The sequence below is a fragment of the Pseudomonadota bacterium genome (assembly GCA_027624955.1).
GTDB lineage: Bacteria > Pseudomonadota > Alphaproteobacteria > UBA828 > UBA828 > PTKB01.
Genome location: JAQBTG010000016.1, coordinates 1 through 55,703 on the forward strand (window position 1 = coordinate 1; position 55,703 = coordinate 55,703).

The 55,703-nt window shown below is 59.9% G+C and carries 61 protein-coding genes (1 of these 61 running past the window's edge); 23 read left to right on the plus strand and 38 right to left on the minus strand.

Annotated elements, in window-relative coordinates:
- From O3A94_07945 to O3A94_07970, 6 genes are all read right to left on the minus strand, one after another.
- Positions 1–825: AAA family ATPase (locus O3A94_07945; protein ID MDA1356184.1), on the minus strand; the 825-nt coding region annotated here is incomplete at its 3' end.
- 20 nt (positions 826–845) lie between these two features.
- Entirely contained in the window at positions 846–1,475 is a 630-nt protein-coding gene (gene rsmG / locus O3A94_07950) for a 16S rRNA (guanine(527)-N(7))-methyltransferase RsmG (protein ID MDA1356185.1), read from the minus strand.
- A gap of 90 nt (positions 1,476–1,565) precedes the next feature.
- Positions 1,566–3,452 carry a tRNA uridine-5-carboxymethylaminomethyl(34) synthesis enzyme MnmG gene (gene mnmG, locus O3A94_07955; GenBank protein ID MDA1356186.1) on the minus strand — a complete coding sequence of 629 codons (1,887 nt, stop codon included), beginning with the start codon at positions 3,450–3,452 and terminating at the stop codon, positions 1,566–1,568.
- A gap of 72 nt (positions 3,453–3,524) precedes the next feature.
- Positions 3,525–4,865: a tRNA uridine-5-carboxymethylaminomethyl(34) synthesis GTPase MnmE gene (gene mnmE, locus O3A94_07960; protein ID MDA1356187.1), complete on the minus strand. Its 1,341-nt coding sequence runs from the start codon at positions 4,863–4,865 to the stop codon at positions 3,525–3,527.
- 93 nt (positions 4,866–4,958) lie between these two features.
- Positions 4,959–5,339: a (2Fe-2S) ferredoxin domain-containing protein gene (locus O3A94_07965; GenBank protein ID MDA1356188.1), complete on the minus strand. Its 381-nt coding sequence runs from the start codon at positions 5,337–5,339 to the stop codon at positions 4,959–4,961.
- Positions 5,336–5,590 (minus strand): DUF6489 family protein, encoded by a 255-nt coding sequence (locus O3A94_07970; GenBank protein MDA1356189.1) that lies wholly within the window; start codon positions 5,588–5,590, stop codon positions 5,336–5,338. The genes O3A94_07965 and O3A94_07970 overlap by 4 nt, the downstream gene beginning before the upstream one ends.
- A 145-nt stretch (positions 5,591–5,735) precedes the next feature.
- On the opposite strand from O3A94_07970, the gene O3A94_07975 reads away from it, so the two are divergent.
- The 6 genes from O3A94_07975 to O3A94_08000 all read left to right on the plus strand — a co-directional run bounded on the left by O3A94_07975 (position 5,736) and on the right by O3A94_08000 (position 12,725).
- The gene (locus O3A94_07975) at positions 5,736–7,802 is read left to right on the plus strand and encodes a thioredoxin domain-containing protein (GenBank protein ID MDA1356190.1); all 2,067 of its coding nucleotides are present in this window, start codon (positions 5,736–5,738) and stop codon (positions 7,800–7,802) included.
- Positions 7,799–8,281 carry a methylated-DNA--[protein]-cysteine S-methyltransferase gene (locus tag O3A94_07980; GenBank protein ID MDA1356191.1) on the plus strand — a complete coding sequence of 161 codons (483 nt, stop codon included), beginning with the start codon at positions 7,799–7,801 and terminating at the stop codon, positions 8,279–8,281. Before O3A94_07975 ends, O3A94_07980 begins: the two co-directional genes overlap by 4 nt.
- Positions 8,282–8,307: 26 nt before the next feature.
- On the plus strand, positions 8,308–9,009 hold the full coding sequence (locus O3A94_07985; protein ID MDA1356192.1) for a dienelactone hydrolase family protein: 702 nt from the start codon (positions 8,308–8,310) through the stop codon (positions 9,007–9,009).
- Between the two features lie 75 nt (positions 9,010–9,084).
- A complete protein-coding gene (locus O3A94_07990) occupies positions 9,085–10,599 on the plus strand; it encodes a YifB family Mg chelatase-like AAA ATPase (GenBank protein MDA1356193.1) in 1,515 nt (504 codons plus the stop codon).
- Between the two features lie 46 nt (positions 10,600–10,645).
- Positions 10,646–12,475, plus strand: coding sequence for an aldehyde ferredoxin oxidoreductase family protein (locus tag O3A94_07995; protein MDA1356194.1), 1,830 nt, complete (start codon positions 10,646–10,648; stop codon positions 12,473–12,475).
- Positions 12,476–12,485: 10 nt separating this feature from the next.
- Positions 12,486–12,725 (plus strand): MoaD/ThiS family protein, encoded by a 240-nt coding sequence (locus tag O3A94_08000; protein MDA1356195.1) that lies wholly within the window; start codon positions 12,486–12,488, stop codon positions 12,723–12,725.
- Positions 12,726–12,890: 165 nt separating this feature from the next.
- Here O3A94_08000 and O3A94_08005 read toward each other — a convergent pair whose 3' ends face one another.
- The 8 genes from O3A94_08005 to hisB are packed head-to-tail and all read right to left on the minus strand — an operon-like array spanning position 12,891 to position 17,497.
- Positions 12,891–13,253 (minus strand): histidine triad nucleotide-binding protein, encoded by a 363-nt coding sequence (locus tag O3A94_08005; GenBank protein MDA1356196.1) that lies wholly within the window; start codon positions 13,251–13,253, stop codon positions 12,891–12,893.
- 29 nt (positions 13,254–13,282) lie between these two features.
- Entirely contained in the window at positions 13,283–13,606 is a 324-nt protein-coding gene (locus O3A94_08010) for a phosphoribosyl-ATP diphosphatase (protein MDA1356197.1), read from the minus strand.
- Between the two features lie 54 nt (positions 13,607–13,660).
- On the minus strand, positions 13,661–14,416 hold the full coding sequence (gene hisF, locus O3A94_08015; protein MDA1356198.1) for an imidazole glycerol phosphate synthase subunit HisF: 756 nt from the start codon (positions 14,414–14,416) through the stop codon (positions 13,661–13,663).
- A gap of 25 nt (positions 14,417–14,441) precedes the next feature.
- Entirely contained in the window at positions 14,442–15,167 is a 726-nt protein-coding gene (gene hisA, locus O3A94_08020) for a 1-(5-phosphoribosyl)-5-[(5-phosphoribosylamino)methylideneamino]imidazole-4-carboxamide isomerase (protein ID MDA1356199.1), read from the minus strand.
- A complete protein-coding gene (locus O3A94_08025) occupies positions 15,164–15,682 on the minus strand; it encodes a GNAT family N-acetyltransferase (protein MDA1356200.1) in 519 nt (172 codons plus the stop codon). Before O3A94_08025 ends, hisA begins: the two co-directional genes overlap by 4 nt.
- Before the next feature lie 13 nt (positions 15,683–15,695).
- Positions 15,696–16,343, minus strand: a complete 648-nt coding sequence (gene hisH / locus O3A94_08030) for an imidazole glycerol phosphate synthase subunit HisH (protein ID MDA1356201.1) — start codon at positions 16,341–16,343, stop codon at positions 15,696–15,698.
- Between the two features lie 16 nt (positions 16,344–16,359).
- Complete coding sequence (locus O3A94_08035) at positions 16,360–16,872, minus strand: DUF2628 domain-containing protein (GenBank protein MDA1356202.1); 513 nt, start codon at positions 16,870–16,872, stop codon at positions 16,360–16,362.
- A gap of 7 nt (positions 16,873–16,879) precedes the next feature.
- Entirely contained in the window at positions 16,880–17,497 is a 618-nt protein-coding gene (gene hisB, locus O3A94_08040) for an imidazoleglycerol-phosphate dehydratase HisB (protein ID MDA1356203.1), read from the minus strand.
- 258 nt (positions 17,498–17,755) lie between these two features.
- Between hisB and hslV the strand changes: the two genes are divergently transcribed.
- Entirely contained in the window at positions 17,756–18,316 is a 561-nt protein-coding gene (gene hslV / locus O3A94_08045) for an ATP-dependent protease subunit HslV (protein MDA1356204.1), read from the plus strand.
- A complete protein-coding gene (gene hslU, locus O3A94_08050; protein ID MDA1356205.1) occupies positions 18,313–19,623 on the plus strand; it encodes an ATP-dependent protease ATPase subunit HslU in 1,311 nt (436 codons plus the stop codon). The genes hslV and hslU overlap by 4 nt, the downstream gene beginning before the upstream one ends.
- A gap of 8 nt (positions 19,624–19,631) precedes the next feature.
- On the opposite strand, the gene O3A94_08055 is transcribed toward hslU, so the two are convergent.
- From O3A94_08055 to O3A94_08085, 7 genes are read right to left on the minus strand one after another with little or no spacing between them, the layout of a single operon-like run.
- On the minus strand, positions 19,632–19,958 hold the full coding sequence (locus tag O3A94_08055; GenBank protein MDA1356206.1) for a YkvA family protein: 327 nt from the start codon (positions 19,956–19,958) through the stop codon (positions 19,632–19,634).
- A 4-nt stretch (positions 19,959–19,962) separates the two neighbouring features.
- Positions 19,963–20,517 (minus strand): Smr/MutS family protein, encoded by a 555-nt coding sequence (locus tag O3A94_08060; protein MDA1356207.1) that lies wholly within the window; start codon positions 20,515–20,517, stop codon positions 19,963–19,965.
- Between the two features lie 11 nt (positions 20,518–20,528).
- Positions 20,529–21,245 (minus strand): lactate utilization protein, encoded by a 717-nt coding sequence (locus tag O3A94_08065; GenBank protein ID MDA1356208.1) that lies wholly within the window; start codon positions 21,243–21,245, stop codon positions 20,529–20,531.
- Complete coding sequence (locus O3A94_08070; GenBank protein ID MDA1356209.1) at positions 21,242–22,660, minus strand: LutB/LldF family L-lactate oxidation iron-sulfur protein; 1,419 nt, start codon at positions 22,658–22,660, stop codon at positions 21,242–21,244. The genes O3A94_08065 and O3A94_08070 overlap by 4 nt, the downstream gene beginning before the upstream one ends.
- 7 nt (positions 22,661–22,667) lie before the next feature.
- On the minus strand, positions 22,668–23,474 hold the full coding sequence (locus O3A94_08075; GenBank protein MDA1356210.1) for a (Fe-S)-binding protein: 807 nt from the start codon (positions 23,472–23,474) through the stop codon (positions 22,668–22,670).
- 34 nt (positions 23,475–23,508) lie between these two features.
- Positions 23,509–24,762: an MltA domain-containing protein gene (locus tag O3A94_08080; protein ID MDA1356211.1), complete on the minus strand. Its 1,254-nt coding sequence runs from the start codon at positions 24,760–24,762 to the stop codon at positions 23,509–23,511.
- A complete protein-coding gene (locus tag O3A94_08085; GenBank protein ID MDA1356212.1) occupies positions 24,759–25,496 on the minus strand; it encodes a Tim44/TimA family putative adaptor protein in 738 nt (245 codons plus the stop codon). Before O3A94_08085 ends, O3A94_08080 begins: the two co-directional genes overlap by 4 nt.
- 181 nt (positions 25,497–25,677) lie before the next feature.
- Here O3A94_08085 and O3A94_08090 point away from each other — a divergent pair, with 181 nt between their 5' ends.
- Together O3A94_08090 and secB are read left to right on the plus strand one after the other, a co-directional pair.
- The gene (locus tag O3A94_08090; GenBank protein ID MDA1356213.1) at positions 25,678–26,193 is read left to right on the plus strand and encodes an FxsA family protein; all 516 of its coding nucleotides are present in this window, start codon (positions 25,678–25,680) and stop codon (positions 26,191–26,193) included.
- 96 nt (positions 26,194–26,289) lie between these two features.
- Complete coding sequence (gene secB / locus O3A94_08095) at positions 26,290–26,898, plus strand: protein-export chaperone SecB (protein MDA1356214.1); 609 nt, start codon at positions 26,290–26,292, stop codon at positions 26,896–26,898.
- A 48-nt stretch (positions 26,899–26,946) separates the two neighbouring features.
- Here secB and dnaQ read toward each other — a convergent pair whose 3' ends face one another.
- The 4 genes from dnaQ to O3A94_08115 are packed head-to-tail and all read right to left on the minus strand — an operon-like array spanning position 26,947 to position 29,738.
- Positions 26,947–27,624: a DNA polymerase III subunit epsilon gene (gene dnaQ / locus O3A94_08100; protein ID MDA1356215.1), complete on the minus strand. Its 678-nt coding sequence runs from the start codon at positions 27,622–27,624 to the stop codon at positions 26,947–26,949.
- Between the two features lie 17 nt (positions 27,625–27,641).
- Positions 27,642–28,286: a dephospho-CoA kinase gene (gene coaE / locus O3A94_08105; GenBank protein ID MDA1356216.1), complete on the minus strand. Its 645-nt coding sequence runs from the start codon at positions 28,284–28,286 to the stop codon at positions 27,642–27,644.
- A gap of 4 nt (positions 28,287–28,290) precedes the next feature.
- Positions 28,291–29,139, minus strand: a complete 849-nt coding sequence (locus tag O3A94_08110; GenBank protein ID MDA1356217.1) for a shikimate dehydrogenase — start codon at positions 29,137–29,139, stop codon at positions 28,291–28,293.
- Positions 29,136–29,738, minus strand: coding sequence for a Maf family nucleotide pyrophosphatase (locus O3A94_08115; protein ID MDA1356218.1), 603 nt, complete (start codon positions 29,736–29,738; stop codon positions 29,136–29,138). Before O3A94_08115 ends, O3A94_08110 begins: the two co-directional genes overlap by 4 nt.
- Positions 29,739–29,860: 122 nt before the next feature.
- On the opposite strand from O3A94_08115, the gene O3A94_08120 reads away from it, so the two are divergent.
- Positions 29,861–30,901 carry a hypothetical protein gene (locus O3A94_08120; protein MDA1356219.1) on the plus strand — a complete coding sequence of 347 codons (1,041 nt, stop codon included), beginning with the start codon at positions 29,861–29,863 and terminating at the stop codon, positions 30,899–30,901.
- A gap of 35 nt (positions 30,902–30,936) precedes the next feature.
- Here the strand turns inward: O3A94_08120 and O3A94_08125 are convergent, their stop codons facing one another.
- Positions 30,937–31,761 carry a kinase/pyrophosphorylase gene (locus tag O3A94_08125; protein ID MDA1356220.1) on the minus strand — a complete coding sequence of 275 codons (825 nt, stop codon included), beginning with the start codon at positions 31,759–31,761 and terminating at the stop codon, positions 30,937–30,939.
- Positions 31,762–32,210: 449 nt separating this feature from the next.
- Between O3A94_08125 and hemE the strand changes: the two genes are divergently transcribed.
- The 5 genes from hemE to O3A94_08150 all read left to right on the plus strand — a co-directional run bounded on the left by hemE (position 32,211) and on the right by O3A94_08150 (position 37,256).
- Positions 32,211–33,257: a uroporphyrinogen decarboxylase gene (hemE, locus tag O3A94_08130; protein MDA1356221.1), complete on the plus strand. Its 1,047-nt coding sequence runs from the start codon at positions 32,211–32,213 to the stop codon at positions 33,255–33,257.
- A 3-nt stretch (positions 33,258–33,260) separates the two neighbouring features.
- Positions 33,261–34,316 carry a ferrochelatase gene (hemH, locus tag O3A94_08135; protein MDA1356222.1) on the plus strand — a complete coding sequence of 352 codons (1,056 nt, stop codon included), beginning with the start codon at positions 33,261–33,263 and terminating at the stop codon, positions 34,314–34,316.
- 24 nt (positions 34,317–34,340) lie between these two features.
- Positions 34,341–34,784 (plus strand): protoporphyrinogen oxidase HemJ, encoded by a 444-nt coding sequence (gene hemJ / locus O3A94_08140; protein MDA1356223.1) that lies wholly within the window; start codon positions 34,341–34,343, stop codon positions 34,782–34,784.
- A gap of 200 nt (positions 34,785–34,984) precedes the next feature.
- Entirely contained in the window at positions 34,985–36,241 is a 1,257-nt protein-coding gene (gene rho / locus O3A94_08145; GenBank protein MDA1356224.1) for a transcription termination factor Rho, read from the plus strand.
- Between the two features lie 103 nt (positions 36,242–36,344).
- Positions 36,345–37,256, plus strand: a complete 912-nt coding sequence (locus tag O3A94_08150; GenBank protein MDA1356225.1) for a DMT family transporter — start codon at positions 36,345–36,347, stop codon at positions 37,254–37,256.
- Here the strand turns inward: O3A94_08150 and O3A94_08155 are convergent.
- The 7 genes from O3A94_08155 to rsmI are packed head-to-tail and all read right to left on the minus strand — an operon-like array spanning position 37,253 to position 42,845.
- The gene (locus O3A94_08155) at positions 37,253–38,113 is read right to left on the minus strand and encodes an alpha/beta hydrolase (protein MDA1356226.1); all 861 of its coding nucleotides are present in this window, start codon (positions 38,111–38,113) and stop codon (positions 37,253–37,255) included. The two genes, O3A94_08150 and O3A94_08155, sit on opposite strands and share 4 nt — an antisense overlap.
- Positions 38,110–39,087, minus strand: coding sequence for a quinone oxidoreductase (locus O3A94_08160; GenBank protein MDA1356227.1), 978 nt, complete (start codon positions 39,085–39,087; stop codon positions 38,110–38,112). The genes O3A94_08155 and O3A94_08160 overlap by 4 nt, the downstream gene beginning before the upstream one ends.
- A 51-nt stretch (positions 39,088–39,138) precedes the next feature.
- Positions 39,139–40,086, minus strand: a complete 948-nt coding sequence (gene gshB / locus O3A94_08165) for a glutathione synthase (protein ID MDA1356228.1) — start codon at positions 40,084–40,086, stop codon at positions 39,139–39,141.
- Position 40,087: 1 nt separating this feature from the next.
- Positions 40,088–40,918 (minus strand): transglutaminase-like domain-containing protein, encoded by an 831-nt coding sequence (locus O3A94_08170; protein ID MDA1356229.1) that lies wholly within the window; start codon positions 40,916–40,918, stop codon positions 40,088–40,090.
- On the minus strand, positions 40,915–41,571 hold the full coding sequence (locus O3A94_08175) for a BON domain-containing protein (protein ID MDA1356230.1): 657 nt from the start codon (positions 41,569–41,571) through the stop codon (positions 40,915–40,917). Before O3A94_08175 ends, O3A94_08170 begins: the two co-directional genes overlap by 4 nt.
- A 51-nt stretch (positions 41,572–41,622) precedes the next feature.
- Positions 41,623–41,988: a YraN family protein gene (locus O3A94_08180; GenBank protein MDA1356231.1), complete on the minus strand. Its 366-nt coding sequence runs from the start codon at positions 41,986–41,988 to the stop codon at positions 41,623–41,625.
- The gene (gene rsmI / locus O3A94_08185) at positions 41,985–42,845 is read right to left on the minus strand and encodes a 16S rRNA (cytidine(1402)-2'-O)-methyltransferase (protein ID MDA1356232.1); all 861 of its coding nucleotides are present in this window, start codon (positions 42,843–42,845) and stop codon (positions 41,985–41,987) included. The genes O3A94_08180 and rsmI overlap by 4 nt, the downstream gene beginning before the upstream one ends.
- Before the next feature lie 78 nt (positions 42,846–42,923).
- On the opposite strand from rsmI, the gene O3A94_08190 reads away from it, so the two are divergent.
- Entirely contained in the window at positions 42,924–44,291 is a 1,368-nt protein-coding gene (locus O3A94_08190) for a penicillin-binding protein activator (protein ID MDA1356233.1), read from the plus strand.
- Between the two features lie 5 nt (positions 44,292–44,296).
- On the opposite strand, the gene hemW is transcribed toward O3A94_08190, so the two are convergent.
- Genes hemW through rph form a run of 3 tightly spaced genes read right to left on the minus strand, consistent with a single transcriptional unit; the run spans position 44,297 to position 46,844 of the window.
- Entirely contained in the window at positions 44,297–45,493 is a 1,197-nt protein-coding gene (gene hemW / locus O3A94_08195; GenBank protein ID MDA1356234.1) for a radical SAM family heme chaperone HemW, read from the minus strand.
- Complete coding sequence (gene rdgB / locus O3A94_08200; protein MDA1356235.1) at positions 45,486–46,103, minus strand: RdgB/HAM1 family non-canonical purine NTP pyrophosphatase; 618 nt, start codon at positions 46,101–46,103, stop codon at positions 45,486–45,488. Before rdgB ends, hemW begins: the two co-directional genes overlap by 8 nt.
- Positions 46,104–46,121: 18 nt before the next feature.
- Complete coding sequence (rph, locus tag O3A94_08205) at positions 46,122–46,844, minus strand: ribonuclease PH (protein ID MDA1356236.1); 723 nt, start codon at positions 46,842–46,844, stop codon at positions 46,122–46,124.
- Between the two features lie 254 nt (positions 46,845–47,098).
- Between rph and hrcA the strand changes: the two genes are divergently transcribed.
- The 5 genes from hrcA to dapB all read left to right on the plus strand — a co-directional run bounded on the left by hrcA (position 47,099) and on the right by dapB (position 53,262).
- Positions 47,099–48,124, plus strand: coding sequence for a heat-inducible transcriptional repressor HrcA (gene hrcA, locus O3A94_08210; protein MDA1356237.1), 1,026 nt, complete (start codon positions 47,099–47,101; stop codon positions 48,122–48,124).
- A gap of 23 nt (positions 48,125–48,147) precedes the next feature.
- Positions 48,148–48,858 (plus strand): nucleotide exchange factor GrpE, encoded by a 711-nt coding sequence (gene grpE, locus O3A94_08215; protein ID MDA1356238.1) that lies wholly within the window; start codon positions 48,148–48,150, stop codon positions 48,856–48,858.
- A gap of 266 nt (positions 48,859–49,124) precedes the next feature.
- Positions 49,125–51,074, plus strand: coding sequence for a molecular chaperone DnaK (gene dnaK, locus O3A94_08220; protein ID MDA1356239.1), 1,950 nt, complete (start codon positions 49,125–49,127; stop codon positions 51,072–51,074).
- Between the two features lie 99 nt (positions 51,075–51,173).
- On the plus strand, positions 51,174–52,304 hold the full coding sequence (dnaJ, locus tag O3A94_08225) for a molecular chaperone DnaJ (protein ID MDA1356240.1): 1,131 nt from the start codon (positions 51,174–51,176) through the stop codon (positions 52,302–52,304).
- A 148-nt stretch (positions 52,305–52,452) separates the two neighbouring features.
- On the plus strand, positions 52,453–53,262 hold the full coding sequence (gene dapB, locus O3A94_08230) for a 4-hydroxy-tetrahydrodipicolinate reductase (protein MDA1356241.1): 810 nt from the start codon (positions 52,453–52,455) through the stop codon (positions 53,260–53,262).
- On the opposite strand, the gene O3A94_08235 is transcribed toward dapB, so the two are convergent.
- Positions 53,255–53,809 carry a DUF2244 domain-containing protein gene (locus tag O3A94_08235; protein MDA1356242.1) on the minus strand — a complete coding sequence of 185 codons (555 nt, stop codon included), beginning with the start codon at positions 53,807–53,809 and terminating at the stop codon, positions 53,255–53,257. The genes dapB and O3A94_08235 overlap by 8 nt on opposite strands.
- Before the next feature lie 16 nt (positions 53,810–53,825).
- Positions 53,826–55,067 (minus strand): tetratricopeptide repeat-containing serine protease family protein, encoded by a 1,242-nt coding sequence (locus tag O3A94_08240; GenBank protein MDA1356243.1) that lies wholly within the window; start codon positions 55,065–55,067, stop codon positions 53,826–53,828.
- Positions 55,068–55,153: 86 nt separating this feature from the next.
- Between O3A94_08240 and nth the strand changes: the two genes are divergently transcribed.
- Positions 55,154–55,703 carry the 5' portion of an endonuclease III gene (nth, locus tag O3A94_08245; protein ID MDA1356244.1) on the plus strand. 86 nt of this gene lie beyond the right edge of the window, so only the first 550 of its 636 coding nucleotides appear in the window; it begins with the start codon at positions 55,154–55,156; its stop codon lies beyond the right edge, outside the window.

Genomic DNA, 55,703 nt, shown 5'->3' on the forward strand with positions numbered 1-55,703 from the left:
TACAGGTTTTCCGAAAGACGGCGCTTCTGAAATACGCACATTTCTCGGTATAACGGTGTCATACACCTTAGAACCTAAGTGGTTTCGCACGTCCTCGGCGACCTGCTCGGACAGATTGTTCCGCTTGTCATACATTGTGAGAACGACGCCTTGAATTTGTAGGACACTATTGAACGATGTGCGCACGCGCTCATAGATGTTCAGCAACTGACTTAGGCCCTCCAGCGCAAAGAATTCGCATTGCAGCGGCACCAGCAGTGAATCAGCTGCCACCAGCGCGTTTACGGTCAACATGCCGAGGGCGGGCGGACAATCGATTAATATGTAGTCATAACGAGCCCGCGCGTCTTCCGGCGAGCCATGCCCTGATCGACTAGCAGATCCACTGGCAGATCCACTGGCAAACTCACCGACCAGCCCGTCCTCTGGATTAATCGCGCGCTGCAGGAGATATTGCGGACGGGATATTTGCGCCAATTCATATTCAGCACCGGCCAATTCGACCGTCGACGGCACCACATCGAGATTAGGAATTTTCGTCCTGCGGACGGTCTCGCTCAGCGCCACACCGTTGATAAGCCCGTAGCTGCCCGGTGCGCGGCTCTCATGCTTAATGCCAAGCCCGGTGCTGGCATTGCCTTGCGGATCAAAGTCAAGAATCAGAACCTTTAGGCCGACGGCAGCCAATGCGGTGCCGAGATTGATTGCGGTGGTCGTCTTGCCGACTCCGCCCTTTTGATTCGCCACGGCGATGATTCGCCCGGAAAACTTCTCGGTACCCGAGACGCCATCTTTGCCGACGAAGAATTTGCGTGCCTGGTTCATGTTGGCCCCTTGCTTCAATTCTAGTGCCGGCGAATGTGATTTATTTTTAGGATGACGCCACCCGGCTCCACTTTGCTCGGTACCTGTCGCACATCAAATTGCCAGCTTTCACGCGCTGCTTTTAGTTCATCCTCTGCCTGCATGCCCTTTGAAAACATACAATATGTTCTGTCATACACGATAGGAAAAACAATATCTAGTAGTTTTGCGAGAGGAGAAACCGCCCTTGCGGTGACAATCGCCGCTACTGGCAAGGCGGCGAGTGAAGCCGAGTCATCTCCTAGCCGAATATTGTGGATTGTCACCTGGCAACCGGTGATGCGCGCCGCCTCGCGCAGAAAAACGCATTTCTTGGCGCCAGCTTCTATCAAGTGAATGTCTGCTAGCCCCATGATGGCCAGTACCATGCCCGGGAAACCGGCGCCGCTGCCAACATCTATCAGCGCGCCTTCATAGGCTGGTATCACGTCGCGCAATTGCGCCGAATCGGCGATGTGGCGGCGCCAGACATCATTTAGTGAATCTTTGGAAACCAAGTTGACGCGCCGGTTCCAGTGCCTCAGCAACTGTACAAATTGCTCCAGGCGCGCGCATGTTTCACGTGAAACATCATAATCTCGGACAAAATCTTCTACGCCGTAGTGGGCCATGAATTCATCCGCGGTTTCTCTAATGTTTCACGTGAAACAGTGGAACTAATTGAATCAGCCGGTCTCCGCACTTACCTAGGAGGTCATGCCTCACCGAGGGTTAAGAGAGCTTTGGTCCAGCCGTTTTACGTGGCGCAAAAGTGCGGTGATTGCTGCGGGGGTAACCCCGGCAATGCGCGATGCAGCGCCGAGCGTTGGCGGTAAACCCGTCTGCAATTTATTGCACGCCTCTGTCGATAATCCGCCAATCCGGCCATAATCAAGACCAATGGGCAGAAGCAACTCTTCGTCCCTCTTGAACGCATCTATATCGGCCGATTGACGTTCCAAATAACGGGTATAGCCGGATTCGATCTTGATCTGAGCAAACATCTTACTGTCGACCTTACCCAATTGCGGCCAAATCCTCGCCAGCTGTTCTTGATCTATTTCCGGGAAAGCCAACAGTTCTAGGGCACTTCGAAGGACCCCATCGTGCTTCACTTTAACGCCGTATTCCGACAATTTATTGGGACTGGCATCGAGGCTTTTCATCTGGCTCAACGCTCGATCCTGAGCCCGCATTTTGTCTTCAAACGCCGTTTGCCGCCCTCTACCCACACACCCCAAATCTATAGCCTTTGCGGTCAAACGTTGGTCAGCATTATCCGGCCGCAATTTGATGCGATACTCAGAGCGTGACGTGAACATGCGATAGGGTTCTGCGGCCCCCTGGGTGGTCAGGTCATCGATCATCACACCAATAAAAGCATCCGCCCTGTTCAAAATGAATGGTTTGTCGGAACCACCAGCGGCCAGCGCGGCATTCAAACCGGCAATGATGCCTTGCGCCGCCGCTTCTTCATATCCTGTGGTACCATTAATCTGGCCGGCAAGATAAAGACCGCCGATGCGCTTCGTCTGGAGGCTCGGCCACAGCTCTCTAGGGTCAATAAAATCATACTCAATGGCATAACCCGGCCGAACCATCTGAACTTTCTCGAGCCCTGGGATGGTATGCAGCATCGCCAATTGCACATCTTCCGGCAGAGAGGTGGATATGCCATTGGGATAGATGGTGTGATCCTCGAGACCTTCCGGTTCAAGAAAAATTTGATGTGAATTTCGATCGGGAAAACGGGTAATTTTATCTTCGATGGACGGACAATATCGCGGGCCAACACCAGTTATATTACCTGAGTAAAGCGCTGATTTCAGTAAATTTGCACGAATGAGATCATGGCTCGCGATGCCTGTTCCAGTGATGAAACAATCAATCTGCCGCTGCGAAACCGTATCATTTAGGTAGGAGAAGGGCTGTGGTGGATTGTCACCAGGTTGCCGCTGCAAACCAGCAAAATCTATCGTTCGACCATCCAATCTGGGCGGCGTGCCGGTTTTCAGGCGCCCTAGTCTAAAGCCCCGATCCTGCAACGTATCTGCAAGACCTGTTTCAGCAGGATCGCCCACCCGACCGGCAGAAATCCGTTTCTCGCCAATGTGAATAACGCCTTTGAGAAAGGTGCCCGTGGTAAGCACCACACGCGATGCTAGGATCGTTTCGCCGCGCGCGGTCACAACACCGGTAATCCGCGCGTCGCGGTCAACCACGATGTCCTCGACCGCCTCGGCCCTCAGGGTGAGATGTGCCTGCTGCTTCAACTCCTGCTGCATCGCGGCGCGATAAAGTGCCCGATCCTGCTGCGCGCGCGGACCGTGCACCGCGGGCCCCTTGCTGCGGTTGAGAACGCGAAATTGGATACCTGCTTGATCCGCGACGCGGCCCATCAGACCGTCCAAGGCATCGACTTCGCGAACCAAGGTCCCCTTGGCCAAACCACCGATGGCCGGGTTGCACGACATCTCCCCAATAGTCTGTAGCTTGTGCGTCAAGAGCAGCGTCTCGGCGCCGAGGCGCGCCGCAGCGCCAGCGGCCTCACAGCCGGCATGACCCCCGCCGATAACTATAACGTCATATTTTGATGGTGTAGTCGTCATGTTTTAAAGAGATGTTCCCTACATTTGGTGTGATATCGCACCTAGCGTCTATATATAGTGCATGAGGCGGGATTACTTCCCGATGCAAAATTCTTTGAAAATGATATCCAGGACCTGCTCAATATCGCTACGTCCGGTTATCCGCCCCAAACAATCGGCTGCCAGGCGCAGTTCTTCCGCAGCAAGCTCCTCTCCCGCATCGATATCATATCTGTGCAACGATTCCAGACATTTTTCCAACGCATGGCGATGTCTCGACCGGGTCAGTACCGGAGAATCTGACGGCAGATAGCGCGCTTCAAGAAAATCCTTGATGCGCTCGAGCAATTCATCGAGGCCCTCGCCCGTCTTGCAGGAGACCTTAAGCAGCGGTTTGCCGCCGAAACGCGCCGCCGGTGCACTTTCAGCCAATAAGTCACATTTGTTCAACACCGCCAGCGCCTCGTTATCGACCAACGCCTCAACCTCTTCGTCGCTATTCGGCCAGTGCGCGCCGTCAAGCAGCACAATCTTGAGATCGGCCTCACCGGCACGGGCGTGAGCGCGCCGCATGCCCTCGGCCTCTACGTCGCTCGTTGCGACACGCAGACCTGCCGTGTCGGCCACGGTTAGCGGCCAGCCGTCAAGATCCATACGTACTTCGATGACGTCGCGCGTTGTGCCTTCTTCAGCTGCTACAATAGCCGCGTCTCTTCCGGCTAATCGATTGAGAAGACTAGATTTCCCAGCGTTTACCGGGCCCAGTATTGCGACCTGGACGCCCTCCCTCAAACGCTCCCCCCGGCCACCATCTCGCAGATGGGCGGAAATTTCGGTGCTGATGGCGTGTATCTCCGGCGCAACCGGATCAAGCACCCCGTCCGGCAACTCCTGATCCGAGAAATCTATGGTTGATTCAATTAATGCACGAATTCTAAGCAACCGCCGGCGCCAATCCTCGTACAGTTCCCCAAGCGCACCGCCACTCTGCCGCAACGCCTGGCGGCGCTGAATTTCGGTTTCTGCATCAACCAGATCGGCGATACCTTCGGCGGCGGTAAGATCGAGCTTGCCGTGCTCGAAGGCGCGGCGCGAGAATTCACCGGCCTCGGCCGGGCGCAACTCTTTCATCGCGCTCAGCGCAGATAGCAGCGCAGCGATAACGGCACGTCCACCATGAACATGAAACTCCGCCACGTCCTCGCCGGTGTAGCTCGCCGGGCCGGGAAACCACAGCACCAGTGCCCGATCGATCTCCGTGTGATTGTGCGGGTCGGCGAGACGGCGCAGCTCGGCCTGGCGTGGCGCCGGCGGCTCGCCACCCGTGAGGCGGCAGACGGTCTCGCGTGCCGCTCCACCAGACAGCCGCACGATCGCCACCGCAGATTTTCCCGGTGCACTGGCCAGCGCGAATATGGTGTCGTCAAAGCGCATCTGTGTGGCTGCCCCAACTATGGCGGAGTCTCGCCCCAGGCTTTCAAAATAAGACTAATTATTGTTTTGCGAAACAAAGTGGAAGGCGCGGCGTCACTCCGCGGCGCGCGTATCCGATCCATTGATGCGCGCTTCGTCAGGCTCTTTCTGGTCCGGGTACAGCACTAGTCGATCCACCTGCTCGCCTTTAAGTATATGGCGTTCAAGAATTTCATCGAGATCTTCCCGAGTCCGATAGGTGTACCACACCCCTTCCGGATAAATCACCATCGTCGGACCGAGCTCGCAGCGGTCGAGGCATTGCGCGGCGTTGACGCGCACATTTTCAATGCCCAAAGACTTCACGCGTGCTTTCAAATGGGCGCGCAGTTTGCTAGCGCCGTGCTTTTCGCAGCAGCCGCGCGCATGACCATCGGCGCGCTGGTTGACGCAACAAAATATATGGCTGCGGTAAAACGGTTCGGTGGCGCTCACGTCTTGCTGTCCTTGCCCTTCCCGTCGCCAGTGAAACCGGCCCAAAAACTCTTTTGCATTTCTTCCAAGCTTTTCGCCCCGCCCGACGTCCAGCTTTTCAGCAGCGATTCGGCATCGAATTCGCCAACTGCCTCGCGCATACGCGCGGTGATCGCTTCCAGAGTCGCCTGATGGACTTTGTCGAGGTCGGGCAAACCGAGAAATTTACGCGCCTCTTCCGGCGTGCAGTCGATATCGATTGATACTTTCATAACGTTCCCGCGAAATGGCGCGTTCCCTGAAATGGGCCGGTTCGGCTGGCAAGCCTGCCGTTTCCATATATATTCACGTTTGTATCCTTCCAACAACCTCATTGGCGGCAGCGAGGTGGCGGGAACTGAACGCGGCGGGGAGTGAATGAGCGGAAATCTTTTGGCTGGGGAATCCAGCCCCTATCTACAACAGCATCGCGACAATCCGGTACATTGGCGCCCGTGGGGCGCGGCGGCGTTGGCGGAGGCCAAAGAAGCCAATAAGCCGATTTTATTGTCCGTCGGTTACTCCTCTTGTCACTGGTGCCACGTCATGGCGCATGAGAGCTTTGAGCATGAGGAGACGGCGGCGCTGATGAATGATCTTTTCGTCAGCATCAAGATCGACCGCGAGGAACGCCCCGACCTCGACGCCATCTACCAGCGCGCCATCTCACTGATGGGACAACAAGGCGGTTGGCCGCTCACCATGTTTCTCAATCCGGACGGCGAGCCGTTTTGGGGCGGCACCTACTTCCCGCGCGAGCCGCGTTTTGGCCGGCCCGGATTTCGCGACGTGCTCAGGCAAATCCACGGCGCCTATGTCAATGATCCAGAAAACGTGCGCAAGAACCAGACCAATATGGTCGAGGCATTGCGCAAGATGGCGGACAACAATCCCGGCGGCGATATCGAAGAACAGCAGGTTGAGAATATCAGCCAAATGTTGTTGCGCGAGGTTGATCCGCGCCATGGCGGAATCGGCGGCGCGCCAAAGTTTCCGCAGATTCCGATGCTGGATATTCTGTGGCGCAATTATAGGCGCACCGGTTCTGAGTTGATGCGCACCGCCGTGCTGCTGTCGGCCCGCCAAATGAGTGAAGGCGGCATTTACGATCATCTCGCTGGCGGCTATTCGCGCTACTCGACCGATGAGCGCTGGCTGGTTCCGCATTTCGAGAAGATGCTGTACGACAATGCGCAAATTCTTGAGCAGTTGTGTGAGCTTTGGCAAGACACCAAAGAAGTGCTGTTCGAGCAGCGGGTGGAACAAACGGTGGCGTGGTTGTTGCGCGATATGGTGACCGGCGAGGGCGCTTTTGCCAGCGCGCTCGACGCCGATTCGGAAGGCGAGGAAGGGCGCTTTTATGTGTGGCAGGAGAGTGAAATAGACGCCCTGCTCGGCGCCGATTCACAAGTCTTCAAAGGCGTTTATGACGTGACCACCCTCGGCAATTTCGAGGGCAATAATATTCTCAACCGTCTGCGCTACCGACCCGATAGCGGCGCGCTTGACGAGGCGCAGTTGAAGCCGTTGCGCGACAAGTTGCTGGCAGTGCGCGACAAGCGGATTTGGCCGAGTTGGGATGACAAAGTGCTGGCCGATTGGAACGGCATGATGATCGCCGCGCTCGCCTTTGCCGCTGCGGTGTTCGAGCGCCCTGACTGGTTGGCCGCGGCGCGCCGCGCTTGGGACTATGTCGCCAATGAAATGGCTGATGGCGCGCGGCTACGCCATTCCGCCCGCCACGGCCAGGTCAAAGAGATCGAATTCCTCGACGATTACGCGGAGATGTCGCGCGCCGCATTGATGCTGTACGAAGTAAGCGGCGAGGCGGTCTACCTGGAGCGTGCGCGAGCTTGGCTGGAAATCCTTGACGGGCAATATTGGGACGCAGAGGCGGGCGGCTATTTTTACAGCCCGGACAGCGGCGAGAAGTTGATCGCGCGCAATAAATCGGCACATGACAATGCGACGCCATCGGGTAACGGCACCCTCGTCGGGGTACTCGCCCGGGTCTATCATTTGACGGCGGAAGAAGCCTATCTGGAGCGCGCCAGTGCTCTGGTACGCGCCTTCACCGGTGAGATCGGCGAGCGTTTCGCGCCGATACCGACACTGATTAACAATTCCGATCTGCTGGACAATGCCATGCAAATCGTAATTGTCGGCACGCGCGGCGAGAGTGAGAGCGACGCGATGATTCGCACCGTTTATTCGCTCAGCCTGCCCAACCGTATCCTCAGCGTTATCGAGCCGGGCAACAGCATGCCGGCGGGCCATCCGGCGGCAGGCAAGACGCAACGGGACGGCAAAGCCACGGCCTATCTCTGTGTCGGCCCGACCTGTTCGCTTCCGGTCAGCAACGCGGCGGCGCTGCGCGCGCTGTTACAGGACGCGATGGAACCCGGCCCGAGCGCCGGTGCGCAAATCACGGAGCAAGATGCATGAGCGGTCTGACCCGCCACCATATCGAGACGCCCATTGGCCCGCTCACCATCGAGCTATCAGACGAAGCGTTGACGTGGCTTGAATTCGGCGCGCACGGCACGGCAACGGCGGGCGCGCCGACGAAGGGCCTTGCCGGTGAGACGGCGCGGCAGATCGAAGCCTACTTCGCCGGCAAGCTCAAACAATTCGACCTGCCACTTCACGCCGAGGGCACGCCGTTTCGGCAAAAGGTCTGGCAGGCGCTGCGTGACGTGCCGTACGGTCAGACCCGCAGCTATGGAGAAATCGCCAGGGAAGTCGATTCCGCGCCGCGCGCCGTCGGCGGCGCCTGCGGCGCCAATCCCATCGCCATCGTCGTACCGTGCCATCGCATCGTCGGCGCCGGCGGCTGGATCGGCGGGTTTTCCGGCGGCGACGGCTGCGCGACAAAGCATTTACTGTTAGAACTTGAAACGCCGCAGCCCAGGCTCGCGGTCTGAAAAGAAACCGAGCGGAGGAACAGAATATGCCAGGCAAAATGATCGACATCAAAGCCGCGGACGGCGGCTCGTTTCAGGGTTTTTTAGCGACCCCTGATTCCGGCAACGGCGCCGGCGTGATCGTGCTGCAGGAAATATTTGGTATTAACTATTTCATGCGCGAGACCTGCCACCGTTTGGCCGCCCAGGGTTATATAGCGCTCTGTCCCGATCTGTTCTGGCGCCAAGAGCCGGGGGTCGAGCTGTCCGACATGTCGGAAGGCGAGTGGGGCAAGGCGTTCGGCTTTTATCAAGGCTTCGATATGGACAAGGGCGTGGCCGACGCCGGTGCCGCGCTCGAACAGTTGCGTGTGCTCGACGGCTGCACCGGCAAGGTCGGCGCGGTGGGATATTGTTTGGGCGGTATGCTGGCCTATTTGGTGGCGGCGCGGACCACGGCGGATGCTTCCATAGGCTATTACGGTGTTGGCATTCAGGACGCGCTCGGTGAAGCGACCAATATTTCCGGCCCGCATATGATGCATATTGCCGAGCTCGATCAATTCGTGCCGCCGGAAGCGCAAACCGCCATCAAGGATGGGCTTGGCGGCAACGCTAAAGTCACGATCCATTCCTACGCGAATGTCGATCATGCCTTCGCCCGCACCGGCGGCGAGCATTTCGATGCCGCCTGCGCGACACAAGCGAACACCCGTACAGCGGAGTTTTTTGCCCAACATCTTGCATAGGACCTGCGTCACAAACCATCAGTGCAACCATGGCTGTGGTAAAACCATGAGCAGCTATTGCGGAAGGACGGCGGCATGGTCGCCCATATCAACACGGTCGCCTTTCAGGGCATCGAGGCGCTCGACGTGGATGTGCAAGTCAGCATCTCGGCTGGCCTGCCGAGCTTCACCATCGTCGGTCTGCCGGATAAGGCGGTCGGTGAATCGCGCGAACGCGTGCGCAGTGCGATCGGCGCCATGGGCCTGGCGTTGCCGCCCAAGCGCATCACGGTCAATCTCGCGCCTGCCGATATGCTCAAGGAAGGCAGCCATTTCGATCTCCCCATCGCGCTCGGCCTGCTCGTCGCCATGGATGTCGTCGGCGTCGAGGAAATGGCCGAATATGCCGCGCTCGGAGAACTCGGCCTAGACGGCGCGCTCATTCCGGTGGCCGGCGTGCTGCTGGCCGCCGTCGCGGCCAATGCCAACAATCTCGGCCTGATCTGCCCGCAAGCGAACGGCGCCGAAGCAGTTTGGGCCGGCGGCGGAGATGTCGTCGCCGCCGGATCGCTACTGGCCCTCATCAATCATTTCAAAGGCAGCCAGATCATCTCGCCACCGCTCCCCGCGGTGCTGGGGAAGGGCGCGGTCTATCCCGATCTCAAGGATATTAAAGGCCAGGAGACGGCCAAGCGCGCCCTCGAAGTCGCCGCGGCGGGCGGCCACAATCTGTTGATGATCGGCCCGCCCGGCGCCGGCAAATCAATGCTCGCCCAGCGTCTGCCCGGCATCCTGCCGCCGCTCGACGCGCGCGAGGCGCTGACCGTCTCGATGATCGCTTCGGTGGCTGGCCAGTTGCGCAACGGCGCCGTGACGCTCAATCGGCCCTTTCGTGATCCGCATCATTCCGCATCTATGCCGGCTCTGGTTGGCGGCGGCGCCCGTGCCAAGCCGGGCGAGGCCTCGCTTGCCCATCAAGGTGTGCTGTTCCTTGACGAACTGCCGGAATTCTCGCGCGCGGTGCTGGATGCGCTGCGCCAGCCCACTGAATCCGGGAAAATCAGCATCGCCCGGGTCAACGCCCATGTTACCTATCCGGCACGCTTCCAACTGATCGCCGCGATGAATCCGTGCCGCTGCGGCTATTTAGGCGACCCGGAGCGGGAATGCACGCGGGTGCCGCGCTGCGCCCGAGAGTATCAGGCACGCATTTCCGGGCCGCTCTACGACCGCATCGATCTTCATGTTGAGGTGCCGGAGCTTTCCGCTGCCGATCTGTCCCTGCCGCCGCCGGCCGAGGGTTCGGCCGAGGTTGCGGCGCGAGTAGCGAGTGCGCGCGATATCCAACGCGCGCGCTATGCGGCGCTCGATGGTGAGGTGCGCACCAACGCCGAAGCCGAAGGCGAACTGCTCGACCAAGTGGCGATGCCGGACCCTAGCGGCAAAGCACTCTTGACCGAGGCGGTAGACCGGATGAAACTCTCAGCGCGGGGCTATCATCGAGTCATGCGCGTCGCTCGCACGTTGGCCGACCTCGAAGACAGCGCCGCGGTGGGACGCATTCACATCGCCGAGGCGTTGAGTTATCGGCGCATCCACCGACAAGTCTAATATTGTGGTCTGACGGAACATCGAACCAGAAAATCGGAGCGAAACCATGGCATGGCACGAGAAAATCCTACGCGTCGACCTCACAAAAGGCACCTGCCAGGCGGAAGCGCTCAATATGGAGTGGGCGGGGCAATTTCTCGGACAACGCGGCCTCGCGACGAAATATCTTTCTGAAGAAATGGACCCGGCGGCAGATCCGCTGTCGCCAGGAAATGTGCTGATTTTCGCTACCGGCCCCTTAACCGGCACCAGCGCCGCAACCGGCGGGCGCTATTCGGTCATCACCAAGGGCGCGCTCACCGGCGCCATAGCGTGTTCCAATTCGGGCGGCTATTGGGGCGGTGAATTGCGTCTCGCCGGCTGGGATATGGTGCTCATTACAGGCAAAGCCAAAACGCCAGTTTATCTTCACATCGAAGATGACAAAGCCGAGCTTCTCGACGCGCGTGATTTTATTTGGGGCCAATCGGTTTGGGAAACTGAGGCGCGCATCAAGGAGCGCCACCAGGATGGCCGCATCCGCATCGCGTCGATCGGGCGCGCCGGCGAAAAACTCGCGCGCTATGCCTGCGTGATAAATGATCTCGACCGCGCGGCGGGACGCTCCGGCGTCGGCGCGGTGATGGGCTCCAAAAACCTCAAAGCCATCGCGGTGCGCGGCACCACCGGCGTGCAGGTGAAGAATGCCGATGCGTTCCACGCTGCCGTCACGGCGGCGCGTGCCAAGCTCGACCCGAGCGGCGACCGCGCCGGGTTGGCGGCAACCGGCACGATATCCATGCTCGATATCACCCAGGCCTTCGGCAGCCTGCCGACGCGCAACAACCGCGATGTGCAGTTCGAAGGCACGAGCAAGATCGGCGCCAGCGCCATGGCGGCGCCCAGGCGCTCTGACGGCCAACCGAATCTGATCAACACCAAGGCTTGCTTTAGTTGCACCATCGGTTGCGGGCGAGTGGTTAAAGTTGACCCCAAGCATTTCTCCGTCGAGGGCAAAGACCGCTACAAGAAAGCCTCAGGCGGGCTCGAATATGAATCCGTTTATGCGCTCGGGCCGATGGTCGGCGTCGACGATATCGATGCCGCGACCTACGCCAATTATATTTGCAACGAAGAAGGCATGGACCCGATCTCGTTCGGCGCCACGCTCGCGGCGGCGATGGAGCTTTACGAAATTGGCGCGATCACCGACGCCGAAACCGACGGCCTGAAGCTTGAATTCGGCTCGGCGGAAGCATTGGTGAAGGCCGTCGAGCTTGCCGGTCTCGGCGAGGGCTTCGGCGTCGATCTTGGCCTCGGCGCGAAATTGTTGTGTGAAAAATATGGCAATCCCGATCTTGCCATGGTCGTCAAAGGTCAGGAATTTCCCGGCTATGACGGGCGTGCGATGCAAGGCATGGCCCTCGCCTACGCCACCAGCAACCGCGGCGCCTGCCATCTCCGCGCCGATCCCTTCGGCGACGATTTCAATGGCGGCGCGATCGAGGGCAAGGCGAAAATCGTTTACGAATCGCAGAATGCCGTGGCCGCGGTGGATTCAAGCGGGCTCTGCGTATTCCCGATGAGTGTCTGGGACTTGAGCGACGTCGCGTCGCAGATCGATGCGGCCTGTGGCGGCGGTTGGACCGCCGAGCGCCTAGCAGATACCGGCGAGCGAATTTGGAACCTGGAACGCCGTTTCAATCTCGATGCCGGCCTCACCGGCAAGGACGATACCTTGCCCAAACGCATTTTAAAGGACGCGGCGAAGAGCGGCGCCGGCAAGGGCAAGGTGGCGGAGCTCGACAAAATGCTGCCGGCCTATTACGAGATGCGCGGCTGGGACGACGAAGGCGTGCCGACCACCCAGACCTTGCAGCGCCTGTCGCTTACCTAATGTCCGGCACATGAAAATCACCGTCAAGCTAGTGGCCATTCGCCCGCCCGCGCCGCCGGAAACCGAACGGGTGATGGAAATACCTGAGGGCGCGACGGTCGCCGACGCCCTGGCCGGGTTGGGATTGCAAAAGCCCGAAGGTCACGCGACGCTGTTGAACGATGAATCCGTTCCCGCCGGCACGCGCGCCGCAACGCTGTTAAAGGCCGATGACATCCTGACGGTGTTTCCACCAATCCATGGCGGCTAGGGCGAACCAGCTGCCGCTATAGCCGAACGATTCGGTGAATGGTTTCAGGGTGGCGGGAGACGTGGCGGTTTGATCTCGGCAGTGCTTTCAGCCGCTCGGCTTTTTAAAGTTGCCGGCTTCGTGAAGCACAATCTCCAGTGCCAGAACATCCCTGGTGATGCTGGGTTATTCCCGCGCGATCATTCGTCCCAACGCGCGGCCGGCACAAATATGCATATGGAAATGCGGCACTTCCTGGCCGCCATTCTGGCCGATGTTGGCGATTGCCCGGTAGCCGTCGCCATCGACACCCAATTGACGCGCGATCTCGCCCACTTTTTGAAAAAACCGCCCGACTACTTCCACCGGCGCATCGCGCGTGAAATCATCGAGCGAAACATATGCGCCCTTGGGAATCACCAATACATGCACCGGCGCCTGCGGGCCGATATCGTGAAACGCCAGCACTTCATCATCTTCGTAGACCGTGCTGTTGGGAATTTCGCCGCGTAAGATTTTGGCAAAAATATTGTCCGGCTGATAACCCATCTCATGCCTCCCCAAATCTTGATTTTCAATCAGGCGCGGGATTTTTTCTCGTCCAACCCGGAGACGCCGCGCCGTGCGCGCAGCGCATCGAGCGCCTCCTCAGGGCGGATGCCTTGATCGGCCCACAAAATCAGCAAGTGAAACAACAGGTCGGCGCTTTCCGCCACAATCTCGTCGCGCTGACGCCGCGCCGCCGCTATGGCGACTTCGGTCGCTTCCTCGCCGATTTTTTTGGCAATATGGTCCGTGCCTTTGGCGAATTTTTTCGCGGTGTAGGATTGCTCGGGATCGCCGCCCTTGCGGCTCTCGATCACGCGGTAAAGCTCGTCGAGCACCGAATCGCTATCGGCCATGGCTGTCTCCTGCATCTGACTCGTCCCTATGGATAAGTTGTTGCCCGGCCTAGATCAACGCATTGCTATGCCGGCGGCGCGCATATGCGCCTTGGCTTCGGCGATGGTGTGTTGGCCAAAATGGAAGATCGACGCGGCAAGCACGGCGGTGGCGTGGCCGTCATGAATGCCCGCCACCAGATGGTCAAGGGTGCCGACACCGCCCGATGCGATTACCGGCACGCCGACGGCATCCGCCACAGCGCGCGTAAGTTCTATATCGAAGCCCTGCTTGGTGCCATCGCGGTCCATCGACGTCAGCAGGATCTCACCGGCACCCAATTCGGTCATGCGCCGGGCCCAAGAGATCGCCTCAATCCCGGTCGGCTCGCGCCCGCCATGGGTGAATATTTCGAAACGCCCGGAGCCAGTCCGTTTGGCGTCGATCGCCACAACGATACATTGCCGGCCGAACTTTTCCGCCGCCGCGGCGACGAACTCCGGATGCTTGACCGCGGCTGAGTTGATCGAGACCTTGTCGGCACCGGCCAGCAGCAATTTCCGCACATCCTCGGTGCTGCGCACACCGCCACCGACGGTCAACGGCATGAAGCAGACATCGGCGGTGCGCCGGATCACGTCATACATGCTTTCACGCCCCTCATGGGTGGCGGTGATATCGAGAAAGCACAGCTCGTCGGCACCTTGCGCGTCATAGATGGTCGCTTGTTCCACCGGATCGCCGGCATCGACCAAATCAACGAAGTTGACGCCTTTGACGACGCGCCCGTCATGCACGTCGAGGCAGGGGATGATGCGCATTTTCAACATTGTTCAGGCCCCGTTCCGGCCGCGTTCAAGCCGCCAGCAAGGCCAATGCAGCGGCGGGTTCGATGCGCCCGTCATACAGCGCGCGGCCACAGATCACACCGTCAATGCCCGCCGCTTCTTCCGCTTTCAGCGCCGCCAAGTCGGCGTGACTGGACACGCCGCCCGAGGCGATGACCGGCGTCGTGATGTGACCGGCGAGGGCGGCTGTGGCCGCGACATTCGGCCCCTGCATGGCGCCGTCGCGCCCGATATCCGTATAGATGATCGCCGCCACGCCGGCATCCTCAAAAGACTGCGCGAGATCGAGCGCCTCGGTTTCGGAGGTCTCTGCCCAGCCTTCGACCGCGACGCGCCCATCGCGAGCGTCAATGCCGACGGCGATGCGGCCCGGATGCGTCCGGCAGGCGGTGCGGACCAGGTCAGGATTGCGCAAGGCGATGGTGCCGAGAATTACCCGCGCGACGCCGCGCGCTAACCAATAGTCGATGGTTGCCATGTCGCGGATTCCGCCACCCAGTTGCAGCGGGATTGTCACTGCGCCGAGTATGGCGTCCACGGCATCGCCGTTTACCGGCCGGCCGGCAAAGGCGCCGTTGAGATCGACCACATGAATCCAGGCGAAGCCGGCCGCGGCGAAGCTCCGCGCCTGCGCAGCCGGGTCATCGGAAAATACGGTGGCACGGTCCATCTCGCCCTGCACTAGACGCACGCACTGGCCGTCCTTCAGGTCAATCGCCGGATAAAGAATCATAATTCCTTGAAATAAAATTGGCCCGCGACGGTCTTGCCATCGACTTGAGCGTATTTCGGATGCGTTCCCCAGCGTTGGAAGCCGAGCGTCTCATACAGATTCAGCGCTGCAGTCTGGGTTTCCCGCACCGACAAATTCATCACGTCGAAACCGTGGGCGCGCGCCTCTTCCTCGATATGCTCGAGAAGCACGCGGGCCATGCCATGGCCACGCGCCCAGGGGGCGACGAAATGGGTGTCAATCTGACAGGCGAATGCCCAGGCTTCTTTTTGCGGCGGCGGCGAGACCAGTTGAACCGAGCCGCCGATGACGCCGTCGAGCCGGCTGACGAACAGGGTACGCTCCGGTACCAAAATGACACCGCGCCAATAACGCTCGAAATCCTGCGCCTGCGGCGGACGCAGCCAGCCGAATCCGGCGCCGTCCCGGATCGCTGCCGAGGCCGCGTCGCACAGCTCGCTCAGCTCGCGCGTGCTCAGCTTCAAGGTTTTTTCGACTTTCACTTGCGGCGTCATGTCGCGCACCAAATCATGGCTGCCAGGCGAGAAAATTGGCGATCAGGCGGAGCCCCGCCTGCTGGCTTTTCTCGGGATGAAATTGGGTGCCTACCATGTTGTCGCGCCCGACCACCGCGGTGATAGCCTCGCCGTATGTCACCGTGGCGATGACCTCGGCAGGCTCGGCGCAGCGCAAGTGATAGCCATGAACGAAATAAGTATGGGTGCCGCTGTCGAGGCCGGCCAGCACCGCATGGCCGCGCTCGGCGCCGGGCTCAGCAAGGATAAGATCGTTCCAGCCCATATGCGGCACTTTGAGGCCATTGGCCGGCGCCAAGGCGACGACTTCGCCGTCGATCCAGCCGAAACCTTTATGTTTGCCATTCTCAAAGCCAAAACGCGCCATCAATTGCATGCCGACGCAGATGCCGAGAAACGGCACGCCACGCCCGATCACCGCTTCCTCAAGCGCATCGCGCATGCCGGGCAGCGCCTCGACGCCTCGTTTGCAATCGGCGAAGGCACCGACACCGGGCAATACGATGCGCGCGGCCCGCGCGACATCGGCTGCGCTATCGCTCACTCGGATTTCGGGGCCCGCCACCCCGGCCGCGCGCTCAAACGCCTTGGCGGCGGATCGCAGATTGCCCGAGCCGTAATCGATAATGACTACCGTCATCGCTGCGAATCCCCGATCAAGACCAAAAGCCGGGGCTCGGGCCGAAATCGAGCCGGGGACCAGTTGGCGACGGGCCCGGTGTCTCCGCTGGCGGCGCATCTGAATCATTTTCAGCGCCGTCGCTCAATTGGCGCGCCAGGCGCATCAAGGCATGGCCGCGGTCGCGCGCGGCGATGACGCTGACCAAATCCCAATTGCTCTGATCGAGTCCGAGGCGGCGCCAGTCATTGCCGTTGAAACCGCAAAACAACGCATAACCGAGCAGCAAAACCGCCCGGCTGGCCCAATCCAGGGCAAAAATTTCGGGCAGGCCGATGATCACAGCGAGCGCCGCCGCCATGGCCAAGGCACCGAACCATAAGCCGTTCGCGATAGCCCAGGGAATGGAAAAGAAAAACGCCAACCAGCTGAATCCCTCGCGCACAAACAGTGCGGCGCCGAGCGCCTGTCTGGCGTGCCGTGAAGTGTCGTTCTCCGCCGGTCGGCCTTGGCTCAGCCCGCGCGGAAGGTGGACCGTATAATACCGCATCTCGCCCTCAAGCCTCGACCTCTCCGCCGAGCGTGCCCTTGGTTGACGGAATGCGAAGCGCCGCCCGCGGGTCGAGCGAAATTGCCTCGCGCAGGGCGCGTGCCAGCCCTTTGAAGCAAGCCTCCACAATGTGGTGGCTATTTTCGCCGTACAGGCATTCGACATGCAGCGTGATGCCGGCAGCCTGGGCGAAGGCTTGGAACCACTCCTTGAAGTGCTCCGTGTCCATATCGTCAAGCCGCGGGCGGGCGAATTCCACCCGCCATATCAGATATGGCCGGTTGCTGATGTCGAGGCTGACGCGCACGCAGGCTTCGTCCATCGGTATGAACGCACTGCCATAGCGCTGAATTCCACGCCGATCAGCGAGCGCGCGGCTCACCGCCTCGCCAACCGCGATGCCGGTATCCTCGGTGGTGTGGTGGAAAGTCACCTCGAGGTCGCCCTTAGCCCTAATGTTCAAGTCAATCAGGCTGTGACGCGACAATTGCTCCAGCATATGATCGAGAAATCCGATGCCGGTCGAGACGTCATAGCTTCCTTCACCATCGAGATTGATATCGACGGTGATGCTGGTTTCCTTGGTGACCCGTTCCACACGGGCGGTGCGCGACGGCTGCTTCATGGCGCGGTTGCTCTATTTGGCGGGCTCCGAGCCCAGAATTTCGGGGTAACTGGGCGCCCTTGTAGCAAGAACCGGTAAAATTCGCCAGACTCTTGACCCAACACAAGCTTTTCTATTGATCTAGCGCCCGTTTCGCGGAATGGTCTCGCGCCCTTGACCCACCGCGGCCAATCACCACATTGTGGGAGCAGGGGCGCCGGCCACAGGGGGCAACCGTGGCCCACCATGCCGAAACGCAGCGCCGCAAGGGAGAGAACCATCAGCAACAATTCGTCCGAGCCCGCCATTTGGCACGGCACAACCATACTTTCTGTGCGCAAGGGCGACACCGTCGTCGTCGCCGGCGACGGCCAGGTGACACTTGGCCATACGGTGATTAAATCCAATGCCCGTAAGGTGCGGCGCCTTGGCGACGGCAGCATTATTGCCGGCTTCGCCGGCGCCACGGCCGATGCCTTCACCTTGTTCGAGCGCCTTGAAGCCAAGCTTGAGCAACATCCCGGCCAGCTTATGCGGGCCAGCGTCGAGCTTGCCAAGGATTGGCGCACTGACCGCTACCTGCGCCGCCTCGAAGCGATGATGGCGGTGGCCGACGCCGAGATATCCTTGGTGCTGACCGGCACCGGCGATGTGCTGGAGCCCGAGGACGGCCTGATTGCCATTGGCTCAGGCGGAAATTTCGCGCTCGCCGCGGCGCGCGCCCTGGTCGACATGGAAGGCCTCGACGCCGAAGCGGTGGCGCGCAAGGCCATGGCGATTGCCGCGGATATCTGCATTTACACCAACAATTCCCTGGTGGTGGAGAAATTGCCGAAATGACCAGCTTTAGTCCGCGCGAAATTGTTTCCGAACTCGACCGATTCATTGTCGGCCAGAATGACGCCAAACGCTCCGTTGCCATTGCCATGCGCAACCGCTGGCGGCGCCACCAATTGCCGGAAGATTTGCGCGAGGAAGTCCTGCCCAAGAATATTCTGATGATCGGCCCAACCGGTGTCGGCAAGACCGAGATCGCGCGCCGCCTGGCGCGCCTGGCGCAGGCGCCTTTCCTCAAGGTCGAGGCGACCAAATTTACCGAAGTTGGTTATGTCGGACGCGATGTCGAGCAGATCGTGCGCGATTTGGTGGAAATCTCCATCCATATGACGCGCGAACAGATGCGCAAGGAAGTCACGGCCAAAGCTGAACTTCTTGCCGAGGAACGGGTGCTCGATGCGCTGGTCGGCAAGAGCGCCGGCAAAGAGACCCGGCAAAAATTCCGTGCCAAGCTGCGCGACGGCGAGTTGGCGGAGAAGGAGATCGATATCGAAGTCTCCGAGAGCGCCGGTGGGTCACTTCCCTCGTTCGAGATTCCCGGCATGCCGGGCGCACAAATGGGCATGGTCAATATCGGCGAGATGCTCGGCAAGGCCATGGGCGATCAGAAGAAATCCAAGCGCATGACGGTGGCCGAATCCTACGATGTGCTGATCGAGGAGGAGAGCGACCGACTATTGGATCAGGACAAAGTGGTACGCATTGCACTCGAAAACGCAGCCAATAATGGCATCGTCTTTATCGACGAGATCGATAAAATCTGCGCCCGCTCCGACCGCATGGGCGCCGATGTCAGCCGCGAAGGCGTGCAGCGCGATCTTTTGCCTTTGATTGAGGGAACGGCGGTGGCGACCAAACATGGCACGATCACCACGGACCATATCCTGTTCATCGCGTCGGGCGCGTTTCACCTTTCCAAGCCATCCGATTTGCTGCCTGAACTCCAGGGCCGCCTGCCGATCCGAGTGGAACTGCAAGCGCTCACCCGGGATGATCTGAAACGCATTCTGACCGAGCCCGAAAACAGTCTTATCCGGCAATATGTGGCGCTTCTCGGCACCGAGAAAATCACCCTTGAATTCAGTGACGACGCCATCGACGCGATCTCCGATCTTGCCGCCGAGGTGAATCGTGCGGTCGAGAATATCGGCGCGCGGCGCCTCCATACGGTGATGGAAAAATTGCTGGAAGAGATTAGTTTCGAGGCCACCGACCGCAGCGGCGAGACCATCGCCATCGACAGGGAATATGTCGACAGCCGCGTCGCCGATCTCGCCAAGGACACCGACCTCAGCAAATTTATTTTGTAGCGCGGCAGCTACTCGTCGCGGAAGAGGCTGCGGATCAGGCCGCCTTCGCGGTCTACAGTGCGCGCCTTTTCGCGGCACTCAGCCATCACTGCTTCGGGAATCAAGCGGCGCACCAGCCACAGTCCGGCGACGATGATCACGATATCGTCGAGCATGCCGAAAAATGGAATGAAATCGGGAATAATGTCGATCGGGCTGGCGGCGTAAAGCAGCACCACGATCAAGATTGCCTTGGCCGTCCACGGCGTGTTGGGATGGCGGAAGACGAACCACATGGCATGCAGCTCGATCTTGAGCGCCCGGACCTTTTCCTTGACGCGCGCCACCCAACTCATGGCGCTAACGCCGGCGGCGCAGCAGTAGATATAACGCGCCGGCACCACCGTCGCGCGGCGTCGCCTGCTCGATGGCAATCACCATTTCGCGGAGCGGCGGCTGATTGAGCCAGAGCGGCACCATGCGGCGCAGCACGCCGCCTTCGCGCACCGAACCCTTGCCGGTGATAACCAACACCGAGCGGCGATCGGCCATCCAGCATTCGGCGAGAAAGCTGTTCAATTCCGCGTGCGCTTCCGATTGGGTCATGCCGTGCAGATCGACCCGCGCTTCGGGCCGCAGCTGACCACGCTTCAGGCGCTGAGCATTGCGCTTATCGAGGCCAGCGGTTTTGCCGGGCGCCAATTCGGGCAGCAGCTTAGCTCGGGTTGGGGCCGGCGGCGGCGGCGGAACGACGGTTGAAGCAATGGCCGTTGGCGGCTTCGGTTTCTTGGCCTTGTCGGGCGCGCTCCGGGTCTTGGGTTCTTCGAGCGGCTGCGAATATATTGGATCGACGTCGCCCGTCACCTGGCGCCACAGCGATTGCTCTTCGCGGCTGACGGAGCGTTTATGCGCCATCGCCCCGGCTCTCACGCTTCAACGATGATGATGTGCAGACGCCGGGGGCCGTGCGCGCCAAGCTGGAGGCGCTGTTCGATATCACCAGTGCGCGACGGCCCGGTGATCAGATTGACCGTGCGCGGCATGAAGGCGCCGTCCTCACCCTCGGCGCGCAGGCGGCGCCAGCCTTCTTCATAAGCGCCGGTAATCTGATCGGCACGCAGCACCACAATATGATTCTCGGGCAGGAAGTTCAGCGTCGAGGGCCGCGTCGCATCGGATGTCAGCATCAGCGTACCGGTTTCGGCGAATGCCATGTCGGCGCCGGTGATGCTCACCTGATCGGCATCCTCGGCGCGGCCGCGGCGCATGTTGAGCATCGGCCGCGATGCCCAGGGATAACTATCTAGCGCGGTATCCGGCGCCATCACCATATCGCTCGGTAGATTGTTCTGCGCCAAATATTCCGCCACCGCATCCGGCACATCAGCACCGTTCGGCACGCGCACGACACTCGCCTGCACGGCTTCCGCCATCTTGGAAAATAGCGCCACTTGGTCGGCGGGAGATCCATCGCCGCGGGCCGGGATTAGGTTGCTCTTGGGCGAGCTGAGGCGTGCCGACAATTCCTCGCGCACCGAAGCCGGCAATTCCTCCCGTCCGAGACTGCGCCGGAGCGCGCCAAGGATACGGTCGCGCCCCTTGCCTGCGCCGTTCGCTGCATTCTCTGTTGTATTGCCGCTCATGCCCGGCCCCGGCGGCGCCATTTGGCGTGAAACGATCCGCCCTCGGGCGTCGGCATATCGCGCCCCGCCGTCCAGCCATGAGCGAACGGTAAGCTGGCGATGCGGCCGCGCCGGGCGCCGAGCAGGCGCAGCGCTCGGACCAGCAACGCTGTGGTCAGCCGGTAGCTGGCGGGGTGGCGCACCAGCCAGGCCCAGAACGCTAATCCCAGGCGATAGCGCGGCGCTTGCAGGCCGGCGTCAAATTCCTGTTCACGCCAGCGCCGCATGAGGCCGGGGAGCGGAATACGCATTGGGCATACTTCTTCGCAGCGGCCACAAAAGGTTGAGGCATTGGGCAGATGATGGGCTTCTTTCAGGCCCACCAGATTCGGCGTCAGCACTGCGCCCACCGGGCCCGGATAAACCCAGCCATAGGCATGGCCACCGATCGCACCGTATACCGGGCAATGGTTCATGCAGGCGCCACATTTAATGCAGCGCAGCACCTCACGGAATTCGGAGCCCAGCATGCCGCTGCGGCCATTGTCGAGCAAGATGACGTGGAACGCCTCCGGCCCGTCCAGATCACCGGGTCGCTTGGGCCCGGTTGAGAGTGTGGTATAGGTCGAGAATTCCTGCCCGGTGGCGGAGCGTGCCAGCACGCGTAGAATGGTGCTCATGTCGTCGAGCGTCGGGACCGCCTTCTCCAGGGTGGCGAGCACGATATGTACGCGCGGCAATATTTGCGTCAGATCACCATTGCCCTCGTTGGTGACGATGGCGGTGGTGCCGGTCTCGGCGACGAGAAAATTGGCGCCGGTAATGCCGACATCGGCGTCAATGAAACGATGACGCAACATGGCGCGCGCCTCGTCTACCAGCTCGTCGACTTCTTCCAGCCGTTTGCCGCCGCCTTTTTCCTTGTGATGTTCGTAAAACAGGTCGGCGACCTGGTCTTTGGTTTTGTGAACAGCAGGCGCGATGATGTGGCTTGGATATTCGCCCGCGAGCTGGACGATATATTCACCGAGATCGGTCTCAATCGGCTCGATATCGTTTGCTTCAAGAAATTGATTGAGGCCGATTTCCTCGCCGATCATTGATTTTGATTTAGTGACTGTTTTCGCTTCGACGGCGCGGCAAATATCCAACACCGTTTGACGCGCGTCTTCGGGGGTCACGCACCAATGGACCACACCGCCGCTTTCCTCGACCTTGTCGGCGAAACGCTCGAGATAGAAATCAAGATGCTCCAGCGTGTGATTCTTTATCTCCACGGCCTGATCACGGAGCGCCTCGAATTCCGGCAGGAGCGCCGCCGCTTCGGATCGCTTGACCGAAAAGCCCGTTCGAAAACGCGACAGGGCATCCTGCAGGTTTTCGTCTACAAGGCCCTTTTGGGCGCGGGCGATAAAATCATGGCTGGTTGATTGCATCTTCGCCTTAACCTGTTTGCCGAGCGCGGCGCTTGGCGCCTGCGGGTTCGCCGATCGCCGGCCCATCCGCCATGCCGGCGAGAACTTCGGCAACATGGCGTGTTTCTACGCCACGGCCTTCGCGGGTCAAGCGGCCGGCCATGTTCAAGAGGCAACCGAGATCTCCGGCCAACAATGTACCGGCGCCGGTATCTGCGATATCGGCCACTTTATCGCTGACCATGCGGGTCGAAATTTCCGGATATTTGATACAAAAAGTTCCGCCGAAGCCACAGCACACATTGGCGCCCGGTAGCTCCTTCAACTGCAATCCGTGGACGCTCGCCAACAGCCGGCGCGGCTGTTCTTGCACGCCGAGTTCGCGCAGGCCGGCACAGGAATCGTGATAGGTGACGCTGCCGTTGAACTCCGCCGCCACCGTTTCCACGCCCAACTCATCGGTGAGAAACGACACCAGCTCGAATGTTTTGGCAGCGAGCGCCTCGGCACGCGGACGCCAGGCGGCATCGTCTGCGAAGAGCACGGGATAATGATGTTTGATCATGCCGGCGCAAGAGCCAGATGGCGCCACCACGGCATCGAACCTTTCGAAGGATTCGATCACTTGGCGGGCGATAGCCCTGGTATTGCGGCTGTCGCCCGAATTATGCGCCGGTTGGCCGCAGCAGATTTGCGCACTCGGCGCTTCGACTATGCAGCCGGCATCCTCGAGCAGCTTGACCGCTGCGAAGCCGACGCTGGGGCGGAACAGATCGACCAAGCAGGTGACGAACAGACCAACCCTGACGGTGCCGCGCTCAGGCTTTTCACTCATAATCTCGCTTTCCTTCCGTGCGAACGGCGCGAGATTAGTTGACCAGCGCCTGAACGTCGAGGTCGCGTGGCAGGAGCAGCCAATACCGGCCCTGATGTTTCATTCGCCCGGCGATTTCGCCGGCGTCGTGCCCGGTTCCCCAAAACACGTCGCCGCGCACCGGGCCACGGATGGCGCCGCCGGTATCCTGGGTCACCATGAGGCGGCGTAGCATTTGGTCAGGCCTTGACGGATCGCCGTCCGGCGCTTGTGCCGCCAACCAAAGCGGCGCACCAAGCGGTAGGAACTTGCGGTCCACCGCCAGCGAACGCCCGGCCAGGAGCGGCACGCCTTGCGCACCCACCGGCCCGAGCTCGGCCGTCTTGCCGTCTAACCAACGAAAGAAGACAAACGAATTATTTTCCTGCATCACCGCCGTCGCCCCAGCCGGATTGTCTTCCAGCCAGGCGCGGATGGACTGCATGGTGACCTCCTCCCGCGTCAGGGCGCCGCGTTCAACCAGGCTGCGGCCGATAGCAAGATAGGGTTGGCCATTGCTGGCGGCATAGGCGATGCGCCGCGCGCCGCCATCTTTCAGGCGGACCCGGCCCGAGCCCTGAATATGGAGGAAAAACGCATCGACCGCGCTATCGACCCAAACCAGCTCCAGGCTTCGACCGGCAAGCGCGCCGGTGTCGATCTCCGCCCGGGTGGGATAGGGCAAGAGCGCACCGTCAACGACGCGCCCGGCAATGCGCTCGCCCGCCATGGCTTCACGGAAACGACCGAGTGAAACCGAAACCAGATCGTCCGGACGGCGGTAGAGCGCGATGTCATAGCCCTCTCCGGGCGTCAGCGAGCCCTGCAATTCGGGCTCGAAATAGCCGGTAAACAGGCCCATTTCGCGGCCGTTGTTGAGCACCGCGTAGGGCTGGAACCAATCTTCGAAAAACAGACGCGCGGCCTGGTGATCACGCGTATCGCGCGCTCCGGCCGCTTCGCAAGCACCCTGCCAGGCGCCGGCGCTGCCCGGGATCGCGCCTCCGAGGCTGGCGCTGGCGTCACGCCGCAGCAGCTTATCGCAGGAGCGGAGAAATGCCTGCAAGCCATTGCCCTGCTGGTCGATGTCCCAGCCCGGCAAATCGGTGAATGATGCGGCGCGCAGGTGCAGCCGATCAACCGGCGGCGGCTCAAGTGAGGTTTTTGGACTCGAGAGCGGCGCGCAGGCGGTAAATAATACGAGCGTTGTTAGGAAGGTCGCCCAAGTGGCCCAAGCGATTAACCCGGCGTGCGGCACGGTCGTGCTCAATCAGGCGTACGGGTCTCGATCAAGGCCCAAGTCGGATCGCTGGAGCGCGTGTTGTGGGCAAACGTCCACAGATCGACCACCCGCACAATGGATTCGGGTTCGCCTTCCACCGTCTCACCGTTTTCATCACGGGTAACGGTCATTTGCTGGCTGCGAAAGCGAACCGTCAACCGCGCCGTGCTGCCTTTCAGATCGGCAGCATCGATGGCGGCGGAATCAAGCGAAACAATCGTGGTCTCGACGCTTTCCTTGGCGGCGATGCGCGCCCGGATGACATCGGCGAACTGGTCATAAACATCGTCGCCAAGAAGCGGTCGCAATGTCGCGGTATCACCGGCGGCGAAGGCTTCAACAATCATTTCGAAAGCACCCTTGGCGCCGGTCACGAACTGACGCGGGCTAAAATCCGGATCGGCGGCTCGAATGCGCATCAAGCCGACGCGAATGTCGTCGGTTGCGTCTTGTTTCAAGTCGGGCTGAGATACCTCGCGATCGCCAACATCCGACAATTCCTTCTCGAACAGGTCGTCTTCGGATTCATCGCCATGACCCGGCAGATGAATAACCTTGCCGGTATTTTGCTCTTCAGCTTCGTTCGAACGTGAAAAGATATCGCTGGGGCGCTGACGTTCCTGCCCCGTGCGCCGGCCAAGTGCGCTGCGCAGCCGCAGAATCACGAACACCGCGATCAAGGCGAAAAATATTATGTCGAAATATTGGAACCCGTCAGACATATTCCCTTACTCTTGCCTGAGCGCCCGGCTCACGAAATCAACCAATGAACGATGCATCGCGTCTGTCGAGCACATACTTGGTCGAGGCGCCGTATAAAATTTAAGCCGCACATAGCACCGCTCACGGCATGCTCTACCATATAACAAATAGACCTTCACTACGGAAACCGCAAGCTCTGCCATGATCCCGCTCCTCCTCTTCCTCGCAATTCCGGCCGCCGAAATATTCCTGTTTATCGAAGTGGGCGGCCAAATCGGAACCTGGCCGACCATCGCAATGATATTCGGAACCGCTATAATTGGTGGCACGATCTTGAGATATCAGGGTCGGCAAATGATCGAGCGGGCCCGTGAACAAGTTGCACGGCACGAGATGCCGGTGGCGGAAATTGCGCAGGGCGCCGTGCTCGTGGTTGCAGCACTGTTGTTGCTGACGCCAGGTTTCATTACCGATGCGCTCGGCGCGCTGTTGCTCATACCCATTCTCCGCCGCTTGGTTCTCGGCCTGCTTTTGCTCGCCATTCGGGCACGTTTGCGCGACAAATACCGGCCAACGGATCCGGGCGCCGCCGCCGCCTCCGACAAGGTTATCGATGGTGAATTCGAAGATATCAGCAGTTCACAAGGCGCGGATGATTCACCCGGCCAACCTGGGGGCCAGTCCGGGATTCCACCACCGCGTATCGATAGAGAGTAAGACGTCGGGTATGTTAGTCTCATTTTCCCGAGCATTTCCGTGGCGCGCCGGGAAATCTCTGCCAAATTGACGTTATTTGACGAAAGGTATTCAGCGATGAGCGATAGCGAGAAGACGGATAAAGGCAAAAGCAAAAAAGCAGCGGCAGCAGACGCGCCGGCAGAGGATTCAACATCCGCCAGCGCCGATGCGCAAGCCGCGGAAACCGGTACGGCCGAGGGTGCTGCGAGTGATGACGCCGGTGGCACAGTACCGGCAGCGCCGACCAGTGCCCCGCAAATCGGCATCCAATCGCAATATGTTAAGGATCTGTCGTTCGAGAATCCCGGCGCCCCGGGTAGTCTTGTCGCGGCGGCGAAGGCGCCTGAAATCCAGGTCAATGTCGAAGTTCAAGCGCGCCCGTTACAGAACGATACCTACGAAGTCGCCCTGCATATCACGGCGAGCGGCAAGAACGGACAAACCACCTTGTTCATGGTGGATCTCACTTACGGCGCGGTCTGCCGGGTCATCGGGGTGCCCAAAGAGTCTCTACAGCCGGTGCTTCTGGTCGAATGTCCGCGCATGCTGTTTCCGTTTGCGCGGCGCGTTCTGTCCGACGCCACGCGGGATGGCGGATTTCCACCACTTATGCTCAACCCGATCGATTTCATGGCACTTTACCGTCAGCAACAACAGTCTCTGGCCGCAAATAGCGACGCCTAGTCCAACAGCGCCAGCGCCGGCGCCAACGACGGCGTCAACGGCGGCGCCTCAACTATTCCAGATCGGATCGTCCAGGGTGGCGATAAACGCCGCATGCGCTGCTTTTTCCTCGGTGCTCGGTTTATGCGGGCGCGGTGCTCTGGCGTCATTGATATGCAGTTCACCGTCCTCTCCCGGTCGCTTGGCTTGGCTGCTGGACAGGACAAGGGCCGCCTGACGGCCGCCGATCAACTCCAGATAAACTTCTGCAAGCAGTTCCGCATCAAGCAGGGCGCCATGTTTTGTGCGCTGTGAATTGTCGATTTCGAAGCGCCGGCAGAGGGCATCAAGGCTGGCCGGAGCGCCGGGATATTTGCGCCGCGCCAGCGACACCGTGTCGATCGCCCGTGCCGGCGGCAAAACCGGTCTGCCCAACTTCTCTAATTCCGCGTTCAGGAAGCCGAGATCGAAGGCGGCATTATGAATAATCAGCGTGTCTTCAGCCACAAAGCTGATAAATTCATCGGCGACGGCAGCGAATAGCGGCTTGTCGGCCAAAAATTGTGCGCTCAAGCCATGCACTCGAAATGCGCCTTCCGGCATCTCACGCTGTGGATTGATGTAACTCTGAAAGACTTTGCCGCTGGCTACATGATCGACCAACTCGACGCAGCCGATCTCGACGATGCGATCGCCGCGAAGCGGGTCAAGCCCGGTGGTTTCAGTATCCAGAACGATTTCCCGCATGATGGGCTGAGTTTACTTCAGCTCGCCGTGGCGGGCCAACATAACGGCCAATGGGTGCCGCGCCGCGCCACAAGAATATCGGCGACGCGTCTAATTGTTTGTTCGGAATCCCTTTTGTTCAGCCCTGTCCGGATTACGAAATCGGCGCGCCGACGTTTTTCCCCATCGCTCATTTGCCGCGCCAAAATCGCGTCATATTTGTGCACTGTCATGTTGGCGCGCGCCAACACGCGGGCGCGCTGGACGAATTCCGGGGCAGAGACCACGGCGGTGGCGTCACAGCGCGCATCACCGCCGGTTTCAAACAGCAGAGGTATGTCCAGAACGACAAGCCGGCAGCGGCGGCTCTTGGCGGTGGCGAGAAATCTGCGTTCGGCGCGCCGCACCATGGGATGCAGGATGGATTCCAACTGTCGCAGCGCTACTGCGTCCTGAAATACCAATTTTCCCAATGTCGGGCGATCCACGGCTACATCACCACTCTCCTCGACGCGCGCTTCGGGAAATGCCGCCGTCACCGCCGTCACCGCCGCGCCGCCACGCGCCATCAGGCGGTGTACTGCAGCATCGGCATCCCAGATCGTGGCGCCATGACGGGCAAAGGCCCGTGTCGCCGTGCTCTTGCCCATACCGATCGAACCGGTGAGGCCAAGTATCATCATCTTTCTAGCCCGCCAAATCGACTGTCACGAAGGCACGTAGCTCCGCCGTGACTTGCGGCTCGACACCGAACCAAGCGGCAAATCCCGGCCGCGCCTGATGCAGCAGCATACCGAGGCCATCGACGACGATATTGCTGCACTCCCGCGCCGCGGCGAGAAGCGGGGTGGTCAACGGCGAATAAACAAGATCATTCACCACCGCGCGTTTCGGCAGCAGCGAAAGATCGATTTCGAGCGCCGGCTGGCCGGTCATGCCAAGGCTGGTGGTGTTGATCAAAAGCGCGGCGTCTTGCAGGGCAGCATGGCGCTCCGTCCATGGCGCCGGCTTGATGGCGGGCCCTAATATTTTGGCCAATGCTTCGGCGCGCGCCATGGTGCGATTTAAAACTCTGATTTCAGGCGCGCCTGACTGCAACAATCCGGCGCATACCGCGCGCGCCGCGCCGCCCGCGCCCAACACGATTGTCGGGCCCGAAGTAAGATCGAGCTGCGGCGCTCCGTCACGCAAATTCTCGAGAAAGCCAAATGCATCACTGTTGTCACCGCGGAGTGTGCCATCCGTCTTCACGATCACGGTATTCACGGCGCCAATCCGCGCCGCGAGCGGGCTGATTTCGCCGACCAAATCCAACGCCGCCACTTTGTGGGGAATCGTGAGGTTGCAACCGCTGAAGCCCAAAGCCACAAGCCCGCCCAGCGCGGCCTGCAAATTATCCGGCTGCACCGCGAGCGGCAGGTAAGCGCCGTCAATGCCATGGCGCTCCAACCAAAAACCGTGCACACGAGGCGAACGCGAATGCGCTACCGGCCATCCCATCACACCGGCGAGGCGGGTTTTTCCGCTGCCGATCATGCCGCGACGATTCCGCGGCTGCGCAGGAAGTCAAGCAACGGCAACAGGGGGAGGCCAAGAATGGTGAAATAATCGCCTTCGATTTCGGCGAATAATTGCGCGCCCAGACCTTCCAAGCGATAAGCGCCGACACAGCCGAACGCTTCGTCACCGGCGCTCTCCAAATAGCTTTCTATGAAGCTGTCGGAAAAATCGCGCATCTTCAACCGCGGCGCGCCGGTGAAGCGCCACAGGCAGGCACCGTCCTGAACGGCGCACACCGACGTGAAGAGGCGGTGGTCTTTGCCACGCAAAAATCGCAATTGCTTGTCGGCATCGTCGCGATCTCGCGCCTTGTCGAACCAATCACCCTTACAATCGAGCAATTGATCGGCGCCGATGACGAGAGAGCCTGGTGCCTGCTTTGCGACATGGCGCGCCTTCAGCTCCGCCAGCGCCCCTGCCGTTGCCTCCGCGCCCTCCGCCTTCATCGTCGTCTTTAGTTCGTCTTCATCGACATCGGAGGGCCGGGTTTCGAAAGTGAGGCCGGCGCCGCGTAGGAGTTGGGCCCGAGCCGTACTGGCAGACGCCAAAATCAACAATTCTTTACTGTCATCCACGATAATTTTCGACCTCCGGCGATTCCCCTTGACCACCTGATTCAAGAGCTTTTACCCTTGCTGACGATTACAGCTTTACCTTTGCTGACAAATTCGTCAGTGCAAAACGGAATTTCGCACACATGGCGACCGCTTCAGCATCCCCCGACGCCGCGATGGAGGGCAGCGCTTCCTCCTTCACTGCAACGCGCGATAAACTCAGCGAATTTCTGATTCAAGCAACGTTGATAGAGAGTTACCACAGCTTTGTGCGGCACGCCAAACCCTACCCTTTTGCCGCCCGCGAAAGTTTGCAGCCCGGCGCCAGCATGGCGTCATTCGAGCATCCGTTTCAGCGTTCAGCGCTCGTCCTGATTGTCGACGGGGCGTTGCCGGCGAACTTACGCAAGCATATCCGGTTCCGCCGGGCCAATGAACTGAGCGCCGATAATCTGTCCCGTCTGGCGCCTGAAATCGCCATGGCATTGCCCCCACCCGTCAGCCTGGCAATGGGAGACCCTGGGTTTCCCGCACTCTTGGACCGCCTGCTCGATCTGGATTATGCCCTGCTAATGCAGCGCGCGAGCCCGTCTTCGCCAATTACACTTAGCCATATGCATGTGAAGGTTGAGCGGCTGACGGACAATGCGGTGCGCCTGCTCGCCAGTGACCTTGGATATATCCGCCGCACGCTCTACGAAAGTGGCGAGGCGCATGCTGAGATGCTGGAGCGTAAATATTTCGAATATTTCGGCTTTGGGGCCAATGCATCGGGGCGAAAATGTGCCGCGGCCATGGCTGCCCAACTGCTCGGCGCAGACGTTTCTCGATTTGCCGTCTTTGCCACCTGCCAGGAGGATTGCCGCCTCACCATGCTTGATGACAGTGAGTCCGTCACCCATCATCTACTGATCCGGGTGAAGACAAAAACTCTGCGCGCTATCGGTGCTGAAGACCTTGAGAATTATGTGATCGATGCCGGGCGCGGCGCAAATGACGAGTCTATTGTGTGTTATCGCGGGCGATTGTGCCGCACCGCCGCGGCGCGGCCGCTCCCGGCAGAATCAACCGCGCGGCCCGATAGCGGTCTCAATCAGCCTTGGTTGGCAATCACCGAACAGACCTTGCTGCCGCTGCCAGGACATCATGCACCTGCCCTCTCCTTTGACTGGGTGGGTGACTAAGTGAGGGACGGGGTAGGCCGCGCATACGCGCTGGGTTAATCCTCGCCGTCGATATGCTTGGCGTGAAGCTGCAGCACTGCGGCAGCCGTTTCCTCGATCGAGCGGTTTGTCACATCGATCACCGGCCATCCCGTCCTGGAGAACATTCGCCGCGCATGTTGCACCTCTTCGCGCACCGCCACGGGGTCAACATATTCCGTTTCCTCGTCCTGGCCGATCATGCGCAACCGGCTGCGGCGAATATCGACCAGCTGGTTGGCGCCGCAGGTGAGGCCGACGACCAGGGGGCGCTTGAGAAACTCCAACTCCGGCGGCAGCGGGCAACCGGGCACGACGGGCACATTCGCCGTCTTGAATCCACGGTTAGCGAGATAAAAGCAAGTTGGCGTCTTGGACGAGCGCGACACGCCGACCAACACGATATCGGCACCCTCTAACGAACCGGTGGCCTGGCCATCGTCGTGCTGCAAAGTAAAGTTCATGGCGTCGATCCGGCCAAGATAATGCGCATCCATGACATGCTGGCTGCCCGGCAAGTTTTGGCTTTCAACGCCGAGGTACTGGCTCAAGGTCGCGATCACCATATCGAGCAAAGGGATGCAGGGTATGTCGAGCTCGCGGCAGCCTTCCTGCAGCGCTTGGCGTAGTTCCTGATCGACCAGCGTAAACATAACCACGCCTGGATTTGCCGCAACGCTGGAAAGAACGCGCTTTAATTGATCTCTCGACCGCACCAGCGACCAAAGATGCTCGATCGCCTCGACATCGCTGAACTGTGCCACCGCGCCGCGCGCCACCGTGATAACGGTTTCGCCTGTGGCGTCGGAAACAAGGTGGAGATGAAAACTTTTAACGCTCATATCCTATCCTTCACCGCCTTGTGTATAAGCCTATCATGCATTGTGAACAGCTTTGCAATCGGCCATCTGCCGGGATTCGTCAGCAAACGACGCGCCGCGATAGAGAGGACTTATGCTCAAAATCAGAAGTCCCTTCGTTTGCGGGGATATGTATTTTCGCGAGAAACTTATCCCACCAATCCCCGCTTTGTCCCGCGGCTAATTTTCGCATTAATTTTCGGTTGGTTGGAACATCACGCCCGTGATATCCCAAGGCCATCCACCGATGCGAAGAGGTGCCTGGCCTCTTGCCTGTTTGCCGGTGATGCTGGGGATAACAGCTTAATCCCCGGTTTCCCCCGTCCTACTACAACTACCACTACCTTTAATTTTTATAAGAATGTAAGAGTAGTAGGCATTCGCATATCTGTTCATAAGCCGATTCTCGTGACCATCTGGATGATTCTTTCATGAACTCCGAAGCTGGCATCAAGCCGTTGCTCTCGGCGCTGAGGGGCGTGCGTCAGACGCCCGTGCCGTTCTGGTATATGCGCCAGGCTGGGCGCTATTTGCCGGAATATCGCAAGCTGCGGGCCGAGGCCGGCGATTTCCTTGATCTCTGCTACTCGCCCGATCTTGCCGTTGAAGTCAGCCTGCAACCGCTCCGGCGCTATGACATGGATGGCGTAATTTTATTCTCGGATATTCTAGTGGTGCCTGATGCGCTCGGAATCGGCCTCAGATATGTTGAGGGTGAGGGCCCAAAGCTTGATGCGCTGGACCAGCGCGATCCCCTGCCAGTTTATGAGCGTGAAAAATTTCTCGCCCATTTGTCTCCTGTGTTCGAAACGTTGAAGGGTATCAATGCTCGTGCGCCCGCCACCGCTACCGTGATCGGTTTCGCCGGTGCGCCGTGGACGGTTGCCACCTATATGATCGAGGGCGGCAGCAGCCGGGATTTCGCCAAGACTAAAACCTGGGCGTTTCAGAATCCTGAGTCCTTTCAAAACCTGATTAACTTATTAGTCGATTCGACATCCGATTACCTGTTGGCCCAGATCTATGCCGGCGCTGATGTTGTGCAAATTTTCGACAGCTGGGCAGGCGTGTTGCCGGAGATCGCCTTGCAGCGCTGGAGCCTGGCGCCAATTCTTGAAATCGTTAGGCGTGTCCGGCAGAAACATCCGGACGTGCCGGTTATCGCATTCCCGCGTGGCGCCGGCGTTTCTTATGCCGCCTATGCGGAGAGCGCGGATATCTCGGCCGTGTCACTGGATTCAACGATGCCGCTGTCCTGGGCCGCTGCGCACCTTCAGCCGCATGCGGTCGTGCAAGGTAACCTTGATCCCTTACTCCTCGTCTGTGGCGGCGCACCATTGTTCGAAGAGGCCGAGCGGATATTAACGACGCTTTCTGGTAAGCCGTTCGTGTTTAATCTTGGTCATGGCATCGTGCCGCAAACGCCGCCCGAACATGTTGCCGCTTTGTCAGAATTCATTCGCGGTTGGAGAGCCTAGGCGATGACGCGGACCGCTGTTGTGCTGTTCAATTTGGGTGGGCCGGATTCGCTCGAAGCGGTTGAGCCGTTCCTTTTCAACCTGTTTAGCGACCCGGCAATCATCCGCCTGCCGCGTCTATTACGTCACTGGGTTGCAACGCGGATATCGCGCCGCCGTGCGCCCATCGCGCAAGAGATCTATCGCCAGATCGGCGGTAAATCCCCAATCGTCGAGCAAACCCAGGCGCAAGCCGAAGCCTTGCAGGCGGCGCTCTCCGATTTGGGCGAGGTTCGGGTGTTTACCGCCATGCGCTATTGGCACCCGAGAAGCGATGTGGCGGCGATGGAAGTCAGAGGATTTGCGCCGGATAACATCGTGCTGCTGCCGCTCTATCCTCAGTTCTCGACGGCGACGACAAAGTCTTCGTTGGTCGATTGGTATCGAGCGGCAAAAAAAGTTGGCCTCCTGGCGCCGCGGGTGACGAGCACGGCGCTCTGCTGTTACGCCACGGCCAAAGGATTGATCGAGGCACAGGGCGACCTGATCGCGCCGCTCCTGAGCACAGCCGCGGCGCGCGGGCCGGTCCGCTTGTTGCTGTCGGCGCATGGCTTGCCTGAGCGCATCGTGAAGCGCGGCGATCCTTATGCCTGGCAGGTCGAGCAGACCGCAGCCCATATCGTCGCCCGCCTCGGAATAGAGAATTTGGACTGGCGGTTGTGTTATCAAAGCCGCGTTGGGCCGATGAAATGGATTGGCCCAGCCACTGACGATGAAATTCGCCGCGCCGGAGCCGATGGTGTGGCATTGGTGATCGCGCCTATTGCCTTCGTTTCCGAACATTCGGAAACGCTGGTCGAGCTCGATATTGAGTATCGCGACCTGGCGGAAAGTTGCGGCGTCCCCGCCTATCATCGCGTGCCTGCCGTGGCTTGCCACCCGGCGTTTATTGCGGCGCTGGCGGATTTGACCCGGCAATGTCTGGAACGCGCACCCGGGCACTGCGACAGCATGTTTTCGTTGTCCGCTGACCGGGTGTGTCCGGCGCCGCATTCGGGCTGCCCACTCGTGGCGGGTTGACGGCAGCGCGTCCGGAGCAATCACATGGCAGGCGATATTTATATTTGGCTAAAAGCTCTGCACATTATTTCGGTAGTGGCATGGATGGCCGGCTTGCTCTATCTGCCGCGACTTTTCGTTTATCACTGCGCTGCCGAGGCCGGTTCTCCGCAAGCGAAAACCTTCGAGATCATGGAACGCAGATTGCTGCGCGCCATCATGAATCCGGCAATGATCCTGAGCCTGGGATTTGGTGGCGCATTGCTGACCCAAACCAATGTTGTGGACTGGTCAGGCGATATTTGGATCTATCTGAAACTCGTTTTTGTCGCTCTACTGGTGGTGCTGCATCATTTTTTGGAGCGCTGGCGGATTGCCTTCGCAGCCGGGGAAAATCGTTTCGACGCCCGGTTTTATAAGCGTGTGAACGAAGTGCCGACACTCGCGCTGATTGCCATCGTGATCTTCGTTGTGGTCAAGCCATTTTGAGTTTCGGTTAATCTTTGTTTGACATTCGCGGCCTGTGTTCGATAATCCGCCCGCTGAACGCAAGGAACGGGCACGGAAGATCGCCCGGTGCGCCAGTCTCTCCAAGTTACTCCCGATAAATCACCGTTATTCGGCCAAAGCGCGCCGTTATGTGATCATCCAAATTCCTCTCCCGCCTTTCACGTCAGGTTATCCCCGCCATGCATCTCCAGGACCTCAAAACTAAATCCCCTAAAGAATTGCTCGAGTTTGCCGAAAATTTGCAAATCGAGAATGCCATCACCATGCGTCGCCAAGATCTGCTGTTTTCCATTCTCAAGCAGCTCGCCGATAATGATGAGGTCATCACTGGCTCCGGCGTTCTGGAAGCCTTGCAAGATGGTTTTGGGTTTATGCGCTCTCCGGAAGCGAGTTACCTGCCCGGGCCCGACGATATTTATGTCAGCCCCAGTCAGATCAGGCGCTTTTCGCTGAGAACCGGCGATACGCTGGAGGGACCGATTCGCTCGCCGAAGGATGGTGAGCGTTATTTTGCGTTGCTGGAGCTGGAGACGATCAATTTCGATCCGCCCGAGAAAATCAGGCACAAAGTAAATTTCGATAATTTGACTCCGCTTTATCCCGACGATCGCTTCACCCTCGAAATCAACGACCCGACGGTAAAGGACACGACTGGGCGCATCCTGGATTTGGTGGCGCCGCTCGGCAAGGGCCAGCGCGCCTTGATCGTTGCGCCGCCGCGCACCGGCAAAACCGTGATGCTGCAAAATATTGCCCATTCCATTGAGGCCAACCATCCCGAAGCCATATTGATCGTTCTGTTGATCGACGAGCGGCCGGAGGAGGTCACCGACATGGCCCGCTCAGTGAAGGGCGAGGTGGTCAGCTCGACCTTCGACGAACCCGCTACCCGCCATGTTCAGGTCGCGGAAATGGTCATCGAAAAAGCCAAACGGCTGATCGAGCATAAACGCGACGTGGTGATTCTGCTGGATTCGATCACCCGCCTGGCCCGCGCCTACAACACGGTCGTGCCGTCTTCCGGCAAGGTGCTGACTGGCGGTGTTGACGCCAACGCCTTGCAGCGTCCTAAGCGCTTCTTTGGTGCCGCGCGCAATATCGAGGAAGGTGGATCGTTGACCATCATCGCCACCGCCCTGGTCGATACCGGCTCGCGCATGGACGAGGTGATCTTCGAGGAGTTCAAGGGGACCGGTAATTCGGAAATCATACTTGACCGCAAGTTGGCTGATAAGCGGACCTGGCCGAGCATGGACATCGCGCGCTCCGGCACGCGCAAGGAAGAGCTGTTGGTGGACAAGGCCACGCTCTCGAAGATGTGGGTCCTGCGCCGTATCCTGATGCCGATGGGCGTGGTGGATGCCATGGAATTCCTCATCGACAAGACCAAAGGTACCAAAAACAACCAAGACTTTTTCGATTCGATGAATGCCTAGTCCTGGGAATGCCTAATTTGCGAATGCCTAACCAGGAACCCGGCGGTTGTTCGAGCAATCCCGGCCGCGGTCTCTTTCACGCGCCATAGGCTAAGGCCGAGCCATGACAGACGCCGCCGAGCGCCGCCAAATTCCCTTGCGCGGCATACTTTATATGTTGGCGACGGCGGTCGTCATCTTTCCGTTGCTCAATGCCTCGGTCAAATATCTGTCCGCCGATTATTCGCTGGTGCAGATCATTTGGATTCGCTCGGTCGTTCACCTGCTGTGGATGGTGTTGTTATTCATGCCGGGGCTCGGCCTGCGGCTATTCGCGACGCGCCGCCTCAAGCTGCAACTCACGCGCTCTCTGTTGCAATTGTGCGCACTTACCACTTTTGTCGTCGGCCTGCTTTACATTCCGATGACGACCGCCACCGCCATATTCTTCACCGGGCCGCTCATCGTGGTGGCGCTTGCCGTCCCACTGCTGGGCGAGCGCGTTGGTATCCGGCGCTGGCTGGCTGTGCTGGCGGGTTTTGCCGGGGCGCTGATCATTATTCGCCCGGGCGCCGATGGCACGCACTGGGCCGCAGTGCTGATCCTCGCCTCAGCGTGTTTCTACGCTCTCTATCAGGTATTGACGCGCCGCGCCGCAGATCACGACGATTTCCGCGTGTCCGCAGTCTACACAATCCTGATCGCTCTAGTGGTTTCCAGCATTGCGGTACCGTTTTTCTGGGAAACGCCCGTGGGTTGGCTCGATTGGCTGATATTTGGCGGCCTCGGCTTTCTTGGCGGCCTCGGCCATCTCTTTGTCATTAAGGCCTATGAGCATGCTGAGGCGTCGTTTATCGGCCCGTTCGATTACGGCCAATTGCTCGGTGCGACGGTTGTCGGATATCTGGTGTTCGCCGAGTTTCCCGATTTATGGACTTGGATCGGCGCTGCCGTCATCATCGTAAGTGGTATATATGTGGCGCGCCGCGAAGCGCTGGTACGGCGCCGGGCGACCCAAGGACCGGGGACAGTCTAAACGAGGCCCATCTGCGCCAACACGGCCTGGGTAAGCGGCGCGTCAGCGTCCGCGAGCTGGCTGAGAATGGTGTAATGATTGCAGCCCTCGAGATAGAGCAGGTCAGTAGCATGATCAGCGGCGCGGCATTGTTCAGCATAGACCCGCGATTGGCGCAAAAATTCATCGGTTTCGTCAGCGCCCACGGCCACGGTTAACGCCGCGCCGGCGCGCGGCAGGCGGAACAACGGGCTGAATTGCCGCGCGCTCTTCGCATCGAGCCCAAGATCATTATTTATCGATGTCTCGATTAGGGGCGCCAAATCGTACAGGCCGCTTATTGCCGTGATGCCGCGGATGATATCTGCCGGCAGGCCGCGCGCCGGCCAGTCCGTTGCCACCAACTCGGCTGCGAGATGGCCGCCGGCGGAATGCCCTGCAAGGTGGATTCGTGAGCGGTCGAAATTACCCGCCGCCGAGTTGTCATAAAGCCAGGCGACGGCGTCACGCGCATGCGCGACGATTTCGCCCATCGGCGTATCCGGCGCCAGCCCGTAATTGATGTTGGCCAGCGCGCCGCCGCGGGCGATGACGGGTGCTGCGATGAAGCCGTAATTGGTCTTCTCGTTGGAGCGCCAATAGCCGCCATGAATGAAAATCAGTAGGGGACTTGCAGCGGCACGTGCCGGAAACAAATCGAGCTGCTGGCGCGGCGCCTTGCCGTAGCGCAGATCTTCTTGCCAATCGAGGCTGGCTTTCGCCTTCGCACTCGCCGCTGCCCAGCCATCGCGCACGCTTTGATGATCGGGATGGCGGGCGCGGATATTGTATTCGGCTTCCAGGGTTGCCGGCGGGGTCGGGTTATCCGATGTGGTCACGGCACAAAAATCGTCGATCCCGTGGTCTTGCGCGCTTCCAAATCGCGGTGAGCCTGCGCGGCTTCCGCCAGCGGATAGGTTTGATTGACTTCGATCTTGACGGCGCCACTTTCGACAACGTCGAACAAGGCCGTGGCGGATGCTTCCAATTCTGCCCGCGTCGCGTTGTAGGCGAACAGGGTCGGGCGCGTAAGGAAAAGCGATTTCGGCGCCAGCATGCCGGTGTGGAATTCATTGTAGGGACCCGACGCCTGGCCGAAATTGACCATCATGCCGAGGCGCTTCAGACATTCGAGCGAGCCCTGAAAGGTGTCGTTGCAGACGGAATCATAGACCACCGGCACGCCCTCGCCATTGGTCAATTCCTTGACCTGCGCGACCCAATCTTCGCTGCGGTAATTGATTGTATGGTGGCAACCATGGGCTTTTGCCAGCGCCGCTTTTTCGCTGCTGCCGACGGTGCCGATTACCGTCACGCCGAGATGGTTGAGCCATTGACACTGAATCAGCCCGACGCCGCCGGCCGCGGCATGAACCAACACGGTTTCGCCGGCCTTCGCCGGATAGGTACGGCGGATCAGATATTCCACCGTCATGCCCTGCAGCATCATTGCTGCGCCTTGTTCGAAAGAAATAGCGTCTGGCAATTTGACCAGATATTGAGCCGACATATTGCGCGCTTCCGCATAGGCGCCTGACGGCGCCGGCGCCGCATAGGCGACCCGGTCTCCGACCGCGACTTCGCTAACGCCCTCGCCGATTGCCTCCACCACGCCGGCGCCTTCCATGCCGATGGTCCACGGCAATTGTGGCACGGGGTAGAGTCCGGAGCGCAGGTAGACGTCGATGTAATTGAGGCCGATCGCCACATGGCGCACTTGCGCCTCACCGGCACCGGGCGCCGGCACATCGACATCCTCATATTTCAAAACTTCCGGCCCGCCTTGTTCATACAGGCGTATGGCTTTGGTCATGTGCTGTCTCCAAAATAAACTGCGGCGATTGCCCCGCGGGTTTTGCTAGCTCTAACGGGCGCCTACGCGCGCCTCGATGGCGTCCCAAACAAGCGCATCAAGGCGCGCATCGTCAAGCTGGTTAATTTCCATAATACCGGTCGGCGAGGTCACATTGATCTCGGTTAGAAAATCTCCGATCACGTCGATACCGACGAAAATCAAACCTTTCTCACGCAACGCCGGACCGATGGCGGCGCAAATATCATGCTCGCGTGGCGTAAGTTCGGTTTTTTCGGCGCGGGCACCAACATGCAGGTTAGCCCGCGCCTCGCCGGCGGCGGGGACGCGGCTGACCGCGCCGGCCGCGACGCCATCAACCAGGATAATGCGTTTGTCGCCCAGGCGGACTTCCGGCAGATATTTTTGCACGATGATCGGCTCGCGGTAGAGACCAGTGAACATTTCCAGCAGCGCATTGAGATTTTCGTCGTCGGGCCCGATGTGAAACACACCGGCGCCGCCATTGCCGAACAGCGGCTTGACGATGATATCCAAATACTCGGCGCGGAATTCATGGATCAGGGCCGCGTCGCAGGTGATCAAGGTGGGCGGCATCACGTTTTCGAAATGGGTGACGAACAATTTCTCGGGCGCGTTCCTTACATGCACCGGGTCGTTGACCACCAGCGTTCCGGGATGAATATGCTCCAGTAGATGTGTGGCGGTGATATAGGACATGTCGAACGGCGGGTCCTGGCGCATCAGCACCACATCCATGGTCGCCAGATCGAGCAATTCGGCTTCGCCGACTGCGAAGTGATTTCCGACCTGAGAGCGGACCTGGAGCGGCCGTGCGCGAGCGATCACGCGGCCCTGTTTCAGGGAGAGATCGGCGGGCAAATAATGAAACAGGGCATGGCCGCGCGCCTGTCCTTCCAAGGCCAACGCAAACGTGCTGTCGCCTGCAATGTTGATGCTGTCCATGGCATCCATTTGGATGGCGACCGCGAGACCCATGTTAATTCAAGCTCGACTTGATTTGTTTCAACAAGGATTGGGCTTCGTGCTCTTCATCATGAGAAGGCGCCAAATCTAGGAAGGTTTCGAGGGCGCTCACCGCGCGGCGCAAATTTCCGGTTTGTACCGAAAGAATGCCCAACTCCTGCCACACGGATGCGACTTCCGGTGCGAGCAGCGCCATGCGCTCAAGAATCTCGCTGGCGCGCACGGTGTCGTCCGCCTTTAGCGCCCGCCCCTTGATGTTGTTTTGCAGTCGCAACAAAATATCGCGGTTGCCGACGGGCGCATGATGGCGCGGCATAAGCTCGGCATCGGCGCCCATGAATTGTTTCAACAAATCGCGCAGGTGCCCGGCTTCGAGAGCTTGGCCGCCATGGAAGGGATCGATGATAATGCGCGCCGCGCCGTCGGTGGCGCGCAGCAGAAAATGGCCCGGAAACGCGAGCCCGGTGATATCGCAGCCGCTGGCGCGCGCGGCATGGACATAGAGGATGCCGATGCTGACCGGCAGCCCGGCACGCCTATCGATCACGTCCAACAAATTGGCATTTTCCGGACTGTCGTATGTCTCGATATCGCCCTTATAGCCATGCGTTTCGAACATCAGCCGGTTAATCGTAGACGTGCGTGTCTCAAGAAAATCATGTTCGTCGGACGTCTTCCGCGCGTCCGCTGCGAGGTTCGACAAATGTTCATGATACGGCTCGAGCGCCACGCCGGGGCGGTCGAGCGCACCCAGAATCAACGCCGCCTCGGCGAGGTCAATGCGATCATCCGGCAAATGGCCGATGAGCCTGAGCGCCGCCATATGGTCGCGTTTGCCGGTCACGGCCCTGGCGTCCGGCGCGGATCATCCCGCATGACCACATGGCTTACTACCTGTTTGACGTTCTCAATGCGCCGCGCATGGTCGACCACTTTGTCCAATTCGGCTTGGTCCTGGGCGATGCCGACGACATAAATGACGCCATTGACCGTTTCAATATTGTAATTGATCGACAGAATGTCTTTGTCGAACAACATCTCCGCCGTGAGCTGCGTCGAAATCCAGGTATCGCGCGCGTAGTTGACGATGCCACCCTGGTCGGTCACCTGGATTTCATTGATGACTTCGCGCACGCCGCTTGCTTTCCACGCGAGTTCCAGCGCGTGAATTCTATGCTCCTGCTTTTTTACCGCACCCTTCAGGAGGACGCGGCCTTCGATTACATTGAAGGACACGCTCTGAAGCAGATCGACATTATCCTCATAAAATAGCTGGTTGAGTTCTGCCCGGATGGTTAGATCGTCGACTGCGTCGCCGATCGAGCGTTCCTGAACTGCGACGGCACCGCCGGTGGTCGCCGCGCCGACAAAAATCGAGGCGCAGCCGGTCAACGGCAAGGCACCGAGAAGCAGCAGGGTGAGCAAAATCTTGTGCGGACGGACGCACCACGATGCCACCGGCAACGTGCTGATTGGTTTATCGTTCTCTGGCTTCATCACGATCTCCTCACGATCTCCGCCGGGTTCTATACCTGTGCTGCGGCATGCTTATGGTGCCTCCGGTCGCCAGGCGTCCGTCACATGTTTCGGCAGGCGCCACGGCGTCACCGCCATGACGTCGAATCGAAAGCCCAGATTGCTCCATTTCGGATGTTGGGACAAGAAGGCCGCTGCCGCCCGCTCGATCCGCCGCTGTTGGCGTGGAGTCACTGCTTCGAGCGCCTCGGTAAGAGTGCGGCGCGCCTTGATTTCGATTACGGCGACGATATTGCCGCGTTTGGCGATTAGGTCTATCTCACCAACCGTCGTGCGGTAGCGCCGCGCCAGGATACGCCAGCCCCTGCAGCGCAGCAGCAGCGAACACCGTCGCTCGGCCGCGTGACCACGCAGATAAGCGCGCCGCCGCTCGCTCACTTTTGTCTGCTGTTAATACGCACGGCCAGCGCATAGAGATCACGCCGAGCCAAACCAGTTTCAACCGCTAGCTGGCCAGATGCGTCGCGCACGCTGGCCGATTGCAACAGTTCGGATAGACGGGCTTCAAGATGTTCCTCGGTATATTCCGGCGCCGCCAGGGGTGGCCCGATCACCACCACGACCTCGCCTTTGGGCGCGCCGCTTTCCGCATAATGCGCCGCCAGCTGAGCCAGGTCGCCGCGCATAAATTCTTCGTAAATCTTTGTCATCTCGCGCGCCACTGAACAGTCGCGCGTGCCGAGAATAGCGGCCATATCGGTGAGGCTTGCCGCGAGCCGGCGCGGTGATTCAAAAAATATCAATGTTGTTTTGATTGTCGCCAATTCGCCGAGCGCATTTCGTCGCGCGCCAGATTTCGGCGGCAGGAAACCGACAAACATAAAACTATTGCTCGGCAGGCCCGAAAGTGTGAGGGCCATGAGCGCGGCGCTCGCCCCAGGCACCGCCGAAACATAGATGCCGGACGCGATGGCCTTGCGCACCAGCTTATAGCCTGGATCGGAGATAAGAGGCGTTCCGGCGTCAGACACCAACGCGAGGGTTTCGCCGTGAGTCAGGCGGGCCATAATCGCGGGCAGCATGAACTCGGCATTATGCTCATGGTAGGGCAGCAAACGCGCCTCGATACCGTGGCGATCAAGCAGATGGCGGGTGTGGCGCGTGTCCTCGCAGGCGATGCGGTCGACCGCGGCAAGAGTATCGAGCGCCCGCAGCGAGATATCGTCCATGTTGCCTATCGGCGTGGAGACGATATAGAGCCCTGGACGCAATTTTGATGTCGGTTTACTTCGCATGGCCGCCTCAATTAGGCTGCGGTTGGTTGAGACACATTTGTCACGAGGTACCCTGCTTTGAGAATGCGAACGCGCCGTGTGGCCATCCTGATCGCACTCTCGTTTCTTGTGGCCGCTTGTCAGTCACAGAGTTTACCCTCACGCAGCGCCGAGGACAAAACTTCTACGGCTGGCGCAGGGCCGCTGGCGGTTGAATCCGCGCCAGCGCAAGACGCGAATATCACGAAGAGCGAGGAGCGCGCGCTCGCAGCGTTATCCGAGAGGGCCGCGGCCGAAATAGAACAAACGCGGCTGGTCGATATCACCGAGGTTAAAGTTGGGTTGTTATTGCCGCTTAGCGGGCCGCTGGCGCGCGAAGGGGCGGCGCTTCTCGACGCCGCGCAGTTGGCGCTGTTCGATGTTGCGGACGCGCATTTCATTTTGCAACCTAGTGACACCGGTGGCACGGCGGACGGTGCAGTGCGCGCGGCAGAAGCACTGCTGGCGGATGGTGCCACGCTTCTTCTCGGCCCGTTGCTCAGCGAGGAAGTGCGTGCCGTGACACCAATTGCGCGCGCCGCTGGAGTGAATGTTGTCGCCTTTTCCACCGACGCCGAAGTCGCCGGCGACGGTATATATCTGCTCGGCCATACATCGCGTCAGCAGATCGACCGCCTGGTCGGTTTTGCATATGACAGTGGTCTGATGCGGATCGCCGTTCTGGCGCCGAGCACGCCCTATGGCCGCGCGGTGGCAGGGCAAACCCGTCGGGCGGTGGCGGCTGTTGGCGGCGATGTTACCGGCATCGCGTTTTATGCACCCGATGCCTCGGATGCCAATGAAGTGGTGCGCGGCCTCGCCAATTACGACCGCCGGCATGGCGACCTGGTGGCGCAGCGCGACGCCTTGAGCCAGCGCGATGACGAAATATCGAAGCGCGCCCTGCGCCGGCTCGAAGGCTTGGATACGTTGGGTGATGTGCCGTTTGATGCCTTGTTGCTGCCCGATGGCGGCGAAAGCCTGAGACAGGTCGTTCCGCTGCTGCCCTATTACGATATCGACCCGGCCAAAGTGCGCTTTTTGGGCACTGGCTTGTGGGACAATTCCGAGACCCTTGGCGAGCCAACCCTGGTCGGCGGCTGGTATGTTGGCCCGCCGCCCGGCGCGCGCGTTGGTTTTATAGGGCGCTTTGTAGATACCTTTGGCTATACGCCGCACAGGATTGCCGCCCTCGCTTACGATGCGACGGCCCTGGCGGCGGCTTTGGCGCGCCGTGCCGGCCGCGCCGCGTTCGACTCCGATTCATTAGCTAGCCCGCGTGGCTTTCTCGGAGCCGGCGGGATATTCCGATTTTCCGCCGAAGGCTTGCCCGAACGCGGTCTGGCGGTACTTGAAATCACCGGCCGGAACGAGGTGGTTGTGGTCAGCCCGCCGCCCGAACGATTTGCTGTTTCAAAGGTCGAATAAATATTTCAGGCGAGAAGTTCGGACAGCACGCTGTTGAGCAGGGTGCGCCCGTTTTCCGTCGCCCGCAGCGTGTCACCGTCACAGGCTAGGAATCCGCCGTCCGTCAATCGTTGCAGGGCACCGGGCCGGACCGCCTGTGCCAGCGTGAGCCCGGAGCGGGCAGTTAAGCGCCGCACATCGACGCCGTCATGCAGGCGCAAGCCCATCATCAACATTTCCTCGGCGCGCTCCGCCGCCGACAAGGGGCGCGTCTCGGCAGTGCCGTGGCCGGTGCGTTGCACGGCGTCCAGCCAGGTTTCCGGCTTGGCGTGGCGGCGCGTTGCGCGGGCGCCAGCATCTGCCGTCTGAAGGCGGCCATGCGCGCCCGGGCCGATGCCGGCATAGTCTTCATAGCGCCAGTAAGAAAGATTATGGCGGCAGGCTTTGCCGGGCTGGGCGTGATTGGAAATTTCATAGGCGGGGTAGCCGGCATCGACTGTGAGCTCCTGGGTGATTTCAAAGAGCTCGGCCGCAGCGGCTTCTGGCGGCGTCTTAATTTCGCCGTTCTGGTGGCGCGCGTAGAACGGCGTGCCCTTTTCGATGGTGAGCTGATAAAGCGAAATATGTTCGCCGGCCATGTCGAGAGCAGTCGCCAATTCGCGCCGCCACGCCGCGGCGCTCTGTTCCGGGCGGGCGTAAATGAGATCGAACGAATAGCGCGGGAAGGTGCGTCGCGCGAGTTCAAGCGCAGCGCGTGCCTGGCGCGCGCTATGCTCGCGCCCGAGAAAGCCGAGCGCCGCATCATCGAGCGCCTGGACGCCAAGCGACAGCCGATTGACGCCGGCGGCGTGATAGGCGGTGAAGCGTTCCGCTTCAACGGAGGTCGGGTTGGCCTCCAGTGTGATTTCCGCGCCCGCATCGAGGCGCCATACCCGACCGACATGATCGATTACCGCAGCGACGGTCTCCGGCGCCATGAGCGATGGCGTACCGCCGCCAAAAAAAATGCTGGTGACATTGCGCCTAGGAGTCTCGGCAGCGACGTAATCGATTTCGGCACAGAGTGCGCGGCGCCAGCGCAAATCATCGACATCGTCGCGGACGTGGGAATTAAAGTCGCAATAGGGACATTTGGCGAGGCAGAACGGCCAGTGTACGTAAACCGCAAGCGTCTCGTCTTGCGCTATGGATGATTCACCGGCGGCTGGCCCGGCTTCAGTCATCGCCGGGGAAACATGCCGCCACGAGTTTTTCGAAGGCGCGCGCACGGTGGCTGAGCGCGTGTTTTTCGCCAGGCGGCATTTCACCGAACGTCATGCGATAGCCGGTCGGGATGAATATGGGATCGTAGCCAAAGCCGTGTTTTCCGCGTGGCGGAAAGCTCAAATTGCCGTGCACTTCGCCCTCGAAATTCTCGCAATGGCCATCCGGCCAGCACAGGCTGAGCGCCGAGACGAAATAGGCATCGGCGCCTTCGGGCGCATGGTCGTTTTTCGTGAGTTCTGATTCTACGCGCGCCATGGCGACGCCAAAATCTCGCCCGGGGCCGCCCCAACGGGCCGAGAAAATTCCCGGCTGGCCATCCAAGGCCGGCACCACCAGGCCTGAATCATCGGCAAACGCCGGCAATTGCGAGGCCGTTGCCGCGGCGCGGGATTTGAGTTCGGCGTTGGCAAGAAAGGTGGCTCCAGTTTCTTCCGGCTCAGCCAGGCCGAGCTCGCCGGCAGCGCACACGGTGACGTCATACGGCGCCATCAAATCGACCATTTCACGGATCTTGCCGCTATTGTGGCTGGCGATAACCAGCCGGTCGGCTGAAAATTTACGCGCCATTTTCGCCGCCGCCGGCGCTCAGCCGCCGCCGCTTAGGGTCTCGCGCTGCAGTGCCGTCAGATGCGTGATGCCTTGTTTCGCGAGCGCCATGAGCTCAAGGAATTGATCTTCGCTGAAAGGTTCGCCCTCCGCGGTGCCCTGAACTTCGACGATGCCGCCAGCGCCGGTGAGAACGAAATTTGCATCGGTATCCGCAACGCTGTCCTCGTCATAATCGAGATCGAGCACGGCCATACCTTTATAGATGCCGCAACTCACCGCCGCGATTTGATCATTGAGCGGAACGCGGGCGATTTCGCCGGCTTTGACGAGGCCTTCAAACGCTTGATGTAGGGCGACATATGCGCCCGTAATTGCCGCCGTACGCGTCCCGCCATCGGCCTGCAAAACATCGCAGTCGAGCGTAATTTGACGTTCGCCGAAGCCCTTCATATCGGTCACGGCGCGCAAGCTTCGCCCGATCAGGCGCTGGATCTCATGGGTGCGCCCGCCCTGCTTGCCGCGCGCGGCTTCACGTCCTGAGCGTGACCCGGTGGCGCGCGGCAGCATGCCGTACTCCGCCGTCACCCAGCCCCGTCCCGAATTGCGCAGGAACGGCGGCATGCGTGTTTCAACGCTCGCGGTGCATAGCACATGGGTATCGCCGAATTGGACCAGGCAGGATCCTTCGGCATGTTTGCTGTAGTTCGGCTGCAGCGAAATTTTGCGCAATTCGTCGGGCCGTCTGCCGGATGGGCGCATGATTTCTGTCCATTCATTGGTGATTTTCGCGGACCCTAACCGAGCGACTGGCGTCCGTCCAGCATCCGTCCGCCATCCATGCGGCGTGGGTCGGTTAGCGGTCCGTTGTCGGTCTGTTGTCGGTTCGTCACCGGGGTCCGGCGTCGGTCGGTAATGGGTCTGGCGTGACGTTGACGCTGCTCGGGGGGCTCACTACATTCAAAGGCGACGAATAAAATCCGCAATAATGTAAGCGTGTTGATGTGTTGTATGAAATGAACGGTCGGTCGCAAGAAGTTTTGCGCCGGCTGGTCGAAGAATTTATGCAGACCGGGCAGCCGGTCGGCTCGCGGACATTGTCGCGGCGCCTCCAGACACCGATTTCGCCGGCAACGATCCGAAATGTCATGGCGGATTTGGAGGATTCGGGCCTACTGTTTTCGCCGCACACCTCCGCCGGGCGCCTGCCGACCCAGCTTGGGTTGCGCCTGTTTGTCGACGGCTTGCTGGAAGTCGGCAATCTGACCGAACAGGAGCGTTCCAGCATCGAGGGCACCTGCAATGCATCGGGCCGCACTGTGGAGGAACTGCTCACCGAAGCAACGGAAGCGCTATCCGGCCTGTCACGCTGCGCTGGCCTGGTGCTCGCGCCCAAGGCGGATGTGCCGTTCAAGCAGGTTGAGTTTGCATCGCTCGGGCGTGGCGAAGCGCTTGCCATTATGGTGACGGAAAACGGAGTGGTGGAAAACCGTGTCATCAAGCTCTCCGAGGACATGCCGCAATCAGCGCTGACCGAAGCCGCCAACTACCTGAACGCGCGGCTTTCCGGGCGCACCCTAGAAGAAGTGCGTGCCGATATTACCGCGGAATTGCTGGAGCATCGCGCCCAATTGGATGAGCTGTCGACCAAGGTCGTTGAAGCGGGCCTCGCCACCTGGGCCAACGAAAAGAAGGAAAGCGGCACATTGATCGTGCGCGGGCGCGCCAATCTGTTGGATGACGTGACCGCGATGGCCGACCTCGACCGCATCCGCAGCCTGTTCGAAGCGCTCGACAGCAGGGAGGGTTTCGTGCAATTGCTGGAAAGCACGGAAGATGCCGAAGGCGTCCAGATTTTCATCGGCGCCGAGAACGAATTATTTCACAATACCGAGTGCTCGATGATCGTCGCCCCATATCGCGACAAGAATTCACGCTTTATTGGCGCGATTGGCGTGATAGGACCTTCCCGCATTAATTATGCCCGCGTTGTCCCGCTGGTTGATCATACCGCGAGTGTGATCGGGCGAATCTTGAGTTAACGACAGACTGAGGTGAAGTTCAAATGACCGATAAGGAGCTGCAATCCGGCGGCGGCGAACAGGCCAGCGAGTCCGGAGAGCCCAGAGAGCACATTGAAACTAACAGTGAGGACAAGGCTTTGGCGCCATGCCAACCGACCGATCAGGATGAGAGCGAGATCGAGGAAAGTGAAGCGGATGCCGGCGATAGTGCCGCACAATTGAAGGATCAACTGCTTCGGGCGTTGGCCGAGACCGAAAATGTCCGCCGCAGGGCCAGAAAAGACGTCACCGATGCCAACCGCTACGGAATCGCCAACTTTGCCCGCGATATGCTCTCGGTATCGGATAATATGGGGCGCGCTCTCGATTCGATTCCAGACGACGCGCGCGAGGAGAGCGAAATTGTAAAAGCCATAGCCGAGGGCGTGGAAATGACGGCGCGCGAGATGACGAGCACGTTGGAGCGCCACGGTGTCCGGCAGGTCAATCCGCTGGGCGAGAAATTCGATTATAATTTGCATCAGGCGATGTTCGAGGCAAAGGACAGCGGCCAGCCCGACGGGACGATCGTCGAAGTGGTGCAAGCCGGTTACATGATCGGCGAGCGTCTATTGCGCCCGGCGATGGTTGGCGTCGCCAAGGGCGGCAGTGCTGCTCCCAGCGATGATGCCGATGGCGCAAGCAATTCCAGTGAAGATGGTGCCGACGAAGACGACGCGAATCTCGGCGCAAAACTTGATACCACTGCCTAATTTACCGGGAGAGGCAGATATTTATGGCAATTTGGCCGAATACCTGGGATTAGAAGGGCGTATTTTACCCGGCAATCGGGCGAATCAACGGAAATCATGCAATAACGGCAAATTTTGATGCCAGAGGCGGTTGCAGACGGGCTTGCGGGCACCAATATATGCCCACGACTTGAACCGTTGCCGACGCGGCGGTTTGCCCAATCCTATGGGGCCCGACGCGGTGCATCATGTGGCCGCCGGGGTCTGCAAAATTATGAGGGCGTAACATGGCTAAAGTAATCGGAATTGATCTCGGCACCACAAACTCCTGTGTGGCGATCATGGAGGGCTCCGAGCCCCGTGTGATCGAAAATTCGGAGGGCGGACGTACCACCCCGTCGATTGTCGCATTCACCGAGAATGGTGAGCGGCTGGTTGGCCAACCGGCCAAGCGCCAAGCGGTAACCAACCCGGAAAACACAATTTTCGCCATCAAGCGGCTTATCGGACGTGCCTTCAAGGACCCGATGACGCAAAAAGACATCAAGATGGTGCCCTATTCAATCGTCGATCATGGCAATGCGGATGCCTGGGTCTCAGCGCGCGGCGAAACCTATTCACCGAGCCAAATCAGCGCTTTCATTCTGCAAAAGATGAAAGAAACCGTCGAATCCAATCTCGGTGAGACGATTACCCAAGCGGTCATCACCGTGCCGGCATATTTCAATGATTCGCAACGCCAAGCGACCAAGGACGCCGGGCAGATCGCCGGCCTCGAAGTGCTGCGCATTATCAACGAACCGACTGCCGCGGCGCTCGCCTACGGGCTAGACCGCAAGGAAAACGGAACGATTGCTGTTTTCGACCTCGGCGGCGGCACGTTCGACGTTTCGGTTCTGGAAATCGGCGACGGCGTGTTTGAAGTGAAATCGACCAATGGCGATACATTCCTCGGCGGCGAAGATTTCGACATGCGTCTGATGGGCTATCTGGCGGACGAGTTTAAGAAAGAAAACGGTATCGACCTGCGCGAAGACAAACTCGCTTTGCAGCGGTTAAAGGAAGCGGCCGAGAAAGCCAAGATCGAGCTGTCGAGCGCCGTGCAGACGGAAATTAACCTGCCCTTCATCACCGCCGATGCAAACGGCCCCAAGCATCTGACGATGAAGGTGACACGCTCCAAACTCGAAGCCATCGTTGAAGATCTCGTCAACCGGACGATCGATCCCTGCAAGGCGGCGCTCAAGGATGCCGGCCTGTCGCCGGGTGAGATCGACGAAGTGATTCTCGTCGGCGGCATGACACGCATGCCCAAAGTAATCGAGACCGTGAAGAATTTCTTTGGCCGCGAGCCCAATAAGAGCGTTAACCCGGACGAAGTCGTCGCCGTCGGCGCCGCCATTCAAGCCGGCGTCCTGCAGGGCGACGTCAAGGATGTGTTGTTGCTCGATGTTACGCCGCTGTCGCTCGGTATCGAAACATTGGGCGGCGTGTTCACCCGCTTGATCGACCGCAACACCACGATCCCGACCAAAAAGAGCCAAGTCTTTTCCACCGCCGAGGACGGTCAGTCGGCGGTCACCATTCGCGTCTTTCAGGGCGAACGTGAGATGGCGGCGGACAACAAGCTGCTCGGCCAGTTCGATCTGGTCGGAATACCCCCGTCGCCGCGCGGCCTGCCGCAGATCGAGGTGACGTTCGATATTGACGCCAACGGCATCGTGAATGTGTCGGCCAAAGACAAGGCCACGGCCAAGGAACAGCAGATTCGTATCCAGGCCTCGGGCGGGCTCGATGACGCGGAGATCGACCGCATGGTGCATGATGCGGAAGCTCATGCCGAAGACGATAAAACTCGCAAGGCTCTGGTCGAAGCGCGCAACCATGCGGAAGCCATGATCCATAGCGTCCAAAAGATGCTGGAAGAGCATGGCGATAAGATCAGCGCCGAGGAGAAAGGCGAAATCGAAGCACAAATCGCAGAGGTGCAGGGCGTGCTCGCCAGCGAGGACGCGGCCGAGATTGCCGCCAAGATGGAACAGCTCGGTCAGGCGTCGATGAAACTCGGCGAAGCCGTGTATAAAGATGCTGGTGGCGCCGAGGCCGGCATGGCGGAGGGTATGGGGGCTCACCCCTCCGGCGACGCAGACGATGAGGATGCGCCGCAACCTGACGATATTGTTGATGCGGAATTCGAGGAGTTGGACGACGAGGACAAGAATCAGCGTTCCAGCTAATCTGCTCCTCCCCAGTGACACTAATCATGCATATCTTGCCGGCAACGTCGCCGCCGTCTTGCGGCGACGATTGTCGCCTTGCTGATCGCTGAGAATCCGATGGCCAAACCTGATTTTTACGCAACACTTGGAGTTTCCCGCGAAGTCGGCGCGGATGAGCTTAAAAAATCCTATCGCACGCTCGCGATGAAATATCATCCGGACCGCAATCCCGATGACGCGGCGGCGGAAGCCAAGTTCAAAGAACTCTCGGAAGCCTATGGCGTGCTGTCCGATCCGCAGAAGCGCGAAGCCTATAACCAGTATGGTCATGCGGCATTCGAAGGCGGTGGCGGCGGCGGTGGCGGTGATTTCGATATGCGCTCCAGCTTCTCCGATGTGTTCGATGATTTGTTTGGCGATTTCATGGGCGGCGGGCGGCGTGGTGGCCGGCGCGGCCCGGCGCGGGGCGCCGATCTACGTTACAACATGGAAATCAACCTGGAAGATGCCTTTAGCGGCAAGCAAGCCAAGGTTCAAGCCGCGACGTCCGTAAGCTGTGAAGGCTGCTCCGGGACGGGCGCGAAGGAAGGTACCAAGCCGACGATCTGCGGCGCCTGCGGTGGTGTCGGCAAGGTGCGCGCTCAGCAGGGATTTTTTACCGTCGAACGGACCTGTCCGACCTGCCAGGGTTCGGGCACGGTGATCGCTGATCCGTGCAACAAGTGCCGCGGCGCCGGACGCGTGCAAAAGGATAAGACGCTTTCGGTCAATATTCCGGCGGGCGTTGAAAATGGCACCCGCATCCGTCTTGCCGGCGAAGGCGAGGCGGGCGCCCGCGGCGCTCCGGCCGGCGATCTCTACATATTTATTTCGGTCAAGCCGCATCCCCTGTTTCAGCGCGACGCGATGAATCTCTATTGCGAGGTGCCGATTCCGATGTTCTCGGCGACCCTCGGCGGCTCAATCGATGTGCCGACTTTGGGAGGCGGCCGGGCGCGTGTCACCATCCCGTCGGGCACCCAAAACGGCCATCAGTTTCGTCTGCGAGCGAAGGGCATGCCGGCGCTCAGAGGCGGCTCTCCGGGCGATATGTATATCCAAGTGGCGGTCGAAACGCCGGTTAATCTGAACAAGAAACAAAAAGAATTGCTCAAGCAGTTCGATTCTCTCGGTACCAAGAGCACCAGTCCGCAATCGGATGGTTTCTTCTCCAAGGTCAAGGATCTCTGGGAAGACCTTAAGGACTGATCCCGCGTCCGCCGCTCGGATCGCACCCCCCTTTCGCCGCCGGCATTCGAATAGCGCTTGGTGTGCGCGCGGCTTTGTGTATTTTTGCCTGGGCAAGCTGACGCGGGCGGCGCAAACAGACGAGGGCGGCATGGCGGGAACAGGTGACATCAAAATCGGCGTAACCGGCGCGGCTGGAAAAATGGGCGGCGTTCTTATTCGCGAGGTAAGCGATACTAAGGGCTTTCGTCTCGTGGCGGCGAGCGAGATTGCCGGACATGCCATGCTCGGGCGCGACGCCGGTGAGTTGGCCGGGCTGGCAGCGTTAGCGGTGCCGATCGGTGCCGATACCGACGCGCTGTTCGCGGCGAGCGATGCGGTACTCGATTTTACCCTGCCGGGCGCTACGGTGGGCCATAGCCATTGTGCCGCTCGGCACGGTACGGCGCTGATTATCGGCACCACCGGGCTCGACGCGGTGCAGCAACAGGCGCTGCAGAAGGCCGGCGATACCGCGGTGATCGTCCAGGCGCCGAATATGAGCCTTTGCGTTAATCTCTTGATGCGCCTGGTGGAACAGGCCGCCGCCCTTCTCGATGATGCCTTTGACGTCGAGATCGTCGAGATGCATCACCGCTACAAGGTCGATGCGCCGTCGGGCACTGCGCTTGGCCTCGGACGGGCGGTGGCGAAGGGCCGCGGTGTCAGCCTCGACGCGATGGCCGCGCGCGGGCGTGACGGCGTCACCGGCCCGCGTCAACGTGGCGCCATCGGTTTCGCCGCGCTGCGCGGCGGCGATGTGGTTGGCGATCACAGCGTGATATTTGCCGCCGATGGTGAGCGCCTGGAATTGACCCACAAAGCCGCTAGCCGGCAAACTTATGCCCGCGGTGCGCTGCGCGCCGCGGGCTGGGCGCATAATAAACCGCCCGGCCTCTACACCATGGCGGACGTCTTGGAATTCACCGCGCTTAGCTAATTCGCCCCATATCCGCCAGCGCTTTTTTTAGCGCCGCAGAAATTTCTTGGCGCTCGGCGGGCAGGAGAAAGGCACCGAGGCTGAGCGAAAAGCCGTGCGAGGAGAGACGGAGTTCACCCTTTCCGGTCGCTGATTCACTAACGGCGACATTCAGCCAGTAAGGATTAAAGCTCCAGCTCTCGTCGCCGCGCGGCCCGGACCGTGTCACCACAACCTGTTCCGACGTGACGCGGATACGCTCGACGATCTTGCGGGCGCGGGCGTTTAGCTTGATCGCTAGCCACAGGAGAAAAAGATCGAGCCCGAGAAATCCAAAGACCGGCCACGCACCCATGGCCAGAAAAAGAATGCCGAAGCCGAGCGTGATAAGCCCAACAAAGAGGATCACCGCGAAAAAGCCGGAGCGCGATAGCGAGCGGTGCGGCTCGAACATGGCATCGAAGAGAACTGGTGCCGTAATTTCGCCGCTGCGTACCGAGGCGCCGCAAACTTCAGATTGCCTGTTTTGAAGTTCGGGGCGGGGCTGATGTTCCCGGTTTCGCGTCATCCTAGCCGCCGTCTGCCTATTTCCAACATTCGATTAACGCGGTGTAGAACTGCGCGCGCTCGGCCACATCTGCCGCCGGCAGATTGGCTTCGGAAGGCGCTGAAACGGCTTCAATGCCGTTGGCAGCCATAAAGTCCCGCGCCACTGAGCCCTTGATGGCGAAATTGACGTTTTGCGGAATATCGCCAGTGGTGCGGGCCAATTTCAGCGCGTCCAGCTTGCTCACCACCACGCCTACCAAATGGCCCGACAGATCGAGCAGTGGTCCGCCGCTATTGCCCTTCTGCACCGGCGCGGAGAGCTGCATGAGGTTTCTATTATTGCCCGGCCCAGCCAACCCGCTCACCGTTCCGGTGGTGATCTTGAGATCAGAGGCGAGCACGCCGGGCAGCGGAAAGCCTGCCACCACCACGGTTTCGCCTTTGCGAATTTCACCATCGCGAAATGTTGCGAAGCGTTTGAACTTCGCGCCTACCTTGAGAAGCGCAAGATCGAGCCCGGCGTCTTGCGCGATGATCGGCACGACCAGGGGCTTGATACGCACTTCGCTGCAACCGGCCACGACGTGATTGTTGGTGAGAACATAGCCGTCCGCGCTGACGATAAAGCCGGTGCCGGTCGATTGCTTGCGCGGCGGGTCCACCGCTTCAGCCCCGTTGCCAAACTCTTGCGCCGATTTATTCAACAGCGCCGCGCCGCGCGCCTTTTCACTTTCGCTGAGTGTGCCCGCAATTTTGTCGCGCGCTTTCGCCGCATGATCGGCTAGCGCGCCGGACCTTTTATTGCTGGCGGCGCGTGAATACCACACGAACGAGAGAACCGCATCGGTCGTGCCGCCCAGGCCGTCGAGATAAAATGCACCCAGGCGATACTGCGCCAGCGGAATGCCGGCGTGTGCGGCGGCGTAGTAATATTTTGCCGCGAGAGCGAAATTCTTAGCCACTATATCGCCGGCTTCATAAATATTAGCGAGATTGAACTGGGCCGCCGCGTCGCCCTGCGCGACCGCTTGTTGCGTCCAGTGAAGCGCGCGCTCGCCATTCTTGGCGACGCCCTGGCCTTGACGGTACATCACGCCGAGCAGGCGCTGAGCGTTGGGCTCGCCGGATTCGGCGAGAGGTGTTATCTCCGCCAAAGCTGCGGCGTAGTCGCCCTGTGCATAGGCGGCGCGCCCTTCGCTCAGGCCGGCTCGAGCGCTAGCAAGCGGCGCCAGCGTCGCACAGGCGACAATCAGCAGCGAGGTCACGAGTAATCTCATGTCAGTGCGCCTTGGCGGTCGCATTCATCAGTTCCAGCCATTCTATTCTCTAGTTTAACCCGCCCGGTCCAACTATTCTCGAGCTTATGAAAAAGAGCGATGCTAAAGAGTTCATGAAACGGTTGGCCGAGCGTATTCCCGCACCGGTGACCGAGCTCAACTTCAATAATCCTTTCACGCTTTTGGTCGCTGTCGTGTTGTCTGCGCAAGCCACCGACGTCGGTGTCAACAAAGCAACAAAAGCACTTTTTGCCGCCGTCGACACGCCGGAGAAAATGGTAGCCTTGGGCGAAGCTAGGCTCAAGACGCACATCCGCACGATCGGCCTCTACAATGCCAAGGCCAAAAACATAATCGCCCTGAGCGGGATGCTGATCGAGCACCATAACAGCCAGGTGCCGGACGAACGTTCGCATCTCGAGGCGCTGCCCGGGGTCGGGCGCAAAACCGCGGGAGTCGTTCTCAACACGGTGTTCGGTCAGCCCACTATCGCTGTCGATACGCATGTCTTCCGGGTTTCGAACCGCTCAGGCCTAGCGCCCGGCAAGACGCCCGATCAGGTTGAGCAAAAGCTCTATAAAATTGTGCCGGAGGAATATCTTCAGCACGCCCATCACTGGCTAATTCTGTTCGGGC

Bases quoted from the DNA above. Each gene is read 5' to 3' on its own strand.
- O3A94_08110 (MDA1356217.1), bottom strand. From the start codon at position 29,139: ATGATCGGCAGCGGAAAAACCCGCCTCGCCGGTGTGATGGGATGGCCG.
- hemJ (MDA1356223.1), top strand. From the start codon at position 34,341: ATGGCAGGCGATATTTATATTTGGCTAAAAGCTCTGCACATTATTTCG.
- dnaK (MDA1356239.1), top strand. From the start codon at position 49,125: ATGGCTAAAGTAATCGGAATTGATCTCGGCACCACAAACTCCTGTGTG.
- O3A94_08090 (MDA1356213.1), top strand. From the start codon at position 25,678: ATGATCCCGCTCCTCCTCTTCCTCGCAATTCCGGCCGCCGAAATATTC.
- O3A94_08035 (MDA1356202.1), bottom strand. From the start codon at position 16,872: ATGCGGTATTATACGGTCCACCTTCCGCGCGGGCTGAGCCAAGGCCGA.
- O3A94_08120 (MDA1356219.1), top strand. From the start codon at position 29,861: ATGGCGACCGCTTCAGCATCCCCCGACGCCGCGATGGAGGGCAGCGCT.
- grpE (MDA1356238.1), top strand. From the start codon at position 48,148: ATGACCGATAAGGAGCTGCAATCCGGCGGCGGCGAACAGGCCAGCGAG.
- O3A94_08070 (MDA1356209.1), bottom strand. From the start codon at position 22,660: ATGCAATCAACCAGCCATGATTTTATCGCCCGCGCCCAAAAGGGCCTT.
- hrcA (MDA1356237.1), top strand. From the start codon at position 47,099: ATGAACGGTCGGTCGCAAGAAGTTTTGCGCCGGCTGGTCGAAGAATTT.
- hslU (MDA1356205.1), top strand. From the start codon at position 18,313: ATGACCAGCTTTAGTCCGCGCGAAATTGTTTCCGAACTCGACCGATTC.
- O3A94_07975 (MDA1356190.1), top strand. From the start codon at position 5,736: ATGAGCGGAAATCTTTTGGCTGGGGAATCCAGCCCCTATCTACAACAG.
- O3A94_08235 (MDA1356242.1), bottom strand. From the start codon at position 53,809: ATGACGCGAAACCGGGAACATCAGCCCCGCCCCGAACTTCAAAACAGG.
- O3A94_07990 (MDA1356193.1), top strand. From the start codon at position 9,085: ATGGTCGCCCATATCAACACGGTCGCCTTTCAGGGCATCGAGGCGCTC.
- dnaQ (MDA1356215.1), bottom strand. From the start codon at position 27,624: ATGCGGGAAATCGTTCTGGATACTGAAACCACCGGGCTTGACCCGCTT.
- O3A94_08160 (MDA1356227.1), bottom strand. From the start codon at position 39,087: ATGACCAAAGCCATACGCCTGTATGAACAAGGCGGGCCGGAAGTTTTG.
- O3A94_07995 (MDA1356194.1), top strand. From the start codon at position 10,646: ATGGCATGGCACGAGAAAATCCTACGCGTCGACCTCACAAAAGGCACC.
- O3A94_08065 (MDA1356208.1), bottom strand. From the start codon at position 21,245: ATGAGCGGCAATACAACAGAGAATGCAGCGAACGGCGCAGGCAAGGGG.
- mnmG (MDA1356186.1), bottom strand. From the start codon at position 3,452: ATGACGACTACACCATCAAAATATGACGTTATAGTTATCGGCGGGGGT.
- rsmG (MDA1356185.1), bottom strand. From the start codon at position 1,475: ATGGCCCACTACGGCGTAGAAGATTTTGTCCGAGATTATGATGTTTCA.
- O3A94_08005 (MDA1356196.1), bottom strand. From the start codon at position 13,253: ATGGGTTATCAGCCGGACAATATTTTTGCCAAAATCTTACGCGGCGAA.
- O3A94_08010 (MDA1356197.1), bottom strand. From the start codon at position 13,606: ATGGCCGATAGCGATTCGGTGCTCGACGAGCTTTACCGCGTGATCGAG.
- O3A94_07985 (MDA1356192.1), top strand. From the start codon at position 8,308: ATGCCAGGCAAAATGATCGACATCAAAGCCGCGGACGGCGGCTCGTTT.
- O3A94_08025 (MDA1356200.1), bottom strand. From the start codon at position 15,682: ATGACGCCGCAAGTGAAAGTCGAAAAAACCTTGAAGCTGAGCACGCGC.
- O3A94_08060 (MDA1356207.1), bottom strand. From the start codon at position 20,517: ATGGCGCATAAACGCTCCGTCAGCCGCGAAGAGCAATCGCTGTGGCGC.
- coaE (MDA1356216.1), bottom strand. From the start codon at position 28,286: ATGATGATACTTGGCCTCACCGGTTCGATCGGTATGGGCAAGAGCACG.
- hisH (MDA1356201.1), bottom strand. From the start codon at position 16,343: ATGACGGTAGTCATTATCGATTACGGCTCGGGCAATCTGCGATCCGCC.
- rho (MDA1356224.1), top strand. From the start codon at position 34,985: ATGCATCTCCAGGACCTCAAAACTAAATCCCCTAAAGAATTGCTCGAG.
- rdgB (MDA1356235.1), bottom strand. From the start codon at position 46,103: ATGGCGCGTAAATTTTCAGCCGACCGGCTGGTTATCGCCAGCCACAAT.
- O3A94_08240 (MDA1356243.1), bottom strand. From the start codon at position 55,067: ATGAGATTACTCGTGACCTCGCTGCTGATTGTCGCCTGTGCGACGCTG.
- gshB (MDA1356228.1), bottom strand. From the start codon at position 40,086: ATGGGTCTCGCGGTCGCCATCCAAATGGATGCCATGGACAGCATCAAC.
- secB (MDA1356214.1), top strand. From the start codon at position 26,290: ATGAGCGATAGCGAGAAGACGGATAAAGGCAAAAGCAAAAAAGCAGCG.
- O3A94_07980 (MDA1356191.1), top strand. From the start codon at position 7,799: ATGAGCGGTCTGACCCGCCACCATATCGAGACGCCCATTGGCCCGCTC.
- rph (MDA1356236.1), bottom strand. From the start codon at position 46,844: ATGCGCCCATCCGGCAGACGGCCCGACGAATTGCGCAAAATTTCGCTG.
- hemH (MDA1356222.1), top strand. From the start codon at position 33,261: ATGACGCGGACCGCTGTTGTGCTGTTCAATTTGGGTGGGCCGGATTCG.
- O3A94_08075 (MDA1356210.1), bottom strand. From the start codon at position 23,474: ATGAGTGAAAAGCCTGAGCGCGGCACCGTCAGGGTTGGTCTGTTCGTC.
- hisA (MDA1356199.1), bottom strand. From the start codon at position 15,167: ATGATTCTTTATCCGGCGATTGACCTGAAGGACGGCCAGTGCGTGCGT.
- O3A94_08150 (MDA1356225.1), top strand. From the start codon at position 36,345: ATGACAGACGCCGCCGAGCGCCGCCAAATTCCCTTGCGCGGCATACTT.
- hemW (MDA1356234.1), bottom strand. From the start codon at position 45,493: ATGACTGAAGCCGGGCCAGCCGCCGGTGAATCATCCATAGCGCAAGAC.
- O3A94_08175 (MDA1356230.1), bottom strand. From the start codon at position 41,571: ATGAAGCCAGAGAACGATAAACCAATCAGCACGTTGCCGGTGGCATCG.
- O3A94_08085 (MDA1356212.1), bottom strand. From the start codon at position 25,496: ATGTCTGACGGGTTCCAATATTTCGACATAATATTTTTCGCCTTGATC.
- dnaJ (MDA1356240.1), top strand. From the start codon at position 51,174: ATGGCCAAACCTGATTTTTACGCAACACTTGGAGTTTCCCGCGAAGTC.
- O3A94_08000 (MDA1356195.1), top strand. From the start codon at position 12,486: ATGAAAATCACCGTCAAGCTAGTGGCCATTCGCCCGCCCGCGCCGCCG.
- O3A94_08125 (MDA1356220.1), bottom strand. From the start codon at position 31,761: ATGAGCGTTAAAAGTTTTCATCTCCACCTTGTTTCCGACGCCACAGGC.
- O3A94_07970 (MDA1356189.1), bottom strand. From the start codon at position 5,590: ATGAAAGTATCAATCGATATCGACTGCACGCCGGAAGAGGCGCGTAAA.
- hisB (MDA1356203.1), bottom strand. From the start codon at position 17,497: ATGAAGCAGCCGTCGCGCACCGCCCGTGTGGAACGGGTCACCAAGGAA.
- mnmE (MDA1356187.1), bottom strand. From the start codon at position 4,865: ATGCGCTTTGACGACACCATATTCGCGCTGGCCAGTGCACCGGGAAAA.
- rsmI (MDA1356232.1), bottom strand. From the start codon at position 42,845: ATGCGAAGTAAACCGACATCAAAATTGCGTCCAGGGCTCTATATCGTC.
- hisF (MDA1356198.1), bottom strand. From the start codon at position 14,416: ATGTTGAAAATGCGCATCATCCCCTGCCTCGACGTGCATGACGGGCGC.
- O3A94_08055 (MDA1356206.1), bottom strand. From the start codon at position 19,958: ATGAGTTGGGTGGCGCGCGTCAAGGAAAAGGTCCGGGCGCTCAAGATC.
- hemE (MDA1356221.1), top strand. From the start codon at position 32,211: ATGAACTCCGAAGCTGGCATCAAGCCGTTGCTCTCGGCGCTGAGGGGC.